Origin of the sequence: Nocardioides caldifontis, from assembly GCF_008087345.1 — a bacterium.
GTDB lineage: Bacteria > Actinomycetota > Actinomycetes > Propionibacteriales > Nocardioidaceae > Marmoricola_A > Marmoricola_A caldifontis.
Genome location: NZ_VHIB01000011.1, coordinates 167380 through 223911 on the forward strand (window position 1 = coordinate 167380; position 56532 = coordinate 223911).

Annotated in this window: 55 protein-coding genes and 4 tRNA genes (2 of these 59 cut by a window edge); 20 read left to right on the forward strand and 39 right to left on the reverse strand. The window is 71.2% G+C overall.

All coding sequences use genetic code 11. The annotated features are described in order from the left end of the window. The 14 genes from FIP57_RS18015 to FIP57_RS18080 all read right to left on the reverse strand — a co-directional run. Positions 1-585, reverse strand: partial view of a replication-associated recombination protein A gene (locus FIP57_RS18015; RefSeq protein ID WP_148574924.1) — the start only. The gene continues 786 nt to the left of window position 1, outside the view; only the first 585 of its 1371 coding nucleotides appear in the window; its start codon is at positions 583-585; the stop codon falls past the left edge of the window. A 9-nt stretch (positions 586-594) separates the two neighbouring features. Then, entirely contained in the window at positions 595-1866 is a 1272-nt protein-coding gene (locus FIP57_RS18020; RefSeq protein WP_148574925.1) for an RNA polymerase sigma factor, read from the reverse strand. Then, complete coding sequence (locus FIP57_RS18025) at positions 1863-2210, reverse strand: YciI family protein (RefSeq protein WP_148574926.1); 348 nt, start codon at positions 2208-2210, stop codon at positions 1863-1865. The genes FIP57_RS18020 and FIP57_RS18025 overlap by 4 nt, the downstream gene beginning before the upstream one ends. Positions 2211-2686: 476 nt before the next feature. Beyond that, positions 2687-4300 (reverse strand): HNH endonuclease signature motif containing protein, encoded by a 1614-nt coding sequence (locus tag FIP57_RS18030; protein WP_148574927.1) that lies wholly within the window; start codon positions 4298-4300, stop codon positions 2687-2689. A gap of 216 nt (positions 4301-4516) precedes the next feature. Further along, complete coding sequence (locus tag FIP57_RS18035; protein ID WP_238993573.1) at positions 4517-6439, reverse strand: ABC transporter ATP-binding protein; 1923 nt, start codon at positions 6437-6439, stop codon at positions 4517-4519. Then, positions 6432-8336, reverse strand: a complete 1905-nt coding sequence (locus FIP57_RS18040; protein ID WP_238993574.1) for an ABC transporter ATP-binding protein — start codon at positions 8334-8336, stop codon at positions 6432-6434. Before FIP57_RS18040 ends, FIP57_RS18035 begins: the two co-directional genes overlap by 8 nt. A gap of 43 nt (positions 8337-8379) precedes the next feature. Further along, positions 8380-9573, reverse strand: coding sequence for an ABC transporter ATP-binding protein (locus FIP57_RS18045; RefSeq protein WP_148574928.1), 1194 nt, complete (start codon positions 9571-9573; stop codon positions 8380-8382). Then, complete coding sequence (locus FIP57_RS18050) at positions 9570-10712, reverse strand: ABC transporter ATP-binding protein (RefSeq protein ID WP_148574929.1); 1143 nt, start codon at positions 10710-10712, stop codon at positions 9570-9572. Before FIP57_RS18050 ends, FIP57_RS18045 begins: the two co-directional genes overlap by 4 nt. Then, positions 10709-11704, reverse strand: a complete 996-nt coding sequence (locus tag FIP57_RS18055) for an ABC transporter permease (RefSeq protein WP_148574930.1) — start codon at positions 11702-11704, stop codon at positions 10709-10711. Before FIP57_RS18055 ends, FIP57_RS18050 begins: the two co-directional genes overlap by 4 nt. A 144-nt stretch (positions 11705-11848) precedes the next feature. Beyond that, a complete protein-coding gene (locus tag FIP57_RS18060; RefSeq protein WP_148574931.1) occupies positions 11849-13627 on the reverse strand; it encodes an ABC transporter substrate-binding protein in 1779 nt (592 codons plus the stop codon). 47 nt (positions 13628-13674) lie between these two features. Then, positions 13675-14682 (reverse strand): ABC transporter permease, encoded by a 1008-nt coding sequence (locus FIP57_RS18065; RefSeq protein WP_148574932.1) that lies wholly within the window; start codon positions 14680-14682, stop codon positions 13675-13677. A gap of 164 nt (positions 14683-14846) precedes the next feature. After that, positions 14847-16628, reverse strand: coding sequence for an aspartate--tRNA ligase (aspS, locus tag FIP57_RS18070; RefSeq protein ID WP_148574933.1), 1782 nt, complete (start codon positions 16626-16628; stop codon positions 14847-14849). Beyond that, the gene (hisS, locus tag FIP57_RS18075; RefSeq protein WP_148574934.1) at positions 16625-18031 is read right to left on the reverse strand and encodes a histidine--tRNA ligase; all 1407 of its coding nucleotides are present in this window, start codon (positions 18029-18031) and stop codon (positions 16625-16627) included. The genes aspS and hisS overlap by 4 nt, the downstream gene beginning before the upstream one ends. 3 nt (positions 18032-18034) lie before the next feature. Next, the gene (locus FIP57_RS18080) at positions 18035-18754 is read right to left on the reverse strand and encodes an MBL fold metallo-hydrolase (RefSeq protein ID WP_148574935.1); all 720 of its coding nucleotides are present in this window, start codon (positions 18752-18754) and stop codon (positions 18035-18037) included. 86 nt (positions 18755-18840) lie between these two features. Here FIP57_RS18080 and FIP57_RS18085 point away from each other — a divergent pair, with 86 nt between their 5' ends. Continuing rightward, positions 18841-20154, forward strand: coding sequence for a DUF349 domain-containing protein (locus FIP57_RS18085; protein ID WP_148574936.1), 1314 nt, complete (start codon positions 18841-18843; stop codon positions 20152-20154). Between the two features lie 91 nt (positions 20155-20245). Here FIP57_RS18085 and FIP57_RS18090 read toward each other — a convergent pair whose 3' ends face one another. The 18 genes from FIP57_RS18090 to FIP57_RS18175 all read right to left on the reverse strand — a co-directional run bounded on the left by FIP57_RS18090 (position 20246) and on the right by FIP57_RS18175 (position 38359). Further along, positions 20246-21253: a type IV toxin-antitoxin system AbiEi family antitoxin domain-containing protein gene (locus tag FIP57_RS18090; RefSeq protein ID WP_148574937.1), complete on the reverse strand. Its 1008-nt coding sequence runs from the start codon at positions 21251-21253 to the stop codon at positions 20246-20248. A 222-nt stretch (positions 21254-21475) separates the two neighbouring features. Next, positions 21476-23713 (reverse strand): RelA/SpoT family protein, encoded by a 2238-nt coding sequence (locus FIP57_RS18095; RefSeq protein WP_148575006.1) that lies wholly within the window; start codon positions 23711-23713, stop codon positions 21476-21478. A gap of 196 nt (positions 23714-23909) precedes the next feature. Beyond that, entirely contained in the window at positions 23910-24470 is a 561-nt protein-coding gene (locus FIP57_RS18100) for an adenine phosphoribosyltransferase (RefSeq protein WP_148574938.1), read from the reverse strand. Further along, positions 24467-25699, reverse strand: coding sequence for a protein translocase subunit SecF (secF, locus tag FIP57_RS18105; RefSeq protein ID WP_148574939.1), 1233 nt, complete (start codon positions 25697-25699; stop codon positions 24467-24469). Before secF ends, FIP57_RS18100 begins: the two co-directional genes overlap by 4 nt. Then, positions 25696-27450: a protein translocase subunit SecD gene (gene secD, locus FIP57_RS18110; RefSeq protein WP_148574940.1), complete on the reverse strand. Its 1755-nt coding sequence runs from the start codon at positions 27448-27450 to the stop codon at positions 25696-25698. The genes secF and secD overlap by 4 nt, the downstream gene beginning before the upstream one ends. 67 nt (positions 27451-27517) lie before the next feature. Then, positions 27518-27844 (reverse strand): preprotein translocase subunit YajC, encoded by a 327-nt coding sequence (gene yajC / locus FIP57_RS18115; RefSeq protein WP_162529858.1) that lies wholly within the window; start codon positions 27842-27844, stop codon positions 27518-27520. Positions 27845-27962: 118 nt separating this feature from the next. Next, positions 27963-29003 (reverse strand): Holliday junction branch migration DNA helicase RuvB, encoded by a 1041-nt coding sequence (gene ruvB, locus FIP57_RS18120; RefSeq protein ID WP_420846707.1) that lies wholly within the window; start codon positions 29001-29003, stop codon positions 27963-27965. 58 nt (positions 29004-29061) lie between these two features. Further along, the gene (gene ruvA / locus FIP57_RS18125) at positions 29062-29679 is read right to left on the reverse strand and encodes a Holliday junction branch migration protein RuvA (RefSeq protein ID WP_148574942.1); all 618 of its coding nucleotides are present in this window, start codon (positions 29677-29679) and stop codon (positions 29062-29064) included. Further along, positions 29676-30191 carry a crossover junction endodeoxyribonuclease RuvC gene (gene ruvC / locus FIP57_RS18130; protein ID WP_148575008.1) on the reverse strand — a complete coding sequence of 172 codons (516 nt, stop codon included), beginning with the start codon at positions 30189-30191 and terminating at the stop codon, positions 29676-29678. The genes ruvA and ruvC overlap by 4 nt, the downstream gene beginning before the upstream one ends. 81 nt (positions 30192-30272) lie before the next feature. Beyond that, positions 30273-31037 (reverse strand): YebC/PmpR family DNA-binding transcriptional regulator, encoded by a 765-nt coding sequence (locus FIP57_RS18135; protein ID WP_148574943.1) that lies wholly within the window; start codon positions 31035-31037, stop codon positions 30273-30275. A 31-nt stretch (positions 31038-31068) separates the two neighbouring features. Further along, positions 31069-31710 carry a pyridoxal 5'-phosphate synthase glutaminase subunit PdxT gene (pdxT, locus tag FIP57_RS18140; RefSeq protein WP_420846708.1) on the reverse strand — a complete coding sequence of 214 codons (642 nt, stop codon included), beginning with the start codon at positions 31708-31710 and terminating at the stop codon, positions 31069-31071. After that, on the reverse strand, positions 31704-32624 hold the full coding sequence (gene pdxS / locus FIP57_RS18145; RefSeq protein WP_148574945.1) for a pyridoxal 5'-phosphate synthase lyase subunit PdxS: 921 nt from the start codon (positions 32622-32624) through the stop codon (positions 31704-31706). Before pdxS ends, pdxT begins: the two co-directional genes overlap by 7 nt. A 100-nt stretch (positions 32625-32724) precedes the next feature. Further along, the gene (locus FIP57_RS18150) at positions 32725-33849 is read right to left on the reverse strand and encodes a glycosyltransferase family 4 protein (RefSeq protein WP_148574946.1); all 1125 of its coding nucleotides are present in this window, start codon (positions 33847-33849) and stop codon (positions 32725-32727) included. After that, positions 33849-34754, reverse strand: a complete 906-nt coding sequence (locus tag FIP57_RS18155; protein WP_238993575.1) for a phosphatidylinositol mannoside acyltransferase — start codon at positions 34752-34754, stop codon at positions 33849-33851. The genes FIP57_RS18150 and FIP57_RS18155 overlap by 1 nt, the downstream gene beginning before the upstream one ends. Next, positions 34751-35401, reverse strand: a complete 651-nt coding sequence (pgsA, locus tag FIP57_RS18160; RefSeq protein ID WP_148574947.1) for a phosphatidylinositol phosphate synthase — start codon at positions 35399-35401, stop codon at positions 34751-34753. The genes FIP57_RS18155 and pgsA overlap by 4 nt, the downstream gene beginning before the upstream one ends. A gap of 1 nt (position 35402) precedes the next feature. Then, entirely contained in the window at positions 35403-35942 is a 540-nt protein-coding gene (locus FIP57_RS18165) for an HIT family protein (protein WP_148574948.1), read from the reverse strand. Between the two features lie 8 nt (positions 35943-35950). Continuing rightward, positions 35951-37942, reverse strand: a complete 1992-nt coding sequence (thrS, locus tag FIP57_RS18170) for a threonine--tRNA ligase (protein ID WP_148574949.1) — start codon at positions 37940-37942, stop codon at positions 35951-35953. Between the two features lie 99 nt (positions 37943-38041). Next, positions 38042-38359, reverse strand: coding sequence for a hypothetical protein (locus FIP57_RS18175; protein ID WP_148574950.1), 318 nt, complete (start codon positions 38357-38359; stop codon positions 38042-38044). A gap of 367 nt (positions 38360-38726) precedes the next feature. Here FIP57_RS18175 and FIP57_RS18180 point away from each other — a divergent pair, with 367 nt between their 5' ends. From FIP57_RS18180 to FIP57_RS18240, 14 genes are all read left to right on the forward strand, one after another. Further along, positions 38727-39848: a tyrosine-type recombinase/integrase gene (locus FIP57_RS18180; RefSeq protein ID WP_148574951.1), complete on the forward strand. Its 1122-nt coding sequence runs from the start codon at positions 38727-38729 to the stop codon at positions 39846-39848. After that, entirely contained in the window at positions 39845-40174 is a 330-nt protein-coding gene (locus FIP57_RS18185; protein ID WP_148574952.1) for a hypothetical protein, read from the forward strand. Before FIP57_RS18180 ends, FIP57_RS18185 begins: the two co-directional genes overlap by 4 nt. 148 nt (positions 40175-40322) lie before the next feature. Next, positions 40323-40550 carry a helix-turn-helix transcriptional regulator gene (locus tag FIP57_RS18190; protein WP_203231333.1) on the forward strand — a complete coding sequence of 76 codons (228 nt, stop codon included), beginning with the start codon at positions 40323-40325 and terminating at the stop codon, positions 40548-40550. Beyond that, positions 40540-40734: a DUF6011 domain-containing protein gene (locus FIP57_RS24540; protein WP_420846705.1), complete on the forward strand. Its 195-nt coding sequence runs from the start codon at positions 40540-40542 to the stop codon at positions 40732-40734. The genes FIP57_RS18190 and FIP57_RS24540 overlap by 11 nt, the downstream gene beginning before the upstream one ends. Then, positions 40731-41000: a hypothetical protein gene (locus FIP57_RS18195; protein ID WP_148574953.1), complete on the forward strand. Its 270-nt coding sequence runs from the start codon at positions 40731-40733 to the stop codon at positions 40998-41000. The genes FIP57_RS24540 and FIP57_RS18195 overlap by 4 nt, the downstream gene beginning before the upstream one ends. After that, a complete protein-coding gene (locus FIP57_RS18200; protein ID WP_203231334.1) occupies positions 40997-42028 on the forward strand; it encodes an AAA family ATPase in 1032 nt (343 codons plus the stop codon). Before FIP57_RS18195 ends, FIP57_RS18200 begins: the two co-directional genes overlap by 4 nt. Beyond that, positions 42025-42207, forward strand: coding sequence for a hypothetical protein (locus FIP57_RS18205; protein ID WP_148574954.1), 183 nt, complete (start codon positions 42025-42027; stop codon positions 42205-42207). Before FIP57_RS18200 ends, FIP57_RS18205 begins: the two co-directional genes overlap by 4 nt. After that, positions 42207-42458 carry a hypothetical protein gene (locus FIP57_RS18210; protein ID WP_148574955.1) on the forward strand — a complete coding sequence of 84 codons (252 nt, stop codon included), beginning with the start codon at positions 42207-42209 and terminating at the stop codon, positions 42456-42458. The genes FIP57_RS18205 and FIP57_RS18210 overlap by 1 nt, the downstream gene beginning before the upstream one ends. Beyond that, positions 42455-42679, forward strand: a complete 225-nt coding sequence (locus FIP57_RS18215; protein ID WP_148574956.1) for a hypothetical protein — start codon at positions 42455-42457, stop codon at positions 42677-42679. The genes FIP57_RS18210 and FIP57_RS18215 overlap by 4 nt, the downstream gene beginning before the upstream one ends. Then, positions 42676-42861 (forward strand): hypothetical protein, encoded by a 186-nt coding sequence (locus FIP57_RS18220; protein ID WP_148574957.1) that lies wholly within the window; start codon positions 42676-42678, stop codon positions 42859-42861. The genes FIP57_RS18215 and FIP57_RS18220 overlap by 4 nt, the downstream gene beginning before the upstream one ends. Positions 42862-42872: 11 nt before the next feature. Then, a complete protein-coding gene (locus FIP57_RS18225; RefSeq protein ID WP_148574958.1) occupies positions 42873-43664 on the forward strand; it encodes a hypothetical protein in 792 nt (263 codons plus the stop codon). A 251-nt stretch (positions 43665-43915) separates the two neighbouring features. Then, positions 43916-44095, forward strand: a complete 180-nt coding sequence (locus tag FIP57_RS18230) for a hypothetical protein (RefSeq protein ID WP_148574959.1) — start codon at positions 43916-43918, stop codon at positions 44093-44095. Beyond that, positions 44095-44349, forward strand: a complete 255-nt coding sequence (locus FIP57_RS18235; protein WP_148574960.1) for a hypothetical protein — start codon at positions 44095-44097, stop codon at positions 44347-44349. The genes FIP57_RS18230 and FIP57_RS18235 overlap by 1 nt, the downstream gene beginning before the upstream one ends. Positions 44350-44407: 58 nt before the next feature. Further along, entirely contained in the window at positions 44408-47104 is a 2697-nt protein-coding gene (locus FIP57_RS18240) for a hypothetical protein (RefSeq protein ID WP_203231335.1), read from the forward strand. A gap of 149 nt (positions 47105-47253) precedes the next feature. On the opposite strand, the gene FIP57_RS18245 is transcribed toward FIP57_RS18240, so the two are convergent. From FIP57_RS18245 to FIP57_RS18255, 3 genes are all read right to left on the reverse strand, one after another. Beyond that, the gene (locus FIP57_RS18245; RefSeq protein WP_162529859.1) at positions 47254-48015 is read right to left on the reverse strand and encodes a tyrosine-type recombinase/integrase; all 762 of its coding nucleotides are present in this window, start codon (positions 48013-48015) and stop codon (positions 47254-47256) included. 77 nt (positions 48016-48092) lie between these two features. Then, positions 48093-48599 carry a hypothetical protein gene (locus FIP57_RS18250; protein ID WP_148574963.1) on the reverse strand — a complete coding sequence of 169 codons (507 nt, stop codon included), beginning with the start codon at positions 48597-48599 and terminating at the stop codon, positions 48093-48095. Between the two features lie 104 nt (positions 48600-48703). Beyond that, positions 48704-48778, reverse strand: a tRNA-Val gene (locus tag FIP57_RS18255). A 354-nt stretch (positions 48779-49132) separates the two neighbouring features. On the opposite strand from FIP57_RS18255, the gene FIP57_RS18260 reads away from it, so the two are divergent. Then, a complete protein-coding gene (locus FIP57_RS18260) occupies positions 49133-49576 on the forward strand; it encodes an SsgA family sporulation/cell division regulator (RefSeq protein ID WP_162529860.1) in 444 nt (147 codons plus the stop codon). Between the two features lie 142 nt (positions 49577-49718). On the opposite strand, the gene FIP57_RS18265 is transcribed toward FIP57_RS18260, so the two are convergent. After that, the gene (locus FIP57_RS18265; protein ID WP_148574965.1) at positions 49719-50540 is read right to left on the reverse strand and encodes an aminotransferase class IV; all 822 of its coding nucleotides are present in this window, start codon (positions 50538-50540) and stop codon (positions 49719-49721) included. Between the two features lie 144 nt (positions 50541-50684). Between FIP57_RS18265 and FIP57_RS18270 the strand changes: the two genes are divergently transcribed. From FIP57_RS18270 to FIP57_RS18280, 3 genes are all read left to right on the forward strand, one after another. Continuing rightward, positions 50685-50757: transfer RNA gene (locus FIP57_RS18270), tRNA-Gly, on the forward strand. 41 nt (positions 50758-50798) lie between these two features. Next, positions 50799-50869 (forward strand) — tRNA-Cys (locus FIP57_RS18275). Between the two features lie 10 nt (positions 50870-50879). Continuing rightward, positions 50880-50954, forward strand: a tRNA-Val gene (locus FIP57_RS18280). Between the two features lie 1398 nt (positions 50955-52352). Here the strand turns inward: FIP57_RS18280 and FIP57_RS18285 are convergent. The 3 genes from FIP57_RS18285 to FIP57_RS18295 form a co-directional block, all read right to left on the reverse strand. Then, the gene (locus tag FIP57_RS18285) at positions 52353-53432 is read right to left on the reverse strand and encodes a potassium channel family protein (protein WP_275266174.1); all 1080 of its coding nucleotides are present in this window, start codon (positions 53430-53432) and stop codon (positions 52353-52355) included. A 47-nt stretch (positions 53433-53479) separates the two neighbouring features. Continuing rightward, positions 53480-53815, reverse strand: coding sequence for a hypothetical protein (locus tag FIP57_RS18290; protein WP_148574966.1), 336 nt, complete (start codon positions 53813-53815; stop codon positions 53480-53482). Between the two features lie 98 nt (positions 53816-53913). Beyond that, positions 53914-55020 carry a YihY/virulence factor BrkB family protein gene (locus tag FIP57_RS18295; protein WP_238993576.1) on the reverse strand — a complete coding sequence of 369 codons (1107 nt, stop codon included), beginning with the start codon at positions 55018-55020 and terminating at the stop codon, positions 53914-53916. Between the two features lie 17 nt (positions 55021-55037). Here FIP57_RS18295 and FIP57_RS18300 point away from each other — a divergent pair, with 17 nt between their 5' ends. Further along, positions 55038-56532: the 5' portion of an acyl-CoA dehydrogenase family protein gene (locus FIP57_RS18300; protein WP_148574967.1), read on the forward strand. 188 nt of this gene lie beyond the right edge of the window; the window shows 1495 of its 1683 coding nt (coding positions 1-1495); the start codon lies at positions 55038-55040; the stop codon falls past the right edge of the window.

A 56532-nucleotide genomic window follows, 5' to 3' on the forward strand; every position in this document is an offset into this window, starting at 1 on the left:
GACCGCCCCCTGGAGCACCCCGCGCACGTCGTCGTCGGTGAGCGGCTCGAGGGTGAGCAGCAGGCTGCGGGAGAGCAGCGGCGAGATCACGCTGAAGAACGGGTTCTCCGTCGTCGCGGCGATCAGCGAGACCCAGCGGTTCTCGACGCCGGGCAGGAGGGCGTCCTGCTGGGCCTTGGTGAACCGGTGCACCTCGTCGACGAAGAGCACCGTCTCCTGGCCGGTCCTGGCCAGCCGGTTGCGGGCGCCGTCGATGGCGGCCCGCACCTCCTTGACGCCTGCGGCCACCGCGGAGACCTCGACGAAGTGCCGGTCGGTCTGACGGCTGAGGATCGAGGCGATCGTGGTCTTCCCGGTCCCGGGCGGCCCCCACAGCACCAGCGACATCGGCTGGTCGCCCTCGACGAGGCGGCGCAGCGGGGAGCCGGCGGCCAGCAGGTGCTGCTGCCCGACGAGCTCCTCGAGCGTCCGGGGCCGCATGCGTACGGCGAGCGGGGCCGACGTGTGGGCGTTGCCGGCCAGCGTGCCCGCCTTGTCGGGGGCTGCTCCGGCGCCGTCGTCGGCGATGTCGAAGAGCCCTTCCATGGGGCGAGACTAGTCGGCCCCGCCTCGGTCGCCGGTGGCCGCTTCGCCCTCGGTGGACAGCTCCGCGAGCCGTCGCGCCAGCAACCGCTGCTCCGGCTGGTTGGCGGTCAGCCCGAGCGCCGTCGTGAGCGCCGTGCGGGCGGCCGTGAGCTCTCCGCACCGGTGCAGCAGCTCCGCTCGCGTGGCGTGCCAGAGGTGGTGGCGCTCGAGCGGGAGCGCGTCGACCAGCCGCAAGGCCTCGGCGGCGCCGGCGACCTCGGCGACCGCGACGGCGCGGTTGAGGGCGACCACCGGGGTCGGGCAGATCGCGAGCAGCTGGTCGTGGAGGGCGACGACCCGGGGCCAATCGGTCTCCTGGATGCTCGGCGCCTCGCAGTGGACGAGGTCGATGGCGGCGCGGAGCTGGTGCACGCCCGGGGTGCCCCGCCTGGCGCACTCGTGCACCAGCGCCCGGCCCTCCTCGACGAGGTGGCGGTCCCACAGCGTCCGGTCCTGCTCGGCGAGCGGGACGAGCTCACCCGAGGCTCCGATCCGCGCCGGTCGGCGGGCGGTGGTCAGAAGCAGGCTCGCCAGCAGCCCCCGGACCTCGGGCTCGTCCGGCAGGAGCCGCACCAGCAGCCGCGCGAGGTGGATCGCCTCGTCGCACAGGTCCGGGCGGTCGAGGTCCGGTCCAGCGGTGGCGACGTACCCCTCGTTGTAGAGCTGCTGGACCACGGCGAGCACCGGCGCGAGCCGGTCGGGGAGCTCGTGGTCGGACGGCAGCCGCAGGCGGAGGTGTGCCGCGCGGATCTTCCGCTTCGCGCGCACCAGCCGCTGCGCGAGCGTCGGCTCGGGCACCAGGAAGGCTCGGGCGATCTCGGCGGCGCTCAGCCCGAGCACGAGCCGCAGCGTCAGCGCGACCTGGGACGGCTGGTCGAGCGCCGGGTGGCAACAGCTCAGGAGGAGCCGCAGGAGGTCGTCGTCGACGGCCGCCACCTCGTCGTCCGGCTCCCAGGCGTCCACGGCGTCGGGATTGCCCGGCGCCGCGAGGCGGTGCTTCTCCGCCCGCACCGCCTCGCGCCGTACCCGGTCCAGCGCCCGATTCCGCGCGGTCGTGGCGATCCAGCCGCCGGGGTTGTCCGGCACCCCGGCTTCGGGCCAGGTGGAGGCGGCGATCGCGAACGCCTCCTGCGTGGCGTCCTCGGCCAGGTCGAGGTCGCGGAAGGCGCGCGCCAGGGCGCCCACGACCCGCCCCCACTCCTCGCGGAAGGTGAGCTCGACGGCCCGCTCCGGGTCGGTCACGGGTGGACGAACGGCCGGACCTCGATGGGGCAGGTCGTCGCCCGGGACATCCTCTCCGCCCAGGCGAGCGCCGCGTCGAGGTCGGGGACGTCGATGATGCTCAGCCCGCCGATCATCTCCTTGGTCTCGAGGAAGGGGCCGTCGGTGGTGACCGCCGAGCCGTCGCGCGCGGTGACGACCGTGGCCGTGCTGGGGTGGTGGAGCCCGCCGCCGAAGATCCAGGCCCCTTCGGCCTCGAGCTGCTCGTGGACGGCCGTCACGTCCCGGGTGATCGCCTCGAGCTCCTGCTCCCCGGGTGCGGTCGAGTCGGCGGGGTAGCAGACGGACATCAGGTAGCGCGGCATCGCCGCTCCTCTCTCTCGGACCGGTCCTGCACCGGCCGTCACCCCTTCGACGAACGGCAAGGCCTCGGTTCGACACCCTGCGCACGATGGGTGGTGGACCTGATCCTGGCGCGTCGCCGCGGATCGTTGGATGGAGCCATGACGACGGTCGTCGGCTCGCTGCCGCGTGCCCGTTCCCGGGGGCTCCCCCTTCCAGCTGCTGGCGTTGCTGATCATCGTGACCGCGCGGCGACCCGCCGACCATCATCATCCGAACCGCGCGGACCAGGACCGGTCACCCGATCAGCTTCTGGACCTTCACGAAGTACGGCATCGTCGTGACCTTCGCGACCCTCGTCGCGGCGTGGGTCTACCTCTTCCTGCAGTACTTCACGCTCGCCTGACCCGAGTCCCCGCCGAGGCAGGTCACGGCATGCCGGTAGCCCGCACCGCCGGTCTGCAGTGCGGGTCGCCGGGCTCGGGGTCGGTCGGGTCGGCTAGCCGGCTTCGTCGCGGGTTCTTGTGCCCGGTGGCGGCAGGTCGGGGATTCGTTGGGTGCCGGTGTGGTCGACGCGGTACTGCTTGCCCAGTGGTGAGGTCCAGGTGAGTGACCGGTCGGGTTCTCGTCGGTAGCGCCACGCGGTGTGGGTCTTGACCCGGTGGTGATACCGGCAGAGCTTCGCGAGGTTCTGGCTGTTGGTCTGGCCTGGCGGCCCACCGTCCGCAGGATCTGCGTACTCGGTGATGTGGTCGAGGTCGTGCCTGCCCTGGCTGCCGCACCAGGGGAACACGCAGGTGGTGTCGAGGTGGTCGATCTGGGCGCGGAGCCGGGGTGGGGCTTCGTGGGCGTCGACGCTGATCCGTTCGGCGAGGTCGACCACCGGGGTGACGGTGACCTGGGCCCCGGGCGCGAGGCCGGCGAGCCACTGCTGGACCGCGGCGGCGGGTCGGGGTCCGAGGCCGTCGATGCGGGCGACCGGGCTCAGCTGGCCGAGCGCGGCGGTGTGCAGGTGGAGGTGAATGGTGGTGCCGCCGAGCCGCTTGCGCTGCCGCACCTTCGGCCGCATCTGCTCGGCCGGCTCACCCATGGCTGCGTTCTCCGCAGCGGCTCCGGTCAGCTCGAGCGCGTGCTGGGGGTCGGTCAGCACGCCGACGGCTTTGGCGCGGCGGGCGTCGAGGGATCCCTGGTGACCCAGATCTGCCAGCGCGGCGGCGACGGCGATGGCGTCTTCGAACGCGAGTGCGTCGGGGGTGTCCACGGTGGCCTCGATCCGGCTGGTGCTGTCGGCGACGGGGAGGTCGGCGGGGCCGTGGGGGCAGTGGTCGACCCACACCCCACGGTCTTCGGCGGCCTGGGCGGCGAGCAGCGCGGCGCGGTCGGGGTCGTGGTGGATGATCGCGGCGTCGACGGCCTTGAGGATCCGCCACACCGACAGCATGTGCGCGAACGGCGCGAGATGGGCATCGACGTAGGCCGCGGCCTGGTCGGAGAGCGGGAGGGTGTGCTGGGCGATCTTGCGGCCCTTCCAGGCCGGCAGCACCCCGGCCATCACCTGCCGGTAGAGCCGGGGCAGCCGGTCGCGGAGCTCCACCGACTGGCCGACTTCGGCCCGCGCGGCGGCCTCGGTCAACCCTAGTTCGGTGGCCAGGTGGGTGATCGCGAACTTTTGGACCATGAAGCAGCCCTGGCCGTCGACGCGGAGCTGTCCTTCGGCGCCGAGCTCCCCAGGGGTGGAGGCGAGCCGTTCGACCGCCCACTGCGGCACCGGTTGCCCGAGGAGCCGGGCCTTGGCGGCGGCGACCTGGGCCTCGTGCTCGGCGGGAGCCTGGGCGAGCAGCACGGTGTCGACCGCCCCGTCGGCGAGCTCCCGACCCGGGGTGACCCGGTGCAGGTCGGCCCAGTGGCACAACCCCCGCAGCTCCTCAGCGGCCGCGGCGTCCTGCGCGACCCGGCGTCCCCGGATGAACGCCAACGCCGCCGGAGCGTCCAGCCCGAGGACGTCGGGTTCCACCTGCTCGACCTGCTCGACCACGCCCACCGCAGTCCTCCCACCGGCGGCATGGACGGGGCTGGTGAAGAGCTCGGGCGGCTCGGCGGTGGTGGACTTCACGGGCAGGACGCTACGGAAGCCCACCGACAGTTCTCCGGAGTGGTGCAGACCGCTTTTCCCCAAGCAGGCTTGGCGATTCGTGGTTTCGGCGGGCTCAACCACCGAGTGGTTTCGACAAGCTCAACCACCACCGGCAAGCTCAACCGCCCAGGCGGGCTCGACCACCCAGACAGGTTCAACCGCCCAGGCAGGTTCGACCACCCGGCAGCACATGCCTCAACTGGTCCACGCGCGCCAGAGGGCGGCGTACTCCCCGTCCTGGGCGACCAGCTCGTCGTGCGTGCCCAGCTCCACGATCCGCCCCGACTCGACGACGGCGATCCGGTCGGCGTCGTGAGCGGTGTGCAGCCGGTGCGCGATGGCGATGACGGTCCGCCCCTCGAGGAGGGCATGCATCGACCCCTCCAGGGTGCGGGCGGTGCGCGGGTCGATGAGCGACGTCGCCTCGTCGAGGACCAGCGTGTGCGGGTCGGCGACGACGAGCCGCGCCATCGCGACCTGCTGGGCCTGCGCCGGGGTGAGCGGCAGGTTGCCCGAGCCGACCTGGGTGTCCAGCCCGTCGGGGAGCCGGCGCACCCAGTCGGCTGAGCCGACCGCGGTCAGCGCGGTCCACACCGCGGTGTCGTCGGCGCCCTCGCGGCCGAGCACGATGTTGTCGCGCACGGTGCCGACGAAGACGTGGTGCTCCTGGGTGACCAGCGCGACCTCCTCGCGCAGCACCTCGAGCGGCAGCTCGATCGCCTCGACGCCACCGATCCTGACCCGGCCCGTGCGGGGGCCGTTGATCCCCGCGAGCAGCCGGCCGAGGGTCGACTTGCCCGACCCGCTCGGCCCGACGATCGCGAGCCGCTCCCCGACGCGGGGGCGGATGTCGACGCCGTGCAGCACGTCGTGGTCGGGGCGGTAGGCGAACCGCAGCGACTCCCCCACCAGCTCCGGCCCCTCGGGGAGCGCCGTTCCCGGCGAGCGGTCGGCCGGGACCGACGCGATACCGAGCAGCCGCGCGGTCGACGCCGCGCCGACCTGGAGCCGGTCGATCTCGCCGACGAGCCGGTCGAGCGGACCGGCGAGCGCCTCGACGTACAGCACCGCAGTCGTGATCTGGCCGAGCGTGACGTAGCCGTTCCAGTAGCCCCACGCGCCCACGACCACGGTGATCACCCGCGGCGCGTTGAAGGCGATGTCGATCGCGGCGAACAGCAGGTTCCGCAGCGTCATGCCGTAGCGCTCGGCTTGCGCCGACACCGCGATGTCGTCCTCGCCCGCCCGGGCCCGACGCTCGGCGAGGCCGAGCGCCTCGACGGTGCGGGCTCCCTCGACGGTCTCGGTGAGCGTCGTGTTGATCCGGGAGTACGTCGCCCCCTCCGCGATGTAGGCGACAGCAGCACGCCGGAGGTAGCGGCGCACCTGGACGAACGACGCCCCGACCACCAGCAGCGACGGCACGGCCAGCAGCAGCGAGTTGAGCAGCATCGCCGCGACCGAGAGGACCACGGTGAGCAGGGTGATGACCGCCATCGGCAGCCCGAACTGGATCGCCCGGCTCATCGTCCCGACGTCGCGGGTCACACGGGTGACGAGGTCGCCGGTGCTCCCCGTCTCCACCCGGCTCAGCGGGAGGCCGAGGATCCGGTCGACGACGTACTCCCGCATCGAGGCGAGCAGGTTCTGGCCGAAGAGCGTCGAGGTGAGCTGGCCGGCGAAGGTGAATCCCGCCTGCGCCACCACGACCGCGGCGATCACCAGGGCGAGCGACTCCAGCCCGGTGGCCGGGCCGGACGCGGTGACCCGGTCCACCAGCTCGCCGAGCAGGCGGGGCACGGCGAGCGCGGCCACCGCGGCGAGCGCGTTGAAGACGACCAGCGCGGTGAACGAGCGACGCCGCTCCGCGACGAGCCGCGCCACGAACCGGACGACGGCGCGCTCGTCGGCGACCGGCCAGCCACGGGCCGGGTTCCGGGAGGCGTCGTACATCTCCTGCGCCCGTTCCCGCCGGGCCCGGTGCCGCTCGCGCATCGCCCGCACGCGGGCACCCGCCGAGCCGCCGGTGGCCGGGTCGGCCAGCACCGGCGGCAGCACGGGGGGCTCGAGGTGGCGCTCCCGCCAGGTGGCAGCGGAGTCGTGGAGGAGGTCAGACACGGCTCTCCTCCACCTCGGCCGTGCGCGCCACGACGGACACGTAGTCCGGTTCGTCGCGGAGCAGCTGCTCGTGGGTTCCCTCGGCGGCCACCCGGCCGTCGACCAGGAGCACCACGTGGTCGGCGTGGCGGAGCCACAGCGGGGACACGGTCGTGACGACCGTCGTACGCCCGCGCCGGTGCGCCGCCACGCCCTCGGCGATCCGTGCCTCGGTGTGCGCGTCCACCGCCGAGGTCGGCTCGACGAGGACCAGCACCTCCGGGTCGGCTGCGAGCGCGCGGGCCAGCACCAGCCGCTGCCGCTGGCCCCCGGACAAGCCGCGGCCGCGCTCGTCGAGCTGCCCCGCCCAGCCACCGGGCAGGGCGTCGTAGACGTCCTCGGCCGCGGCGGAGCGCAGCGCCTCCTCGGCCGCGACCCGGGTCAGCCGGCCGTGCGGGTCGACCGCCTCCTGGAGGGTGCCGGCGAAGAGCTGGCTGCTGGTGTCGCTGACCAGGACGGTGCCCCGCACCTCGTCGAGCGGCACGCGGGCGAGGTCGACCCCGCCGTACGTGACGCCCCAGGGGCGTGCCGCGCGCTCGGCGTCACGGGCCGCGATGCGCTCGCGTCGGGCCCGTCGTTCCGCCCGGGTACGCCGGCCCGTCCCCTCGTCCTCGTCGTCGAGCGGCGGCGGCTCCTCCTCCACGGGGAACCAGCGGCCCAACCGGTCGGCGAGCTCGGCCGACGACTCGGGCACGGCACTGACCACGACGGTGAGCCGCCCGGGCCGGGCCACGAACCCGCTGGCCTCGTCGACGAGCTCGGCGTCGACGGGCAGCGTGACAGGGTCGGCGGGCTCGCGCCACGGGGGTTCGAGCTCGAGGACGGCGACCGCCTTGCGGGCGGACACGAGGGCGCGGGTCACCTTCTGCGCGAACTCGAAGAAGGTCCGGATCGGGCCGACCATGAACAGCCCGTAGCCGAGGAAGCTGACGAGCTCGCCGACGGTCAGCTCACCCGAGTCGACGGCCCGCGTCCCGACGTACATCAGCAGGACGAGGAAGAGCCCGGACATCAACACGCCGAGCGCCTCGATCACCGCCTGCCAGACACCTGCTGCCACACCCGCCTGGCGGGTGAGCTGCGACTGCCGGGCGTAGTTGCGGCCGAACGTCGCCTCGCCGCCGATCCCGCGCAGGATCCGCAGGCCGGCGACGATGTCGGTCGCCATCGAGGTCAGCGCCGAGCTGCGCTGCCGCTCGGTCTCCTGCCGCCGGTGGAGCGGCCGCAGCATCGGCAGCGCGATGCCGACGAGCACCGGCGCCGCCGCCAGCACGAGCAGCCCCATCGGCAGCGACGTCGACAGCACGATCGCGGCCACGGCGAGGTAGGCCACCAGCTGCGACAGCGCGCGGGCGGTGACCTCGGTGAGCCCGCCGAACTCGTCGGCGTCGCTCGCCGCGACGCTCAGCACCTCACCGGTGGGCGACCGTCGAGGCAGCACGTGGCCGAGCTGCACCGCCTTGCGGGCGACCAGCAGGGTCGTGCCGTAGAGGGCGATCAGCCAGCTGCGCACGACGAGCGTGTGCATCACGATGCCGAACACGGCCCCGATCAGGGTGACGACCAGCAGCAGCCCGGTCCAGCTCCACGTGGCGCCGGTCGACTCCGCGAGGATGCCGCGGTCGATCGCGCGGCCGACGATCCAGGGGCCGACGGTCATCGGCAGCTGCCACAGGATCCCGACGAGGGTGGCCGCAGCGACGACCCCGGCCTGCTGACCGAGCTGCCACAGGAGGAAACGGGTCGGGGAACGCAGGTCGGGGTGCTCGCTGGGGTTCTCGCCGGGGAAGGTCCGGAAGGCGGTGACCCGGGGTGGGAAGTCACGCATCGCGTCGTCGAGCGTAGGCCGCGCGGCCACGCCGGACGAAATGGTTATCCGTCCGGTGCGGCCACGCGTCGGCTCAGCGGTCGGCCAGCGGCTCGGACTCGCGCAGGTGCGTCTCGCGGTCCTTGAACATCGGGGAGTACCCGGGGGCGTCCAGCCCCTGCATCGGCTCCTCACCGGGCACCGGGTCACCATGGGAGTTCACCCCGAGCGCCTTCAGGGTGATCGGCACGTGGCCTGTCGACCCGCGCTCGCCGGCGAAGTGGCAGGCGACCTTGTGGCGGGGGCCGATCTGCAGCAGCGGCGGCTCCTGCTTGGCGCAGATGTCCTGCGCCATCCAGCACCGGGTCCGGAACCGGCACCCCGACGGCGGGTTGATCGGGCTGGGCACGTCGCCCTGCAGCATGATCCGCTCGCGTCGGCCACCGACCGACGCCTGCTTCACGTCGGGCACGGCGGAGAGCAGCGCCTGGGTGTAGGGGTGGTGCGGCCGGGAGTACAACGTCTCGCGGTCGGCGATCTCGACGATCTTGCCGAGGTACATCACCGCGACCTCGGGGCAGAAGTGCCGGACCACGGCGAGGTCGTGCGCGATGAACAGGAACGCGATGTTGAACTCGCGCTGCACGTCTTGGAGCAGGTTGACCACCTGCGCCTGGATCGACACGTCGAGCGCCGACACCGGCTCGTCCGCGACCAGCAGCTTCGGCTGGAGCGCGAGCGCCCGGGCGATCCCGATGCGCTGCCGCTGGCCGCCGGAGAACTCGCTCGGGTAGCGGTTGTAGTGCTCGGGGTTGAGCCCGACCACCTCGAGGAGCTCACGGACCCGGTCGAGGACCTTGTCCTTCGGCACCATGTCGTGCACGCGCAGCGGGGTGCCGACGATCGTGCCGACGGTGTGGCGCGGGTTCAGCGAGCTGTACGGGTCCTGGAAGATCATCTGGATCTCGCTGCGGTAGGGCAGCATCTCCCGCTTCGACAGCTTCGCGATGTCGGTGTCCTCGAAGCGGATCTGCCCCGCGGTGGGCTCGTAGAGCCGGGTGATCAGCCGGCCGGTCGTCGACTTCCCGCAGCCGGACTCGCCCACGAGCCCGAGCGACCCGCCGCGCGGGACGGAGAAGGAGACGCCGTCGACCGCCTGGACGTTCGCGACGGTACGCCGGACCAGGCCCGAGGACTTCACCGGGAACCACTTCTTGAGGTTCACGACCTCCAGCAACGGCTCCTCGGAGGTGAACGTCGAGGGGGCGTGCGGGCGGAGCTCGGTCATCGGGTCTCCTCCTCGCGCGTCTGCTCGTGCTGCTCGACCAGGTTGGGAGCGATCTCCGGCAGCACCTCGGTGCCGTAGATGACCTCCGGGTCGGGCAGGTGGCAGCGGCGCCGGTGGTCCTCGCCGACCTGGGCCGGCAGCAGGTCGGGCAGGGTCGTGGTGCAGAGGTCGCCCGGCACCTTGTCCTTGTGCGCGCACCGCGGGTTGAACGGGCACCCGGACGGCGGGTTGAGCAGGCTCGGCGGGTTGCCCGGGATCGGGATCAGCCGGGCGTCGGTGCTCGCGGTCACGTCGGGGACGCTGGAGAGCAGCCCCCACGTGTAGGGCATCTCCGGGTTGGTGAGCAGCAGCTTCGTCGGGCCGGTCTCGACCGCGCGGCCGGCGTACATCACCAGCACGTCGTCGGCCATCTCCGCGATGACCCCGAGGTCGTGGGTGATGATGATGATCGCCGAGTTGAACTCGCGCTGGAGGTCCTGCAGCAGGTCGAGGATCTGCGCCTGGACCGTCACGTCGAGCGCGGTGGTCGGCTCGTCGGCGATGAGCAGCTTCGGGTCGTTGACCAGCGCCATCGCGATCATCGCGCGCTGCCGCATCCCTCCGGAGAACTGGTGCGGGAAGTCGTCGACGCGGTTGCGGGCCTGCGGGATGCCGACCCGGTCGAGCATCTCGACGGCGCGCGCCTTGGCCTCGCGCTTGGAGACCTTGTTGTGCAGCAGATAGGCCTCGGCGATCTGGTCGCCGATGCTGTAGAAGGGGTGCAGGGCCGACAGCGGGTCCTGGAAGATCATCGCGACGTCCTTGCCGCGCAACCTTCGGAGGTCGTCCTCGTCGGCGCCGACGATCTCCCGACCCCCGACCCGGATCGAGCCGGAGAGCCGGGTCGACCGCGGGTCGTGGAGCCCGAGGACCGCCATCGACGACACCGACTTGCCGGAACCGGACTCACCGACGATCCCCAGCGTCTTGCCACGCTCGACCGAGTAGCTCAGGTCGGTGACCGCCTGCACAAGGCCGTCGTGCGTCGGGAACCGGACGGTCAGCTCGTCGACGACGAGGAACGGGTCCTCCCCGGCGGACGGCTGAAAGACTTGCTGTCCTGCGGACAAGAAGCCTTCGTTGACGTGGGGCGAGCTCATGCCAGGCGGACTCTCGGGTCGATGAAGCTGTAGAAGATGTCGACGAGCAGGTTCGCGACCACGATGACGATCGCGCCGACCAGCACGGTGGCGGAGACGACCGGGAAGTCGATCGGGTCGCGCAGGGCCTCGATGGCCCAGCGCCCGATGCCGTCGATCTGGAAGATCTGCTCGAGGAAGATGGTGCCCGTCAGCAGGTAGGCGAAGTCGAGCCCGAAAAGCGTGATGACGGGCACGATCGCGGCGCGGAGGGCGTGCTTGAACAGCACCTTGCTCCGGCGTACGCCCTTCGCGGTGGCGGTGCGGATGTAGTCCTCACCGAGGGTCTCGACCATCTGCCCGCGCGTGTAGCGCGCGTAGGTCGTTGAGTTCGTGAAGCCGAGCACCAGCCAGGGCAGCAGGAGCCCCCAGAACCAGGGGCCCACCCCCTCGGAGATCGGGTGGTACGTGGTGTCCGGGAAGATCCCCCACTCCAGCGAGAAGAAGATCCACGCGACCAGCGCCACGACGTAGAACGGGATCGAGTAGATCACCAGGCTGGCGGCGACCAGGCCGCGGTCGACCACGGTCCCCCGCCGCGCCGCTGCGACCACGCCGAGGACGACCCCGATCACCAGGTAGAGCGCGCCGCCGCCGATGGCCACCGAGATCGTCGCCGGGAACCGGTCGAAGAGCTCGGTCGTGACCTCGCCACGGGTGCTGTAGGAGATCCCGAGGCAGGGCGCGTCGCAGTGGAACGTGGGGCCGAAGACGATCTCGCGGTCGGAGACCAGCCCCTTCGCCCAGATGCCGTACTGGTTCACGACGGAGTCGTTGAGCCCGAGCTGCTCGGTCAGGAGCGCGAGCTTCTCGGGGTTGCAGCGGCCGTTGAGGTCGCACAGCGGCCGCGCCGCGTTGGCAGGGCCCAGGAAGAAGAGGGCGAAGACGAACATCGAGGTGAGCACCACGACGAGGGCGGCCGAGAGCAGCCGCCGCACGATGTAGCCAGCCATGTCTCCCCTGGACTGAGAACGGGGTCGTCGACCCCTGGACGGTGTGGTGGGGGTGGCCCCGGTCGGACCGGGACCACCCCGCACCGTGCTGCGTCACGCGGACGCAACGGATGTCAGGACGGGTGAGCCGCGCTCACCCCTGGATCACTCGGAGATCCAGATGTCCTTGTAGGCGGGCATTCCGAGGTTGTTGTCGATCTCGTAGCCCTGGATCTTCGAACCGTGGGCAACCACGACGCCGCTGTGGAAGTACGGGATGATCGGGAGGTACTTGGTCATGATCTCCTCCTCGAGCTTCCCCCACGCGTCCGCCTGCTCCTCGGCCGGGAGCTCGAAGACCTCGTTGATCTTCTGGTCCACCTCCGGCTCGTTGAACGCGGCGTAGTTGGTGCCGAACTGGCCCAGCTCCTTGATGTCGACCGACTGGAAGACCGGCGGGATCCAGGTCGAGCCCGACGGCCAGTCCTGGCACCAGCCCATGCCCGAGCGGACGTTCACCTCGGAGTCCGGGTTGTCGATGATGTCGCCCTCGAACTTCGCCTCGGTCGTCGCCACCGGGGTCGCCTTGAAGCCGGCAGCCTCGAGCGCCTTGATTAGGACGTCCTTGCTCTTGGTGTTGATGTCGTTGTCGGTGCGCCACGGGAACTTGATCTCGTAGCCGAGGTTGCCGCTCTCCTCGAGCAGCTGCTTCGCCTTGTCCGGGTCGGTCTCGAACTCACCGTGGCCGAACAGGTCGATGTCCACACGGCCGGCGACACCCGGAGCCATCAGCTGGCTCGCCGGGAACGCGTTGACCTCGGGGATGTAGCCACCGGTGACCATGAGGTCGTTGTAGGGCAGCGCCCACATCAGAGCCTCGCGGATCTTGATGTCCTTGATCTTCCGGTAGTCCGGCGCGTAGTAGTACGTGCACGGCGAGGTGCCGGTGACCACGCGGTCCGGAGCCTCGTTCTGCATCGTCCGGTAGGTCTGGGCGGAGATGTCCTCGTAGGTCATCGAGGTCTGGCCCTCGCCCTTGTCGCCCAGCATGATCTGGTCGATCTGGTCGATCTGCACGCCGGCCTTGAACTCGTAGCCGTCGGGGTACTGCGTGCGGCCCGGGTCGGTGGCCGGGTCCCACTCGGTGTTGCGCTCGAGGACGAGCGTCTTCGCCGGGGTGTACTCCTTGATCTTGTACGGACCGGTCGACATCGGACGCAGGGCGTACTCGTCCGGGTCGTCCTCACCCTCGGGGATCGGCCCCATCGCCGGGAACGAGCCGTAGTACGGAAAGTCCGGGAACGGCTTGGACATCTTGATGATGACCTTGTTGCCGTCGACGGAGACCGCCTCCTGCTCCGTCGTGCCGGACGTGAAGGGACCCTTGTACTTGTCGCCACCCAGGAAGTACGGGTTGCTGAAGTACAGCCCCGGGCCGCCCGGGAAGGTCTTGTTGTCCATCGAGCGGATGATGCCGTAGGCGACGTCCTCCGCCGTGACCTCCTCGCCGGTCTCCCAGCGCACCCCGTCGCGGATCTCGAAGGTCCACTCGGTGAAGTCCTCGTTCGGCGTGCCGAGGTCGGTCGCGAGGTCCGGGATCAGCACCATCTGGCCGGTCTCCGGGTCGCGGTCGTACTGCGTCAGGCTGCGGAACAGCAGGCCGCTGCCGATCGCGCTGGTGTCGGTGTAGTAGAGGTCGGAGGGGTCGATGCTGGTCGTCAGACCGACCTGCGTGTAGACGGTGGCGATGCCACCCTCCTGAGCGCCCTCGATCTCGACCGGGCCCTCACGCTCGGGGTCCTGGCCGGAGCCGACGTTGCCGAGGGTCTCCCGGTCGACCTTCTCGCCTCCGTTGTTCGACGAGCCGCCGTCGCCGCCGCCGCACGCGGCAAGGGCGAGGAGGCCGGCCGCGCTCAGCGCGACGATCGGTTTCCTGAACCGCATTTACTGGTCCACCTTTCCGTGGTTGTGCTCCCGCCCGCGACGGGGTGTCAGCGGCGAGTTCTGGGGTCGAAGGCGTCTCGCACCGAGTCGCCGAGGAGGTTGAGGGCCAGCGTCAGCACGCCGATGGCAGCGACGGGGACCCAGAGGAACAGGGGGTAGTCCGAGTAGTACGTGCGGGCGTCGGAGACCATCTTCCCCAGCGACGGGATGTCGCTGAGCCCGAGGCCGAGGAACGACAGCCCCGCCTCGAGCGCCACGAACGCCGGCAGGTTCAGCGACAGCGTGATGACGATCGGCGCGATGAGGTTCGGCAGCAGCTCCTTGAACAGGATCTGCCGGGTCGGGACGCCGATGACCTCGGCGGCCTGGATGAACTCGCGCTCACGCAGCGACAGGACCTGGCCGCGGATCAGCCGGGCGAGGCTCATCCAGCCGAAGATCACCAGGATCACGATCAGCGTCACGAACTGGACGGTCCCGAGCAGGTCGAGGTTGCCCCCGAAGTGGGACACGATGATCGGCGCGAGCGCCAGCATCGCCAGCAGCGACGGGAACGACAGGAACATGTCGGTGATGAACGACAGCACCCGGTCGACCCAGCCGCGCGAGAAGCCGGAGACCAGCCCGATCACGACGCCGATGAAGGTGGACAGCACGGCCGCGGAGAACGCGACGATCATCGAGGTCCGCAGCCCGTACAGCAGGTAGGCCAGGTTGTCGGAGCCGGTCCGCGGCGCCAGGCCGAGCGGGTGCTCCCACGTGAACCCGTTGAACGGCGGGCCGATGATCGGGAAGCCGTAGACGTCGAGCACCTCGCTGCCGGTCGGCGCGTCCGGGTGGCTCACGTCCCAGTAGATGTTCATCGCCCCGGTGATCACCGGCGCGAGGATCGCGAGGACCGTCATCACCAGCACGAGGAAGGCGCAGAACATCGCGACCTTGTCCTTGCGCAGCCGCCTCAGTGCGATCTGTGTCGGCGACTTCCCCGCGACGGGCTCTGCACCGGTGGCGTCGGCGACGACGCCTTCCTCCAGAGCGGCCGGAGTGATTGCCATGGATGCCTTCCCGCACGAGCTGTCCGCCGGACGCCGCACGAGGACCCCCGGGAGGGACACGGGTGCGGTGTCGGCAGGCCGGAGGCACGATCACCGTCACGGCCGCGTGCGACTCTAGACCCGCATACGAACAAATCGAGACGCGGTCAGATAACGATCTGGTTTCAGGCCGGTGGCTGCCGGAGATCTTCCTTCGGAACGGCATCCACGCCGGCCTCCTTCCGCTGGGCGGCGGTGATCGGAGCGGGTGCGGCGGTGAGCGGGTCGTAACCGTTGCCGGTCTTCGGGAACGCGATCACCTCGCGGATGGAGTCCGACCCGCTGAGCAGGGCGCAGATCCGGTCCCAGCCGAAAGCGATCCCGCCGTGCGGAGGGGCGCCGTACTTGAAGGCCTTGAGCAGGAAGCCGAACTTCTCCTCGGCCTCCGCCTCGCCGAGCCCCATCACCGCGAACACCCGCTTCTGGACGTCCTCGCGGTGGATACGGATGGAGCCGCCGCCGATCTCGTTGCCGTTGCAGACGATGTCGTAGGCGTAGGCCAGCGCGGACCCGGGGTCGGTGTCGAAGGTGTCGAGGCACTCCGCCTTGGGCGAGGTGAAGGCGTGGTGGACCGCGGTCCAGGCGCCGCTGCCCACGGCGACGTCGCCGGACGCGGTGGCCTCGTCGGCCGGCTCGAACAGCGGGGCGTCGACGACCCAGACGAAGCTCCACGCGGACTCGTCGATGAGCCCGGTGCGGCGTGCGACCTCGAGGCGCACCGCGCCGAGCAGCGACCGGGTGCTCTTCACCGCGCCCGCGCCGAAGAAGATGCAGTCGCCCGGCTCGGCGCCGACGTGACCGGCGATCCCCTCGCGCTCGCGGTCCGAGAGGTTCTTCGCGACCGGCCCGCGCAGGGAGCCGTCCTCCTCGACGAGGAGGTAGGCGAGCCCGCGCGCGCCGCGCTGCTTCGCCCACTCCTGCCATGCGTCGAGCTGCTTGCGCGGCTGGCTCGCCCCTCCGGGCATCACCACGGCGCCGACGTACGGCGCCTGGAACACGCGGAACTCGGTGTCGGCGAAGAACTCCGTGCAGTCGGTGAGCTCGAGGGTGCAGCGCAGGTCGGGCTTGTCGCTTCCGTAGCGGGCCATCGCCTCGGCGTAGGTGATCCGCGGGATCGGCGTCTCGATCTCGTGGCCGACGAGCCGCCACACCTCGGTGAGCAGCTCCTCGGTCAGCTCGATGACGTCGTCCTGCTCGACGAAGGACATCTCGATGTCGAGCTGGGTGAACTCGGGCTGCCGGTCGGCGCGGAAGTCCTCGTCGCGGTAGCAGCGCGCGATCTGGAAGTAGCGCTCCATCCCGCCGACCATCAGCAGCTGCTTGAACAGCTGTGGGCTCTGCGGGAGGGCGTACCAGCTGCCGGGCTGGAGCCGGGCCGGCACCAGGAAGTCGCGGGCGCCCTCGGGGGTCGACCGGGTCAGCGTCGGCGTCTCGACCTCGACGAACCCCCTGCGGTGCATGACCTCGCGGGCCACGTGGTTGACCTCGCTGCGCAGCCGGATCGCCGCCGCGGGGCCGGAGCGGCGCAGGTCGAGGTAGCGGTGCGCGAGGCGCACCTCCTCCCCCACGTCGACGTGGTCGTCGATCGGGAACGGCAGCGGCGCGGCGGCACTGAGCACCTCGACCTCGCTGGCGATCACCTCGATGTCGCCGGTGGGCAGGTTGGGGTTCTGGTTGCCCTCCGGGCGGGCGGCGACCTCGCCGACCACCTTCAGGCAGTACTCCGAGCGCAGCTGCGAGGCGACCGCCTCGTCCCGGACGACGACCTGGACGACACCGCTCGCCTCACGGAGGTCGAGGAACGCCACCCCGCCGTGGTCACGACGGCGGGCCACCCAGCCGGCCAGCGTGACGGTCTGCCCGACGTGGTCGGTGCGCAAGGCTCCGGCGTCGTGGGTGCGGATCAAGAGGGTGCTCCTTCGTCGGGGCTTTCGGTGGTCGAGCCTGTCGAGACCGTCGAGACCACGGTCCTCGGCCGCAGGTCCCCGGCGGGCGGGCTCCAGGACGCCGGGTCGGCCGGCTGCTGGTCGCCGCTGCGGATGTCCTTGACCTCGTGGTCCCCGCCGCCGGTGGCCGGGAACCACACGAACGGGATGCCGCGGCGCTCGGCGTACCGGATCTGCTTGCCGTACTTCTGCGGCGCGGCGGCGACCTCGGTCGCGATGCCGCGCTCGCGCAGCTGATGGGCGACCCGGTCGCACGTCGGGCGGGACTCCTCGTCGGGCAGCGCGACCAGGACCGCGCTCGGCACCGAGCGGTCCGAGGCGAGGACGCCGCGCTGGAACAGCGGGACCAGCAGCCGGCTGAGCCCCAGCGAGATCCCGACGCCCGGGTAGGAGGTCTTCCCGTCGCTGGCGAGCGCGTCGTAGCGGCCTCCGGAGCAGATCGACCCGAGCCACTCGAACCCGTCGAGCCGGGTCTCGAAGACGGTGCCGGTGTAGTAGTCCAGGCCGCGCGCGATCTTGAGGTCGGCGACGATCCGCACCCGCTGGTCGACGAGCGAGGCGCACCCCTCGACGACCGCGGCGAGCTCCTCGAGCCCTTCCTCGAGCAGCGGGTGCTCGAGGCCGAGCGCCCGCACCTCGTCGGCGAAGGAGCCGTCGTCGGTGCTGATCGCGGCGAGCCGCAGGCAGAGGTCGGCCTGCTTCTCGTCGAGCCCCGCCTCGTCGACCAGCAGCTGCTGCACCGCGTCGGGCGGAACCTTGTCGAGCTTGTCGACGGCGCGCATCACCGCGTCCACGTCGGGTGCGCCGAGCGCGGAGTAGAACCCCTGGATCAGCTTGCGGTTGTTGACCTGCAACCGGATCGGCGGCAGGAACTCCAGGCGCCGCAGCGCATCCACCATGACGCGCGCGACCTCGACGTCGTGGTGGAACGGCAGCACGTCGCGGCCGACCACGTCGATGTCGGCCTGGGTGAACTCGCGGAACCGACCCTCCTGGGGCCGCTCACCGCGCCACACCTTCTGGACCTGGTAGCGGCGGAACGGGAACTCCAGCTTGCCGGCGTTCTCCAGCACGTAGCGGGCGAACGGCACCGTGAGGTCGAAGTGGAGCCCGAGCCCGCCGCTGCTGTCACCGCCGTCGTCCTCCTCGGAGGCCTGGAGGCGGCGGAGGACGTAGACCTCCTTGCTGGTCTCGCCCTTGCGCAGCAGCTGGTCGAGCGGCTCCACCGCCCGGGTCTCCAGCGGCGCGAAGCCGTGCAGCTCGAAGGTCTCCGACAGGGTGCGGACGACCTGCGCCTCGACGATGCGCTGGCCGGGGAGCAGCTCGGGGAACCCGCTCAGCGGGGTGATGCGGCGGGAGGCCATCGCTCAGAGCCCCCTGGTGGGGATCGTGGCGCCTGCGCCGGTGCCGGCGAGCTGGCGCAGGAACGGGTTCGTCGCGCGCTCCTGGCCGATGCTGGTCTGCTCGCCGTGGCCCGGGAGCACCACGATGTCGTCGGGGAGCGGGAGCACCTTCTCGGCGAGGCTGCGCATCATCTGCTCGCTGTCGCCCCCGGGGAGGTCGGTGCGCCCGATCGAGCCGGCGAAGAGGAGGTCGCCGGAGAACATGACCTGGCTGACGCCGGACTGCGGGTCGTCGTACGGCGTGCGGAAGGTGATCGAGCCGGGCGTGTGCCCCGGGGTGTGGTCCACGCGGAACCGGAGCCCGGCGAGCTCGAGGTCGGTGCCGTCGGCGATCTCGGCCACCTCGTCGGGCTCGGCGAACTCGTAGCGGCCGCCGAGGAGCATCCCCGCCGTCTCGGGCGACATCCCCGCCATCGGGTCGCTGAGCAGGTGGCGGTCGTCAGGGTGGACGTAGGCGGTTGCGTCGTAGCTCCCGGCGACCGGGGCGACGCACCACATGTGGTCGATGTGTCCGTGGCTGACCAGCACCGCGACGGGCTTCAGCCGGTGCTCCCGGACCACCTCGGCGACCCCCTGGGCGGCGTCCTTGCCGGGGTCGACGACGACGCACTCCGCCCCGGGCTCGGTGGCGACCACGTAGCAGTTGGTCGCCCAGGGACCAGCGGGGAAGCCTGCGATGAACACGCCCGGCAGCCTACCGACCGCGCAGCCGCCCCCCGAAACCGAGCGACTACGATGCCGGACAGACGTTGCCGACCCGAGGTGGACCGTTGAACAGCTCGCCGGACCCCGCACCCACGCCTGCATCCCTCGCGGACCGCAGCGCACGGAAGAGCGCCGAGCCGACGACCGGCTCGGACGCCCGCTCGTGGGGTCGCGTCGCCGAGGACGGCACCGTGTACGTCCGCACCGCCGACGGCGAGCGCCAGGTCGGCCAGTGGCTCGGCGGGGACCCCGCGGAGGGGTTGGAGTTCTTCGCGCGGAAGTACGACGCCCTGGTGTTCGAGGTCGACCTCCTCGAGAAGCGGGTCCGCTCCGGCGCGGTCTCTCCCGACGATGCCACCGGCTCGCTGAAGCAGGTCCGCGCCACCGTCGCCGAGACCCAGGCCGTCGGTGACCTCGACGCTCTCGACCGCAGGCTCGCCGCCGTCGAGGAGCTCATCGGTCGCCAGCGCGAGAAGCGCAAGGCGGACCGCGCCCGGCGGCTCAGCCAGGCGCAGCAGGAGAAGGAGCGGATCGCCAGCGAGGCCGAGCGGCTCGCCGAGGGCAACGACTGGCGAGCCGGGGCGGACCGGCTCCGGGCGCTGCTCGACGAGTGGAAGGCGCTCCCCCGGCTCGAGAAGTCGGCCGACGACGCGCTGTGGCGCCGGTTCTCGTCCGCCCGCACGACGTACACCAGGCGCCGCAAGGCGCACTTCTCCGAGCTCAACGAGAAGCGCGAGGGCGCACGGGCGATCAAGGAGAAGCTGGTCAAGGAGGCCGAGGCGCTCTCGTCCTCGACCGACTGGGGCCCGACCGCCGGGGCGTACCGCGAGCTGATGCGCCGCTGGAAGGAGGCAGGACCGGCTCCGAAGGGGATCGACGACCAGCTCTGGCAGCGGTTCCGCGCCGCCCAGGACGTCTTCTTCGGTGCCCGCGACGCCGCGAACGCCGCCACCGAGGCGGAGTTCGTCACCAACGCCGAGAAGAAGGAACAGCTCCTCGTCGAGGCCGAGGCGCTCCTCCCGGTCACCGACCTCGCCGCCGCGAAGAGCGCCTTCCGCGACATCGCGGAGCGGTGGGACGCGGCGGGCAAGGTCCCGCGCGACCGGATGAAGGAGCTCGAGGGGCGGATCCGCAAGGTCGAGCAGGCGATCCGCGCCGTCGAGGACGAGGCCTGGCGCCGCTCCAATCCCGAGGCGCGTGCCCGGGCGGCCGACACCGTCGCCCAGCTCGAGGCGTCGATCGCCGACCTCGAGGCCAAGCGCGACAAGGCCGCCGCCGCCGGCAACGACCGCAAGGCCGCCGAGCACGCCGCCGCGATCGAGGCTCGCCAGTCCTGGCTCACCGAGGCCCGCAAGGCTCTCGAAGAGTTCTCCGCCTGACCCCTCGAACGCCGACCCGTCGCATCTTCACCCGTGTTTCCCGCCGAGCCGTCGCATCTTCACGAGCGTTTCCCGCCGAGCCGTCGCATCTTCACGAGCGCCAACGCTCGGCACGCGGCAAGCGTGCGGCTCTGTCTCCCCGCAGCGCGAGCCTCGACTCACGGACGGCCTGCGGGAGCCGCGCGGTGACGATCTCCCGCTGCCCGTACACGTGAGACCTCCGGAACACGTCGATGCCCCAGTCGAACCGGTCCTCGAGGCTGGTTCGCCGCCCGAAGTCGTGGGCCCGGTCCGACTCCGACGAGTGCCACTCCTCACCGTCGTACTCGACACCGAGCCGCAGCTCCTCGACGCCCAGGTCGATCCGGTAGAGCAAGGTCCCGTCTTCGGCGTACACGGGGATCTGCAGCTCCGGAGCGGGGAGCCTCGGGCACTCCTTCCAGCGCAGACGCAGCCCTGACTCCCCGGTGCTCTCAGCCCGCGGGTCCACGAGCGGGGCGAGGTACCTGAGCTGTACGACGCCACGCTGCCGTCGGAACCGCTCGACGTCGCCGTTCAGCTCCTCGACGGAGAACGACCCGGTCCGCGCGAGCGCGTCCATCCCACCGATCGCACTGATCCGGGGCGCGAACCGACCGAGGTCCCAAGCCGTACGGATCGGCGTCGCGACGCGCACGTCTCCGTCGAGAGGCACGACATCCGAGGGCAAGAACCAGCGTTCGCCACTGGTGACGAGCCCGTTCCTGAGCCGTTGGTGGCCTCGGAAGCGGAAGACGTCGAGGGGCGGGGTCCCGCGGTGCGCCCCTGGCCGGTCGACACCCGTCCAGTACCAGCAGGCCGTCCAGTCACAGACGACAGACCCTGGCGGAGCCACCAGCGCGATCGCACGACCGCGGAGCACCCTCGAGTCGGGCAGCTGGGCCGCGGCGTACACACCTTTCACGAGCCGGCGCAGGTAACCCTGGTTCACCAGCCGGGTCAGCTGGTTCGAGCTGACTCCGGCCACTCGCGCCTGCGCGGTGGTGAAGGGCGCGTCGAGCGGCAGAGGGAACCGCTCGTCGAGTACGGCGGGCTGGTCGAAGAGGAACGGAAGCTGCATGGCTGCACGCGACCACCACGAGCCGCGTCGCCGCCGATCCTCGATCCCCACGGTGGAGAGACGGGCGAACGCCGATCTGTGGAGAGGCACCGGCGTGAAGACACGACGGCTCGGCCCAGATCCCGCGTGAAGATGCGACGGCTCGGCCCAGATCCCGCGTGAAGATGCGACGACTCGGCGGGGATCCCGCGTGAAGATGCGACGACTCGGCGGGGAGGGAGGTCAGGAGGTGACGCGGTAGGCGTCGAAGACGCCTTCGACGTTGCGGACGGCCCGGAGGACGTGGCCGAGGTGTTTCGGGTCGGCCATCTCGAAGGTGAACCGGCTCTTGGCGACACGGTCCCGGCCGGTGTTCAGGGACGCGGCGAGGATGTTGACGTGCATGTCGGAGAGCACCTTGGTGATGTCCGACAGGAGCCGGGTCCGGTCGAGGGCCTCGACCTGGATGTTGACCAGGAACATCGACTGCTCGGTCGGCGCCCACTCGACGTCGACGAGCCGCTCGGGGTGGAGCTTGAGCTGGTCGGCGTTGGTGCAGTCGGAGCGGTGGACAGAGACGCCCTCGCCGCGGGTGACGAAGCCGAGGATGTCGTCGCCGGGGACCGGGGTGCAGCACTTGGCGAGCTTGACCCAGACGTCGGTGAGCCCCTTGACGATCACGCCGGCGTCGCCGCGGGGCGCCTTCGCCCGGGCCCGGCGGCCGGTGATCTGGACGGCCTCGGCGAGGTCCTCGGTGGCGCCGTCCGGACCTCCGAACAGGTCGATGACGCGCTTCACGACCGCCTGGGCGCCGACGTGGCCCTCACCGACCGCGGCGTACAGCGCGGAGACGTCGGCGAGCCGCATCTCGGAGGCGACCGTCGACAGCGTCTCGTGCGTGAGCACCCGCTTGAGCGGGACGCCCTCCTTGCGGATCAGCCGGGCGATCTGCTCCTTGCCCTGCTCGATCGCCTCCTCGCGCCGCTCCTTGGTGAACCACTGGCGGATCTTGTTGCGCGCCCGGGGCGACTTGACGAACTGCAGCCAGTCCTGGCTCGGGCCGGCGCTCTGCGCCTTGGAGGTGAACACCTCGACCACGTCGCCGTTGTCGAGGGTCGACTCCAGCGGCACCAGCCGGCCGTTCACCCGGGCGCCGATGGTGCGGTGACCGACCTCGGTGTGGATCGCGTACGCGAAGTCGACGGGCGTCGCGCCTGCGGGCAGCGCCACGACGTCGCCGCGAGGGGTGAAGACGTAGACCTCGCTGGAGTTGATCTCGAACCGCAGCGACTCCAGGAACTCGCCGGGGTCCTCGGTGTCCTGCTGCCAGTCGAGCAGCTGGCGCACCCAGCCCATGTCGCTCATCCCGGCGTCCACGATCGACTTGTCGGTGTCGGCGCCGGCGCGGACGTTCTCCTTGTACTTCCAGTGCGCCGCGATGCCATACTCCGCGCGCCGGTGCATGCCGTAGGTGCGGATCTGCATCTCCACGGGCTTGCCCTCGAGGGCGATCACCGTGGTGTGCAGCGACTGGTACATGTTGAACTTCGGCATCGCGACGAAGTCCTTGAACCGCCCCGGCACGGGGTTCCACCGCGAGTGGATGACGCCGAGCGCGGCGTAGCAGTCGCGGTCGTCCTCGACCAGGATCCGGATCCCGATGAGGTCGTAGATGTCGCTGAAGTCGCGACCCCGCAGGATCATCTTCTGGTAGATCGAGTAGTAGTGCTTCGGTCGGCCGGTCACCGTCGCCTTGATCCGTGCCGAGCGGAGGTCCTGCTCGACCTGGGCGATCACCTTGGTGAGGAAGTTGTCCCGCGACGGGGCGCGATCGGCGACGAGCCGCACGATCTCGTCGTACATCTTCGGGTGGAGGGTGCCGAACGCGAGGTCCTCGAGCTCCCACTTCAGGGTGTTCATGCCGAGCCGGTGGGCCAGCGGCGCGAAGATCTCGAGGGTCTCCTTCGCCTTCCGCTCCTGCGTCGACTGCTTCAGGTAGCGCAGCGTGCGCATGTTGTGCAGCCGGTCGGCGAGCTTGATGACGAGCACCCGGATGTCGCGGCTCATCGCGACGATCATCTTGCGGATCGTCTCGGCCTCGGCGCTCTCGCCGTACTTGACCTTGTCGAGCTTGGTCACGCCGTCGACGAGCTGGGCGACCTCGTCGCCGAAGTCCCGACGCACGTCGGCGAGGGTGTACGCCGTGTCTTCGACCGTGTCGTGGAGGAGAGCGGCGACCAGCGTCGGCTCGGTCATGCCGAGCTCGGCGAGGATCGTGGTCACCGCGAGCGGGTGGGTGATGTAGGGCTCGCCGCTCTTGCGCCGCTGCCCGCGGTGAAGCTTCTCGGCGGTGACGTACGCCCGCTCGAGCAGCGCGAGGTCGGCCTTCGGGTGGTTGGCACGGACCGCACGGAAGAGCGGCTCGAGCACCGGGTTGCTCGCCTGGCCGCGGGTGCCGATCCGGGCCAGCCGCGCACGCATCCGACCCGCGGACGAGCCGGCGGCGGGCGCGCCGGCGAGGTCGTCGGCCGGCGGGGACGACTGGGTCGGCGCCTCGGCAGCGGGCTCCGCGGGGGGCTCAGGGGCGCGCGCGGCAACGGCTCCGGGCGTCTGCTTCTCGGCCACGGCGCGCCTCCCTTCCTGGAGCAAGTCTAGGCACGGCGTGTCGCCGCCGGTCTCAGACGGTGTGCAGCGCCAGCAGCGGGGCCGCGCCGAGGTGCTCCCGGCCGCCCAGGAACCCGAGCTCGAGGAGCACCGCGATCGCAGCCACCTCGCCGCCACAGCTGCCGACGAGCTCGACGGCGGCGTTCACCGTGCCGCCGGTGGCCAGCACGTCGTCGATCACCAGGACCCGCTCCCCCGGCGCCACCGCGTCCTCGTGCACCTCGAGCACCGCCTCGCCGTACTCCAGCGCGTAGGAGACCCGGTGCACCGGCCCCGGCAGCTTCCCGGCCTTGCGGACCGGCACGAACCCGGCGCCGAGGGCGAGCGCGACCGGCGCCGCGAGGATGAACCCGCGCGCCTCGATGCCGACCACCTTGTCGACGGCGGTGCGCCCCTCGGCGTCCCGCCCGGCGGAGGCCAGCGCGTGCACGACGGTGGTCAGCCCGTCGTGGTCGGCGAGCAGCGGAGAGATGTCCTTGAACATCACGCCGGGCTTGGGGAAGTCCGGGATGTCGCGCACCAGCCGCGACAGGACGTCGTCGAGCGCGGCCCGCTCCGGCAGCGGCGCGGTCACCCCTTGCCCCGCCGCGAGCGGGGCCTGCGGGACGGCTGCGGGCGCCCGGCCGCGCTGGTGCCGGAGACCGGCCGCGCGGACGGCGGCCGCTCGCCGGCGGTCACACGGCCCGGGGCGCCGGGCGGCACCGACCGGTTCCCCTCCGTACGCCGGTCCTCCTCGACCGGCTCCTCCTCGACACCGGGGTCGTCGTCCACCGGCATGTCCTCGGTGTAGACCGGCACGTTGGCGAACGGGTCGACGTTGCGCCGGCTCTTGTGCTTGCGCGCCCGCGCGTCACCCGCCCGGACCCCGGGCTCCATCTCCTTGAGCTGCACCAGCAGCGGGGTGGCGATGAAGATCGAGGAGTAGGCGCCGGCCGCCATGCCGACGAAGAGCGACAGCGACAGGTCCTTGAGCGCACCGGATCCGAGCATGAACACGCCGGCGTAGAGCAGCGCGCCGACCGGCAGGAGCGCCACGATCGAGGTGTTGATCGAGCGGACCAGGGTCTGGTTGACGGCGAGGTTGGCGGCCTCGGCGTACGTCATGTGCGTGCGCGGCAGGTCGCGGACGTTCTCGCGCACCTTGTCGAAGACGACCACGGTGTCGTAGAGCGAGAACCCGAGGATCGTGAGGACACCGGTGACGGTCGCGGGTGTCACCTCGAACCCGGACAGCGCGTAGACACCCACGGTGATCAGCACGTCGTGGGCGAGCGCGACGATCGCGGCGAGCGACATCTTCCACTCGCGGAAGTAGCCCCAGATCAACAGGATCACGAGGGCCAGGAAGACGACGAGACCGATCAGCGCGCGTTCGGCGACCTGCTGGCCCCACGAGGGGCCGATCGCGTCCTGGCTGATGTCGGTGACCCCGTCGACGCTCCGGATCGCGTCGGACACCTGCCGGGCCTCGTCCTCGTCGAGGGGCTCGGTCTGGACGCGGATGCTGTCCTCGCCGGAGGTGTTGGCCTGCGGGTCGGTGGCGTTCTCGATGCCGGTCTCGTTGACCGCGTCGAGGATGGCGGTGACGTGCTCCTGGTCGGCGGCGCCCTCGGCCATCGCCGCGCGGTACTCCACGCCACCCTCGAACTCGATGCCCATGTTGAGCTTGGGCACCGTGAGGCCGAAGACGGCGACCACGAGGATGACGGCCGAGATGGCGTACCAGAGCTTGCGCCGCCCGACGAAGTCGATCGAGACGGTGCCCTCGTAGAGGGCGTGACCGAGCTTGGAGAACTTGCTCATCGCGCCACTCCTGGGGCCGTGCGGGCGACTCCGATGCGTTCGATGCCGGCGTGCTCGGGCGAGAGGCCGGACCACTTGTGGCCCCCGGAGAAGAACTTGAACCGGGCCAGCCAGGTGACCATCGGCTTGGTGAGGAAGAAGAACACCGCGAGGTCGATGACCGTGCTGATGCCGAGCGCGAACGCGAAGCCCTTGACCACGCCGATCGCGAAGATGAACAGCACGATGGCGGCGAGCAGCGAGACGCAGTCGGCGATCACGCAGGTCCACTTCGCGCGGTCCCAGCCGGCCTCGACGGCGACCCGGACCGACTTGCCGTCACGCATCTCGTCGCGGATCCGCTCGAAGAGCACGATGAAGGAGTCGGCGGTCACACCCACGCCCACGATCAGCCCGGCGATGCCGGGCAGGGTCAGCGTGAACCCGGCGTTCTCGCTGAGGAAGAGGATCGCCGCGTAGGTGATCAGCGCAGCGGCCCCGAGCGATGCCAGCACCACCACGCCCAGGCCGCGGTAGTAGAGCATGCAGTAGACCAGCACGATGCCGAGCCCCACGACGCCGGCGAGGATGCCGGCCTCGAGCTGGTTGCCGGCGAGCGTCGGCCCCTCCTCGCTGATCACGGGGACCTCGAACTTCAGCGGCAGCGCGCCGTACTTGAGGCTGTTGGCCAGCGACTCGGCGCTCTCGGCGGTGAAGTCGCCCTGGATCTGCGCGTTGCCGTCGGTGATCGGCGAGGTGACGACCGGGGCGGTGAGCACGACGCCGTCGAGGACGATCGCGAACATCTCCTGGGTGCCGTTGATCGCCCGGGTCACCTCGGCGAACGCGTCGGTCGGGGCGCCGCCCTCGAGGTCGAGGGTGACGACGTACTGGGCGTCGTTCGGCGGGATGCCGTAGCTGGCGTCGGCGAGCTCGGTGCCCTCGATGAGTGCCGGCGAGAGGAGGTACTTCGCCTGCCCCTCCTCGTCGCACGCGACGAGCGGCTTCGACGGGTCGTCGACCACGTCGCCGGACTGGCTGCAGTCGAACTCCGCGAGCCGCTGCAGCGACTGCGGGTCGGGGTTGCGGGCCCAGGCGAGCAGCTCGGCGGGGGTCGACTTGTTCGTCGGCAGCTCGGTGGACGGCTCCTCGCCGCCCTGACCGCCGCGGTTGCCGCCGCGGTTGCCGCCGCCGTTGCCGCCGCCGCCGTTGCCGTTGCCGTTGCCCTTGTCCTTCCCACCCTGGGTGGCGTCGGGCGACGGGGTCTCGTCGGAGCGGACCAGCCCCTCGGAGACGGCGCGTCCGGCCGGGCTCTCCGACGGCGACGCCGAATCGCTCGGCTCCGCGGAAGGCTGCTCGGAGGGCTCCTCCGAAGGCTGCTCCTGCGGCGCCGAACCTGGCTGCGGCTGGCCGGCGACGAGCCGGAACCGCAGCTGCGCGGTCTGCTTGACGGTGTCGACGATCTCGCGCTGCGGGTCGCCGGGGAGCTCCACGACGATGTTGCGGTCGCCCTGGGTGGCGACCTCGGACTCGGCCACGCCGTAGGCGTTGACGCGACTGTCGATGATCCCCGCGGCCTCCTCGAGCTTCTCCTGGGTGATGTCCTCACCCGTCGTGGTGGACGCTTCGAGCGTGATCCGGGTGCCGCCCTGGAGGTCGAGCCCCAGCTTGGGGGTCCACTCACCGTTGAGCGCCAGTCCCCCGTACATGGCCAGCACGACCAGGACGAAAGCGATCAGCGTGCGCCCGGGTCGGGACGCCTTGTTCGCCATGGTTCTCCTCGTTCGCTGTGATCGGTGCCGGCACGGCGGGACCGGACGGTCGCTCGCGCCGCGCGGGTCAGTTCGCGGTGGGGCCCGTGCCGGGGTCGGTCGGGTCCTCTGAGCGCCCGACCTCGTCGACCGGGTCGGGGGTCAGCACCCGCACCACCGCGCCCCGGGCGACCTTGAGCCGCACACCGGGGCTGGTCTCGAGCTCGATGAACTCCTCGTCGACGGTGGCGACGTGGCCGACGATGCCGGCGCCGATCATCACCTCGTCGCCGACCTGCAGCTCGCGCTGGGTGCGGGCGAGCTCCTGCTGCCGCCGGCGTTGGGGGCGGATCAGCAGCAGCCAGAAGACGACTGCGATGAGGACGAAGGGAAGCAGCGAGGCCAGGCCTTCCACGTCAAAGGGCTCCTTGTCGGCTGGGAGGTCGCCTCCGCTCAGCTTCTCCACTGAGGACGACGTCGGACGGGGCAACGGGCGCGCGAACAGGCCGGCGCGCCACTGCCGCCGGTCGAGTCTAGCCCGTAGGGGGGTCGAACAAGGTCGGTACGCCGGACGCGCCGCCCGGCGCGGTGCGGGGCGGGGCGAGCCCGAGGTGCTCCCAGGCGGCCGGGGTCGCCACCCTCCCCCGCGGCGTGCGGGCCAGCAGCCCCAGCCTGACCAGGAACGGCTCGGCGACCTCCTCGACGGTCTCCCGCTCCTCGCCGACCGCGACCGCCAGGGTGCTCAAACCCACCGGGCCGCCCCCGAACCGGCGGCAGAGGACGTCGAGCACCGCCCGGTCGAGCCGGTCGAGCCCCGAGCGGTCCACCTCGTAGAGGTCGAGCGCGCGGCGGGCCGACTCGAGGTCGCAGACCCCGTCGGCGCGCACCTGGGCGTAGTCGCGGACCCGCCGCAGCAGCCGGTTGGCGATCCGCGGGGTGCCGCGGCTGCGGGAGGCGATCTCGGCGGCGCCGTCGTCGGTGAGCGTGACCCCGAGCAGCCCCGCGCTGCGCCGCACGATCAGCTCGAGCTCCCCGGGCTCGTAGAACTCGAGGTGGCCGGTGAAGCCGAACCGGTCGCGGAGCGGTCCCGGCAGCAGCCCGGCCCGGGTCGTCGCGCCCACGAGCGTGAACGGCGGCAGCTCGAGCGGGATCGCGGTGGCGCCGGGACCCTTGCCGATGACGACGTCGACCCGGAAGTCCTCCATCGCCATGTAGAGCATTTCCTCGGCCGGGCGGGCCATCCGGTGCAGCTCGTCGACGAACATCACCTCGCCCTCGTTGAGCCCGGAGAGGATCGCGGCGAGGTCGCCGGCGTGGGTGATCGCCGGGCCGCTCGTCACCCGCAAGGGCGAGCCGAGCTCGGCGGCGATGATCATCGCCAGCGTGGTCTTGCCGAGCCCGGGCGGGCCACTGAGCAGCACGTGGTCGGGTGCCCGCCCCCGGGTGCGGGCCGCCTCGAGCACCAGCGAGAGCTGCTCGCGCACCCGCTCCTGGCCCACCACCTCGTCGAGGTTCCGGGGCCGCAGCGCCGCCTCGACGGCCCGGTCGTCGTCGTTCGGCGCGGCGTCGACCAGCGCACGACTCTCGGCGTACGCCAGCTCCCGGGCGGTCAGCTCGCTCTCGTCCACCGCGTCAGCTCCGGCTCAGCGACCGCAGCGCCGCGCGCAGCAGCGCGGCGACGTCGGGGCTCGCCTCGTCGTCCGCTCCGGTGTCCGCCGCGACCAGGTCGATCGCCTTGTCGGCCTCCTTCGCCGACCAGCCGAGCCCGACCAGCCCCTGCCGGACCTGGCCGCGCCAGGCAGGCTCACCGGACGGAAGCGTGGTGGCACCCGGACCGGAGGCGCCGGTGGGCGGTCCGATGCGGTCCTTGAGCTCCAGGATGATCCGCTGGGCGCCCTTCTGGCCGATGCCGGGCACCTGCGTCAGCGTGCGCACGTCCTCGCCGAGCACGGCGCGGCGCAGCGCGTCGGGGCCGTGCACCGCGAGCATCGCCTGGGCGAGCTTGGGACCCACGCCGCTGGCGGTCTGCAACAGCTCGAACAGCGCCTTCTCGTCGTCGTCGAGGAAGCCGAACACGGTCAGCGAGTCCTCGCGCACCACCATGCTTGTCGGCAGCGTCGCCACCCGCCCCTCACGGAGGGTGGCCAGGGTGCGGGGGGTGCAGTTGACCTCGATGCCGACACCGCCCACGTCGACCACCGCCGAGCCGAGCCCGACCTGGGCCACCGTGCCCCGCACGAACGCGATCATCGTCCACTCCTCCCGACCGCTGCCTGCAACCGCTGCTGCGCCCCGCCGCGCCAGATCTGGCAGATCGCCAGCGCCAGCGCGTCGGCGGCGTCCGCCGGCTTGGGCGCCTCCGCCAGCCGCAGCAGCCTGGTGACCATCGCGCCGACCTGGGCCTTGTCGGCGCGGCCGTTGCCCGTGACCGCCGCCTTGACCTCGCTCGGGGTGTGCGTGACGACCGGCAGCCCGCGGTGCGCCGCGGCCACCAGGGCGAGGCCGCTGACCTGGGCGGTGCCCATCACCGTGCGGACGTTGTGCTGGCTGAAGACCCGCTCCACCGCCACGCGGTCGGGGCGGTGCCGGTCGAGCCACTCGTCGATGCCCACCGCGACGAGCCGGAGCCGCTCGGCGAGCGGGAGGTCGGCGTCGGTGCGCACGACCCCCACCTCGACCAGGGTCAGCGGGCGGCCGACGGCTCCGTCGACGACGCCGAGCCCGCACCGGGTCAGCCCCGGGTCGACGCCCAGCACCCGCATGACCACCCTCTCGCTCCCGAACACGTGTTCGGGGACCACCGTAGGCGGTGGTCACGCGAGGAGGCCGCGCGGCGCGCCGCGTCAGGCGTCGAGCGACTCGAGGACGTCGTCGGGGATGTCGAAGTTGCCGTAGACGTTCTGCACGTCGTCGAGGTCCTCGAGGGCCTCCACGAGCCGCATCACCTTGCCCGCGCCCTCGGCGTCGACGGTGACCTCCATCGACGGGACGAACTGCACCTCGGCCGAGTCGTAGTCGAGCCCCGCGTCCTGCAGCGCCGTGCGCACCGCCACCAGGTCGCCGGGCTCGCTGACCACCTCGAAGGAGTCACCGAGGTCGTTGACCTCCTCGGCGCCGGCGTCGAGGGTCGCCTCGAGGACGGTGTCCTCGTCGGCCTCACGGTCCTCCTGCGCCTTGGGCAGGACGACCACGCCCTTGCGGTTGAACAGGTAGGAGACCGAGCCAGGGTCGGCGAGCGAGCCGCCGTTGCGCGAGGTCGCCGTCCGCACCTCCATCGCGGCGCGGTTGCGGTTGTCGGTGAGGCACTCGATGAGCAGGGCGACGCCACCGGGGCCGTAGCCCTCGTACATGATCGTCTGGTACTCCGCGCCCCCGGCCTCGGCGCCCGAGCCACGCTTGACCGCGCGGTCGATGTTGTCGTTGGGCACCGACGACTTCTTCGCCTTCTGGATGGCGTCGTAGAGCGTCGGGTTGCCGGCGGGGTCCCCGCCGCCCATCCGGGCGGCGACCTCGATGTTCTTGATCAGCTTCGCGAACAGCTTGCCGCGACGGGCGTCGATGACCGCCTTCTTGTGCTTGGTCGTGGCCCACTTGGAGTGCCCGGACATGCTTCCCTCCGCGTCGCTTCTGGTGTCTCGGTCAGCCGGCGTGCTCGCCGGCGGCACGCGCCTGCCGGACGATCTCCACGAACAGCGCGTGGACCCGGGAGTCCCCGGTGACCTCCGGGTGGAACGACGTCGCGAGCAGGTGGCCCTGCCGGACCGCGACGATCCTACCTTCGGCGGGACCGCTGCTGACCGTGGCGACGACCTCCACGTCCGTGCCCACCGCCTCGACCCACGGTGCCCGGATGAACAGCGCGTGGAACGGCCGCTCGAGGTCGGCGAGCCGCAGGTCGGCCTCGAAGGAGTCGACCTGCCGCCCGAACGCGTTGCGCCGGACCACCACGTCGAGCCCGCCGATGGTCTCCTGGCCGGGGATGCCGTCCTCGATGCGGTCGGCGAGCATGATCATCCCGGCGCAGGTGCCGAACATCGGCACCCCTTCCTTCGCCGCCGCCCGCAGGGGGTCGAGCAGGTCGAAGGTGCGGGCCAGCTTGGAGATCGTCGTCGACTCGCCGCCGGGGATGACCAGGCCGTCGACCTGTGCCAGCTCCTGCGGCCGGCGTACGGCGACCGCCTCGGCACCGGCCTCGCGCAGCATCGCGAGGTGCTCGCGGACGTCGCCCTGGAGGGCGAGGACCCCGATCCGGACGGGCTGCTCGGCTCCCGCCGTCACCAGCCGCGCTCGGCGAGCCGGTGCGGCTGCGGGACGTCCTCGACGTTGATGCCGACCATCGCTTCGCCGAGGCCCCGCGAGACCTTGGCGACCACGTCGGGGTCGTCGTAGAAGGTCGTGGCCTTGACGATCGCCTCGGCGCGCTGGGCGGGGTTGCCGGACTTGAAGATGCCCGAGCCCACGAAGACGCCCTCGGCGCCGAGCTGCATCATCATCGCTGCGTCCGCCGGGGTCGCGATGCCGCCCGCGGTGAAGAGCACGACCGGGAGCTTGCCCCGCTCGGCGACCTCCTTGACGAGGGAGTACGGCGCCTGGAGCTCCTTGGCCGCGACGTACAGCTCGTCGGCCTCGAGCCCCTGGAGGCGGCGGATCTCGGCGCGGATCGTGCGCATGTGGGTGACCGCGTTGGACACGTCACCGGTGCCGGCCTCGCCCTTGGAGCGGATCATCGCGGCGCCCTCGGTGATCCGGCGCAGTGCCTCGCCGAGGTTGGTCGCACCGCAGACGAACGGCACGGTGAACTGCCACTTGTCGATGTGGTTGGCGTAGTCGGCCGGGGTCAGCACCTCGGACTCGTCGATGTAGTCGACACCGAGGCTCTGCAGCACCTGGGCCTCGGCGAAGTGGCCGATGCGCGCCTTGGCCATCACCGGGATGGAGACCGCCTCGATGATGCCGTCGATCATGTCGGGGTCGCTCATCCGGGAGACGCCGCCCTGGGCGCGGATGTCGGCGGGCACCCGCTCGAGGGCCATGACCGCCACCGCACCGGCGTCCTCGGCGATCTTGGCCTGCTCGGGGGTGACCACGTCCATGATCACGCCGCCCTTGAGCATCTCGGCCATGCCGCGCTTGACGCCGTCGGTGCCGGTCGCGGTCCCGGGGGTGGGGGTGGACGTGTTGGTCGTGTCAGTCACTGCGCTCTTCTTCTCACACCTGTGGCCGGGCACCAGGGCCCGGGATCGTCATGGAATGGTCCCAGCCTACGCGGCCCCGCCGCCCCGGCCGAACCCGTGCTCAGCCTGCGGCGACCTGGCGCCCCTCCTCGAGCACGCCCGCGTAGACGGCGGCGACGCGCGGCGCCACCACCGACCAGTCGTACGCCGCTGCCGCGGCCCGTCCCCGCTCGGCGAGCCGCTGCCGCTCGTCGGGACGCCCGAGGAGCCCCGACACGGCGCGCGCCAGGTCGTCGGCGTCACCGGTGCGGAACAGCGCGCCGTGGAGCCCCTCCCCCAGCACGCGGCGGAACGCCGGGATGTCGCTCGCCGCGACGGCCGCCCCGGCCGCCATCGCCTCGACGAGCACGATGCCGAAGCTCTCGCCGTGGGTGTTGGGGGCGACCACCACGTCGGCCCGCCCGAGCACCCGCGCCTTGACGTCCTCGGGCACCGTCCCGAGCAGCTCGACGTGCGCGGCCAGGTTGGAGCGGACCCCCCGCAGCGCGGCGCCGTCACCGCCGACGACGACGAGCCTCGCGTCGGGGTGGCGGCGGAGGATCGCCGGGAGCGCCTCGAGGAGGAGCCGGAACCCCTTGCGGGGCTCGTCGACACGGCCGACGAAGGCCACCGTGGGCCGCCCCCCGCGCTCGGCGGCGGCCGCCGAGAACCGACGGGTGTCGACGCCGTTGGGGATCACGACCGGGTCGGCGTCGAGGTACCGCCCCAGCGTCGCCCGGGCCTCCGGCGAGACCGCGACGTGCGCCGCGATCTTCGCCAGGCCGCCCCGGAGGAAGGTCGCCGCCGAGGTCTCCAGAGCACGGGGCCGCTGCTGGGCGGTGTGGAAGGTGGCCACGACCGGCACCCGCGCGGCCCACAGCGCCAGCACGGAGATGCTCGGGGTCGCCGGCTCGTGCAGGTGGAGCACGTCGAGGTCCCCGCGGGCGAGCCAGCGGCGCACGCGTCCGGCGACGAGCGGCCCGAACGACACGCGCGCAACCGAGCCGTTGTAAGGCATCGGCACCGCGCGCCCCGTCGTCGTGACGTACGCCGGGAACGGGCCGGCGTCGTCCCCGGGGGCGAGGACCGCGACGTCGTGGCCGGCTGCCGACAACGCGCCGGCGAGCCCGAGCACGTGGCTCTGGACGCCGCCGGGGACGTCGAGGGAGTAGGGGCAGACCAGCCCCACCCGGAGGCCGGCCGGCATCAGGCGAGGTCCTCCGTGAACACCTTCTGCATCATGTGCCAGTCCTGCGGGTGGGCGCGCAACCCCTCGGTGAACGCGTCGGCGACCTGCTGCATCGCCTTCGCGACCCCCTCCTGGCCTGGCTCGACGACGACCTCGGGGTGGAAGGTGATCCGCATGCCGTCGCCGACGTAGGCGAGGTTGATCGGCACCAGTGCCGCACCGGTCTCCCGGGCGAGCAGCGCTGCCCCGCTCGGGATCCGGGCCGGGTGGCCGCAGAGGCTGACCTCGACCCCGGTGCGCCGGAGGTCGCGGTCGGCGAGCAGGCAGACGAACCCGCCGTCGCGCAGGTGGGCGGCGAGCGTCGGGAGCGGCGGCTTGCCACCGGTCAGCGGCAGGATCGTCATGCCGAGCGACTCGCGGTAGGCGACGAACTCGTCGTAGAGCTTCTCCGGGCGCAGCCGCTCGGCGACCGTCATCACCGGCATCCCGGTGGCACCCGCCCAGGCTCCGGCCCAGTCCCAGTTCGCCTGGTGCGGCAGGGCAACCACGACGCCCCTCCCCTCGGCGAAGGGCTCGCGGAGCCGCTCCTCGTGGACGGTGCTGGTCCGGGCGACGAGGTCGTCGATCGGCCAGGAGGGCAGCCGGAACGACTCGCACCAGTAGCGGAAGTACGACCGCAGTCCCTCGCGGGTGAGCTCGTCGAGCGCGGTGTCGTCGAGCTCGGGGCGGACCCGGCGGAGGTTCGCCCGGAGCTGCTGGACCCCGGCTCCGCCACGGTCGTGGAGCCGCAGGGCGAGCCGGTCGAAGAGCGCCCGGGCCCGGCGTTCGGGGAGCAGCCGCACCATGCGCCAGCCGGCCACGTAGCCAGCGGCCGCCGCGTGCTCCGAGGCCGCGGAGAGCAGCGCGCGGGCGGAGCGGGTCACGCCGGCTCCTGACCCGCGGGACGCTCGAGCGCCTTGGCCTGGGTGCGGACGACGAGGATCCGCTGGACGACCGTGACGGTGCTGGCCACCGCGAGCACCCCGAGGGTGACCGGGATCGCCCACAGCGCGTCCTCGCCCGCACCGAGCCGGTTGGCGAGATCGGCGACGCCGGTGATCACCAGGATCGACACCAGCCGGTCGGCCCGCTCGGCGATGCCGACCTTCGCCTGCATCCCGAGGGCTTCGGCCCGGGCCCGTGCGTACGACGTCACCGAGCCCATCGTGAGGCAGTAGATCGCGAGCGCCGCCAGCCAGTCGTCGCCCGGGCCGACGTAGTACATCGCCAGCCCGCCGAAGATGGCCGCGTCGCCGAGCCGGTCGAGCGTGGAGTCGAGGAAGGCACCGAACGGGCTGACCCGCCCGGACTTGCGGGCCATCGCCCCGTCGATCAGGTCGGAGAAGACGAACGCGGTGATGACCAGCACCCCGACGAGCAGCTCGCCGCGGGGGAAGAAGACCAGGGCGCCGGCGCAGACGCCGACGGTGCCCACGAGCGTGACCGCGTCGGGGCTCACCCCCCAACGCAGCAGCGCGTCGACGACCGGGGTGAAGACCTTGGTCCAGAAGGAGCGGAACCGGTCGAGCACGTCAGCCCCACGCCTTCGCGAGCAGCCGCCGGGTCTCGTCCATCAGCTGCGGCAGCGTCTTGGTGCGGCCGATGATCGGCATGAAGTTCTGGTCGCCCGCCCACCGCGGCACGACGTGCTGGTGGAGGTGCGCCGCGATGCCGGCGCCCGCGATCGCGCCCTGGTTCATCCCGATGTTGAACCCGTGGGCGCCGCTCACCGACCGGACGACCGCCATCGCCCGCTGGGTGAAACGAGCGACCTCGAGGAGCTCCTCCTCGGTGAGCTCGGTGTAGTCCGCGACGTGGCGGTAGGGGCAGACCATCAGGTGGCCGGGGCTGTAGGGGTAGAGGTTGAGCACCACGAACGAGACCTCACCGCGGTGCACGACGAGCCCCTCCTCGTCGTCGAGCCCGGGAACGCGGCAGAACGGGCACTCCCCCGGGGTGCCGTCGGCCGGCTTGTTCGCCCCGGAGATGTAGGCCATCCGGTGCGGGGTCCAGAGCCGGTCGAGCTCGTCGGGGACCCCCACGCCGTCCTGGTGGTGGCTGTCGCTGCCCATCTCCCGGATCACACCTGCACGCGCGACTCGACGGCCTCGACCACGCGGGCGACCGCCGCGTCGAGGGGAACGCCGTTCTCCTGCTCGCCGCTGCGGAACCGGAAGGAGACCGCTCCTTCCTCCATGTCGCGGTCGCCGACCAGCGCCATGAACGGCACCTTCTGCAGCTGGGCGTTGCGGATCTTCTTCTGCATCCGCTCGTCGGAGGTGTCGACCTCCACCCGCACGCCGGCCTCCCGGAGCCGGTCGGCGAACGCGGCCAGGTAGTCGTTGTGGCGCTCGGCGACCGGGATCCCGATCACCTGGACCGGCGCCAGCCAGGGCGGGAACGCACCCGCGTAGTGCTCGGTCAGCACGCCGATGAACCGCTCGATCGACCCGAACTTCGCGGAGTGGATCATCACCGGGCGCTGGCGCGAGCCGTCGGCGGCGACGTACTCGAGCTCGAAGCCGCGCGGCTGGTTGAAGTCGTACTGGATCGTCGACATCTGCCACGTGCGGCCGATCGCGTCGCGCGCCTGCACCGAGATCTTCGGACCGTAGTACGCCGCGCCGCCCGGGTCGGGCACGAGCTCGAGCCCGGTCTCGGAGGCCACGTCGGCCAGGACCTTCGTGGCGACCTGCCACTCGTCGTCGTCGCCCACGAACTTGTCGGGCTTGGAGTCGTCGCGGGTCGAGAGCTCGAGGTAGAAGTCGTCGAGCCCGAAGTCCTTGAGCAGGCTCAGCACGAAGTCGAGCAGGTGGCGGATCTCGTCCGGGGCCTGCTCGGGCGTCACGTAGGAGTGCGAGTCGTCCTGCGCGAAGCCCCGCACACGGGTGAGCCCGTGCACCACGCCGGACTTCTCGTAGCGGTAGACGTGGCCGAACTCGAACAGCCGCAGCGGCAGCTCGCGGTAGGACCGCCCTCGCGAGCGGTAGATCAGGTTGTGCATCGGGCAGTTCATCGCCTTCAGCCGGTAGTCACCGCCGTCGACGTGGAGCGGCGGGAACATCCCCTCGGCGTAGTACGGCAGGTGCCCCGAGGTGTGGAACAGTCCCTCTTTCGAGATGTGCGGGGTGCCGACGTACTCGAACCCCTCCTCGATGTGGCGCTGCCGGACGTAGTCCTCCATCACCCGCTTGAGCACGCCGCCCTTGGGGTGGAACACCGGCAGCCCCGAGCCGAGCTCGTCGGGGAAGCTGAACAGGTCGAGCTCCCGGCCGAGCCGGCGGTGGTCGCGCCGCTCGGCCTCCTCGAGCCGGTGCAGGTGCGCCTCGAGCGCCTCCTTCGACTCCCAGGCGGTGCCGTAGATCCGCTGCAGCTGCGGGTTCTTCTCGTTGCCCCGCCAGTACGCCGCGGCGCTGCGCATCAGCTTGAACGCGGGGATGCGCTTCGTGGTCGGCAGGTGCGGCCCCCGGCAGAGGTCCTTCCAGGCCAGCTCGCCGTTGCGGCGCAGGTTGTCGTAGATCGTCAGCTCACCGGCCCCGACCTCCACCCCGGCGCCCTCGGCGGCCTCGGTCACGTCGGTCGCGCCGCCCTTGAGCCCGATCAGCTCGACCTTGTAGGGCTCGTCGGCGAGCTCCTCGAGCGCCTCGCCGTCGGAGACCGGCCGGCGGGAGAACTTCTGCCCCTCCTTGACGATCTTCCGCATCCGGGACTCGATCTTCTCGAGGTCCTCGGGGGTGAACGGGCGCTCGACGTCGAAGTCGTAGTAGAAGCCGTTCTCGATCGGCGGGCCGATCCCGAGCCGCGCGTCGGGGAAGAGCTCCTGCACCGCCTGGGCCATCACGTGGGCCGTGGAGTGGCGCAGGATGTCGCGGCCGTCGGGCTCGTCGATCGCGACGCCCTCGACCTCGTCGCCGTCGGCGAGCTCGTGGGCCAGGTCGCGGAGCACACCGGCGACCCGGGCCGCGATCACCGTCGGGGTGTCCGTGAACAGCTCCCACGCCCGGGTGCCGGCGGCCACCGTGCGCTCGGCGCGGGCGCCGGAGTCGACGACGGTCACCTTGATGTCGGGCACGGGCTCTCCTGCGGATCGGCTGCGGGCCGCCGTACGACGGCCGCGTCGATCGTATCGAGGAGAGCCTCCAGAGCCCCTCCGGGTTTCCCGCCCTCCGGTTCAGCCGGTCGGCTGGCGCGGGATCCGCGGCCCGCGCACCTCCGGGGCCGGCCGCATCCGCCGCACGAACCGCTCGAGGTTGACGGCGGCGTGGCCCTCCTCGACCGCGGCCTTGATGCCCTGCTGGAGGCTCTCCTCCGCGCACGCCACGCACCCCGCGGCCTGGAACCGTTGGACGGGCATCCGGCTGATCACCGAGAGCCGGCAGAGCGTGTGCGGTGCGACGACGTCGTGGAGCACCAGCGCCAGGTGGACGCGGTCGCTGTTGCTCGAGGTGACCGTGAGCAGCTCCTCGAGCGTCTCCGGAGGAGTGCTCATGCCCTCAGTCTCGTGGGGCTGGTGGTACGGGAACAGGGCCGCTCGGTCCCCTCCGGGGCCGGAACGGCCCGTCCCCGCGGGACGCTGGTCTTGACCGGAATCGAACGGGTGTGGGCGACCTCACCCGAGGCCAGATCGGGGCGCCGAGCCGGAGGCCCGGCCGACCGCCGTGAAGGCGGTCGGGACGGAGAGAGGGTGGGCGATACTGGGTTCGAACCAGTGACCAGCGTGTCTAGCGATACTGGCCGCCACCTGCGGATTTGGTCCCTCACCTGCGACTTCGGGAACAGTAACGCGTGTCTCTAGGTGGACACAAGAGGACTCGCGTAGCCTTTGATCGGACACGCAACGGACACGGGAGCAGCCGATGGGGCAAAGGAAGCGCGGCTTCGGGCAGATCACGAAGCTGCCCAGCGGCCGCTACCGGGCGCGCTACACAGGGCCGGACGGACAGCGCCACTCACCGCGCTACACCTTCGACACGGCGCTCGATGCCGAGGCTTGGCTGACCGCTGAGCGCCGCCTCCTGGCCGACCCTGACCGCGAGTGGACACCACCGAAGCAGCGGGAGAACGCCGACCGCGCCCCGCTGACCTTCGGCGCCTACGCCGAGAAGTGGCTAGCCGGCCGCTCCCTCGAGGTTCGCACTCGAGCGCACTACCGGAACCTCCTGGACCAGCACCTTCTCCCAGCCTTCGAGGATCGGCCCCTCCGACGCATCACGCACGACGACGTGGTCGAGTGGCACGCAACCACGCTCCTCGACCGCCCGACCCTCAGGAGCCACGCCTACGGCCTCCTGCGCACCATCCTGGGCAGCGCCGAGAAGGCCGACCTGATCGCCAAGAACCCCGCCTACGTCCGCGGCGCCGGCAATGCCAAGCGCGTGAAGCGGATCAAGCCCGCGACCCTTCCCGAGCTCGAGGCGATCGTGACTGCGATGCCCGACCGCTACAAGACAATGACGCTCCTCGCCGCCTGGTGTGGCCTCCGGTTCGGGGAGTTGGCCGAACTGCGCCGCGGCGACGTGAACACCCGTGACGGCGTCCTCCACGTCCGCAGGGGAGTCGTTCGCGCTGACGGGGCGACGATCGTCAAGCGACCCAAGTCCGACGCCGGAGTCCGCGACGTCGCCATTCCGCCGCACCTGCTTCCGATGGTTCGCGAGCACCTCCTGCAGCACGCCGAGGCAGGCAAAGACGGACTGCTGTTCCCAGCAAAGGGCGGCGGCCACCTCGCCCCCTCGAGCCTCTACCGCGTTTTCTACCGGGCGCGGGACGCCGCAGGACGCCCAGACCTTCGGTGGCATGACCTGAGGCATACAGGAGCCGTGCTGGCCGCTCAGACGGGCGCCACGCTCGCCGAGCTGATGGCACGACTGGGGCACTCCACCCCGGGCGCGGCGCTGCGCTACCAACACGCCGCCCAGGGGCGGGACATGGAGATCGCTCGGAAGCTGTCGGCGCTGGTTGGAGGCGCGGACGCATGAGCCGCCCCATGCTCGAGACTCACGTCGTAGCCCAGCAGCTTGCGGTGATCTGCACTGATCGCGGTCAGCACAAGCGGACCCGCCTCACCACCGTCACCTGGTGGCGGCCCTTGAAGGGCAACGAGCCGGATCAGCGAGACATGAGCGCCGTTGGTCGGCACTGGGACGCCCCGTCTGCGAACCCTCACGGCTCGACGCTCCCCTACGAGTTCTGGTGCGGCGTCTGTCGTCGGAACACGCAGGTGACGGCCGACCGATGGTGGCGACTCGCCGAGGGTGCGCGCACGAGGGACATGCGCGACCTCGACGTGTCATACTTGGACTGAGTGGAGGCGCACCGTCGCCGCTTCCCGGTAATGGGGCTCGCTGGCTCGCCAGCCCAAGTCCCGGGCGCTGACCGGGTGACATTCAGCAGCCCGCAAGGCCCGCTCCACAGGTGGGGGAGTTCCGCGACCCCTCCTGGAGTTAGAGCGCATGGCCACAGCCACACGGATGCCCAACCGGGCTGCCCGTCGACTCGAGTCGATCGAACACGCCGCCGACTACCTCGGCGTCTCGACCAAGACCATCCGCCGTCGCATTGCCGACGGCACCATCACCGGATATCGCACCGGCCCCCGCCTCCTGCGCGTTGACCTCAACGAGCTCGAGGACCGTCTGCTGCGGCCCGTCCCCACCGCGGGAGGCCAGCGTGCGAGTTGATAGCAACGACAGAGCCCGCCCCGCGGCGAACGGAACGGGCTCCCATGTCATCTCTGACGGCGACGACACCAGTCTAAGGCGTTGCCGGCGCTGCGGTCATCCGCTCCACGCCGCGGTGTCGATCCGATTGGGCACCGGTCCAATCTGCCGACGCGCCGAAGCGGCCGAGGTAGTGGCCGCATGAGCGCCCCTTGGATCAGCGGAAGCGTCTTCGTGGACCTGACCGACGTCGCCGAAGACAAGGCACGGATGCGCGTCTATCGCGCTCTTGTCGAGTCCCCGGAGGGCGCCCGCGTTGTCGTCCACGTTGGCCCTCTCGCGGTCAACTGGGACGTCCTCCAGGTGGTCTGGGAGTACGGGCGCCACGTCGCGATCGAGGTCAGCGGCCACGCTCGCGCGGTTGCTCTGTGGGTCGAGGCGCTGCGGAACGGACTCGAGGTGGTCGCGTGATTGAGCAGACTCTCCCGCGCACCGCCTGGACGGCCGCCGAGATCATGTCCATGCGGTTCCCTGAGCCACGCTGGGCGGTCCCTGGCGTCGTCGCCGAGGGGGTCACGCTCCTGGCTGGCGCCCCGAAGATCGGCAAGAGCTGGCTCTCGCTGAACATCTCGACGGCCGTAGCCCTCGGCGGGAAGGCGCTCGGCCGCGTCGATGTCGATTGCGGCGACGTGCTCTATCTGGCGCTCGAGGACAACCCGCGACGGCTGCAGAGCCGCCTGGGCAAGGTTCTGAGCGGCTCAGTCGCCCCGGACCGTCTGACCTTCGCCGTGCACTGTGAACCTCTGCCAGCAGGCGGGACGGAGCGGATCTCGGCATGGCTCGAAACCCACCCGGACGCCCGCCTCGTCGTCGTCGACGTCTTCGCTCGGGTGCGCGGCTCGGCGCCGGCCAACATGAGCAGCTACGACGCGGACTACCTCGCGATGGGGGCTCTCAAGCGGCTCGCAGACCGCTACGGGGTCGCCATCCTCGTCGTGCACCACACCCGCAAGGCAGCCTCCGAGGACTTCCTCGACGCCGTCTCGGGGACCAACGGCCTCGCCGGATCCGCAGACGCCGTCCTGGTCCTCAAGCGCAGCCGAGGCAAGGCAGCCGCCGAGCTCCACGTCACCGGCCGAGACGTCGAGGAAGCCGAGTACGCGCTCGACTTCGACCCGCGGCTCGGCGCCTGGCAGATGCTCGACGGACCCGCGTCCGACTACAGCCTCGGCGACACCCGACGCGCCATCCTCGACCACCTCCGCGTCGTCGGCTCAGGAACGCCTCGGCAGATCGCCGATGCGCTGGCGCTCAACTACGAAACCGCCAAGAAGACCTGCAAGCGCATGTTCGACGACGACCAGCTCGACACCGACGGAGGCGGAACGTACTTCACCCCCTCTCTATCTGTCCCCCCTGTCCCTGGTGTCCCTGAGAAGTACGGGGACGGGGACGGCGGGGACGCGAGGGACACCCCTATCTGGGAGGAGTCGGCATGAACGACCGACCCGCCCCCCGCATCCCTTCGATGCTCAATGCGATGACCTGCCGGCGCCTGCCCGGGGGCTGCGACGACTGCGACGCCTACCAGGAGATGAGCCGCTGCGCCGACGGGCTCTACGTGCTAACCGTTCACCACGACCCCACATGCCCCTACCTCAACGGGAGGACAGCCTGATGCCCCGACGCAACTACTCCGACGGCCGCCGCCGCCCCACTGGCAACGATGGCGCCGCGTTGCGCCACCTCGCCGAGCAGATGGCGAAGCGCCGACCGCCCCAACCGACCATCGACACCGCAGTCATCGCCCACCGCTCGACGTGCAAGGCGCCGCGGGTCATCACCTACCGCGGCAAGTTCGGCGACGTCATGGCCCGCTGCCAGGACTGCGGATCCTTCGGCGTCGCGCCTGAGGGGAGCGCGGCATGAGCGCCCTCAGTGTCGAGGCGATCCGCGCTCTCGGCTCCGACCTCCTCGTCGAGCTCTCACACGCGGCCGGCGATGAGGACGCCCTCGAGGCGATCTTCCAGCACTGGCTCGAGGTAGTCGGAACACCCGACGTCCTGTTCGTCACCGCCGCCGCGCTGCAGGAGGCGTTCGCCTCCTGCGTCGTGATGGTCCTCGACACCGAAGGAGACACCGCCGCATGAGCGACGACCCGATGCGTGACCTCGCCCGCCGCCTGTTCGGGCGCGACACCGAACCCGCCGAGGAGGCGCCCACCCCCACCGGCAACTACTCGCCACGCGAGGGCAACACCCCCCCGACCAACGACGACCCGATGCGCACCTACGTCACCGCGCTGTTCGAGCGCGCCCACCACCAGCTCTGAAGGAGAAACCAATGAGTCTCACCACCGCCCACATCGGCATGATCCGTCAGGCGTTCACCGCTATCGGCGCCACGCTGCCCAAGCCCGTCACGACCGCGCTCACTGACGCCGACAAGCTCGCGCACGCCAACCCGATCCCCTCGGTCACCGGAGAGCAGATCGCCGACGCCATCGCTGCCTGCATCCTCGAGGACCGCGACCCGCTCACTGACGACGAGGTGCAACGGCTCGTGACCGCCCAGGCCCTCGGAGGCGTGACCGGCCGGAACGTGACCTACGGCCTCGGAACGGCCGGCGAGCGCCGCGTCGTGGCCGCCATGCGGGCGCACGCCGACACCATTCTCGGCGCCCTCTCGAAGGCCGCGCGCACCGCAGGCGAGACGCTAACCGACGCTCACGCGATCATCGGCGACCACGACCTCGGAGAGTCCGAGGTGGTGCTCAAGCTCGGCCCCGAGGCCGCCCGCCGCTGGGCCGAGGCACGCGACGCGCTGACGCTGCTGCGCAAGATCGACGGGGCATGGGTCGCGCTGGCAAACCTGACCAGGTTTGCCTCGACCACCGTCGAGCCGGCGCTGCGGCTGGCCGACCTCAACCTCGCCACGTTCGAGAAGGTGGGACGCAAGGCTGACGCATGGGCCATCGTCCGAGCAGGTGCCGTGATCGACCTCGCCGACGCCACGACGATCCGCGAGCGGAGCCAGCGCCTGAGCGACGAGCGGGAAGCACGGCAGGTTCGCATCGCAGACGCGCCCCGCGAGGCGTTCCGCCGCGTCCACGGGATCGGCAAGGTGCTCGCGTGACGAGGCAGGGCGGGGGCGGGTCCCCGATCGAGTCCCAGATCGGCACCGCGGCTACTAGGTCGCTTACACACACAGAGCCCGTGACCGCAGTTCAGGACCCGGGGGACCCTTCCCTCGGGGTGGGTCCCGAGAGAACCGCTGGACTTGGTCGTTGTCTCCCTCTAGCCAAAACCGCTGGCTCCGAGGATGGCGTCACGCCCCTCCACAGCGTCACCAGGGCCGTAGATAGCGGCGATCGGCGGGCGCTTCTCGTGGCCCTGCGCGACAAGCTCTGGGCCGCCTTCCACGACGAGCGGACCCAACCGCGCGACCTCTCGCCCCTCACCCTCCGCCTCAAGGAGATCCAGGCCGAGATCGAGTCGCTAGACCTGCGCGAAGCGTCGGAGCCCAAGGCCCTCGACGACGAGCCCTTCGACCCGGAGGCCATCTGATGAGCAACGACCCGCTCGAGGCGCTCAGCCACTACCCCGAGCCGATCCTCGACCAGCTCCACCGCATCGCCCGACTCGCCGCCGGCATGAGCGCGACCGAGAAGGCCGAGGCACGGCGGTTCTTCGCCGCTCTCGTCCTCGAGTGGGCGGTCGCAGGACCAGATGACCAGATCCCGGCGGCCGAGATGGTCGGCGCGCTGGGCCAGATCGTGACCACGGCCGATGCGTTGGCCGCAACCAGGAAGGTGGCATGACATGGGAGTGCGCAGCGAAGCTGTCCGCCTCAGCTTGCAGGACGATTTCAGCAGCGGCATGGCGAAGGCAGCAGCCGCCGCCGCGCTCCTCAACCGCGAGCTGAGCAGCCTGTCCGGTCAGTCGGTGCGCGTGGCGCGGTCGACGCAGAACATCGCCCGGGACACCGACACGATCGCCCGTTCGGCGAACACCGCTGACCGGAGCATCAACCAGCTCACGGGCCGGCTCCGCTTCATGGCGCAGGCCGCGGCCGCGCTCGGGCCCGGGCTCCTGCCGATCGGCGCGGTTGGGATCCCGGCGGTGACCGGGCTCGCCAACCAGCTCGGTGTCGCCGCTCTGGCGGGCGGTTCCCTCGTCCTGGCCTTCCAGGGCGTCGGGGACGCGCTCGAGGCGGTCAACGAGGCGTCGATCAACCCGACGGCCGAGAACCTCGAGAAGGCGCGAGAGGCCATGCAGCAGCTCTCCCCGGCCGCGCAGGATCTCGTGACCCGCCTGCAGGAGCTCCGCCCCGCGATGCAGGCGCTCCGCGACGCCTCGGCAGAGGGCGCGTTCCCCGGGATCATCGCGATGTTCGACTCCCTCGAGACGCGCGGCGACGAAGTCACGGCGATCTTCCACAACATCGCCTCCGCGGCCGGCGAGCTCGCAGCCGATGCGGGCGCCGACCTCGCTTCCGAGCGCTGGACGGAGTTCTTCGAGTTCCTCGCGACCGAGGCGCCCCGCACGCTCACCGCGCTCGGTCAGACGATCGGGAACCTCACCCACGGGCTCGCCGAGTTGTGGATGGCCTTCACGCCGCTCAACAACGACTTCTCCAACTGGATGCTCGACGCCTCCCGCAGCTTCGACCAGTGGGCGGCCGGCCTCTCGCAGACCGAGGGCTTCCAGGAGTTCGTCGACTACGTCCGCGAGACGGGGCCGCAGGTGGCCGAGACGTTCGCGTCGATCGCCAACGCCTTCGTCCAGATCGGACAGGCGGCCGCCCCTCTTGGCGGCCCCGTGCTCGCCGGGCTCGAGGCGATCGCCAACGTTGTCGCCACGATCGCCGACTCCGACCTCGGCGGCCCGATCATGGCCGGTGTCCTGGCGTGGGGCGTGCTGACCCGGGCCGTGGAGTCCTACAAGGCGGTTGCCGCCTCAGCCTTCGGGCAGAAGATGACCGGCGCGATCTCCGGTCTGACCGAGGTGACCTCGGCGCAGGACCGGGCCCGGCAGTCCGCGACGGCGCTCACAACCTCCGCGAACAACGCGAGCCGCGCGCTCTCGGGCATCGGGGCCGGGCTCGCGATCTTCGGCGCCATCGAGGGGATCAGCCTCCTCGACGCCGCGATCGACAATCTCGGCAACACCGACCTCGACGCCTCGCAGCTCGGGCGCAGCCTCGACGCCCTGGCGGCCGGGGAGGTGGTCGGCACGATCCGAGACACCTGGGGCGATGGCCTCGAGGGGCTGAACAGGGACCTCGACGACCTCGACAACAACATCACGAGGATCACCGACGCCCCGGGCAGCGTGATCGACAAGGTGTTCGGCTCTGACCTGACCGCCACGACCGAGGCCAAGCAGCGCCTAGAGCAGCTCGACGAGGCTCTCGCCGGCCTCGTGGAGTCGGGACGAGGCGCGCAGGCAGCGGCAATCTTCGACGAGCTGGTTGCCGCGGCCCAGCGCGGCGGCAACAGCGCAAGCCAGCTCAGCGGCTACCTCAAGCAGTACCAGATCGCTCTCGACAACGCGGGGGACTCGACGAGCAACGTCAACGTCTCCTCGGCCAACGCCGTCGAGGGGATGATGGAGGTCAGCTCGGCCGCCCAGCGGGCCGCCGACCGGGTGGCGGCATTCAGCGACGCCATGAACCAGCTCAATGGGTTCTTCGACAAGCGCGCGGCGATCCGCAACTACGAGGCCGCGCTCGACGAGTTCCGCAAGGGGCTCAACCAGACCGGGCGCTCGTTCGACGTCAACACCGAGAAGGGCCGCGCCAATCAGGAGCGACTCGACGCCATCGGACAGTCGGCGATCCAGGTAGCCCAGAACCTGACGGGCATCCGGCGGGCTCGGTTCGTCGACAACGTCGTCGGCCAACTCCAGCAGATGGCGGGCGAGCTGAACGGGCCGGCCAAGCAGGCGGTCCTCGACGTCATCCGCGAGCTCAAGAACCTGGGCAACCAGAAGCCCAAGCCGAAGGTGGAGGTGCAGGGCAAGGAGGCGGCTATCAACGCCGCCAACTCGGTCAAGAGCGCACTACAGGCGCTCGACGGTTTCCTTGCCACGGCTCGCATCGTGACGATCCGCGAGACGCGCCACGTCACCAGCGGCTCGCCGAACGCGGCACCCGTCGGCGGGCCGGTCTATACCGACGCCGACGGCGGCATCCACTCCTACGGTCGCGCCTTCGCTGACGGCGGGTTCGGCATGGATGGCCGCTACTACCCGCGCGTCCCTCAGATCGTCAGGGGCGGCGCGAACATCCTGTGGGGCGAGCAGGAAACGGGCGAGGAGGCGTACATCAGCCGCAAGCGCGGGATGGAGGAGCGCAACATCGCCATTCTCAACGAAGCCGCCTCGTGGTTCGGGCTCGGCCTCAGTCGCCGCTACGCCAACGGCGGGATCTCCGGCACCTCGACGTCCAACATCGACAACTCGCGCCCCGTGTCGGTGGTCAACAACTTCAACGGGCCGACCTACGACCCCTTCGCCGTCGCTCGCGCGGTCGAGGAGAGGCAGCGTGACGCGGTCGCGCTGATGGGCGTGTGACGGAGTTCCCGATCAGATCGGGATGTCCAAGACACCTCGATGTCCCGATGGTCGACATCGAGCACGAGCGAGCCCCGCGCCGTCGGGGGAGACGACGCGGGGCTCGAGGTGATCTTCTCGCCGAGAAGTACGGGTGGCGTACTTCTCGTTCACGCTCCGGGCATTAGGCCCAGGATCGCCGCGGAGCGCTCCTCCTCGGATACTTCGAGGTAACGCGCCGTCGTCGCCAAGGACTGGTGACGCATCAGTTCCTGCACGACGCGGAGCTGCGTTCCTGAGCGCGCGAGCTGGGTTCCGTACGTGTGACGCATCCGATGGGTCCCACCGCTGATCCCGAGCCGCTGGAATAGGTCGTGCGTGCGCCTGTAGACCGCGTGTGGCCGGATCGGCTCGCCGGGCCGGTAGTACGAGGGGAACCACCATCCGCGGCGGGGGTACTGCTGTGCGAGCTCCCACAGCAGCGGATGGGTGGGGACGGTGGCCAGTAGTCCGCCTTTCCCGACGACGCGGAGGTGCTGCTCGTCAATGTCCTCGCCGCGGATCTTGGCGATCTCGTGGACCCGCAGGCCGGCCAGGAGCCCCAGCATCAGGTAGGCGCGCACGTCGTCGGTGGCCGCCTCAAGTGCCCTTGATGATTCGTCGGGAGTGAGCGGCCTCGGCCGGTCGCGCGGCTGCCGTGGTCGCCGGATCTTGGCGGTGGGGTCGTGATCCATGCGTCCCGTCTCGACCAGCCAGCGGTAGATGTCCCGCAGCGAGGCGGCATAGGTGCACTTCGTCCACCCCGTGTGCTCGTCGAGGTAGGCGGCCAGCGTTTGCGGCGACTGGTCGAACGTGCCCCATGCCGCGAGCCTGTTCCTGGCGACCCGTAGGCGGAAGCGGATGGTTGCAGCGCTCAGACCACGCCCGCGCATCCAGTCGCCGTACGCCTCGACGAGCCCATCCGAGTCAGGTGGGAAGTCGTTCCCACCTGACTCCTCCATGAGTGACGTCACGGCCTGTCCAGCGACCCCAGGAACGCCTCCGCTGCGCCCTGAAAGTCGCCATCTTCGAGCGCCGCGGCCACCTCTGGTGCGTGCTCGGCCGTCGAGATCCGGAGCAGCGTCTGGGCGTCGAGCGGCAGCAACTCCGGGCCGAAGTCGATCCGGTAGGTGACCTTGTCGCTGGTGGTCGACTCCTCGGCGGCCTCGATGATGTCGAGCCGGTAGGCGGCAGTCAGGTAGACCTGCGCGAGCTTGAGCAGCGCGTCGCGCGCCTCAGACAGGGGCAGCTGAGCGGTCACCTGGTCGGCGACGTTGCTGACGTAGAGGTCGACCCGGACGTCGGAGCCGTCCTCGACGATCAGGCTGACGTCGGTGGAGAGCGTCGTCATGATCTGTGTGTTCTCCACCAGTTGCCCGATGTGCTCGCCGGGCTCGGTAGACGTGCGCTTGTGGTCGATGGTGCACCAGTCCGGGCACTCGTCGACGAGGACGAAGTTGGGCTTGCGGATAGTCATGCGTTGCTCCCCTCGGTGGGAGCCGTTGGCCTCGTATCGGACACGAGGCTGAAAGGCAACGGCCCCTCATCTGCTGTTTCCGCAGGTGAGGGGCCGGTTCGTGCTGGTGGGCGATACTGGGTTCGAACCAGTGACCTCTTCGGTGTGAACGAAGCGCGCTACCACTGCGCCAATCGCCCCTGCGCCGGTCGGACCGGCTGCGACGGGTCACATTATGGCACGCAGCCGGAGGGCGTCGTGACCACCCCTCCCGGCCGCATCAGTGGGCGTTATGTCCGATTTCGCCGTGATTTTTTGTGGACTGGCTGTCCACTTTGTCCGTTCGGCGCCCGCTCGCGCGCGACGTGACTAGTCCGACCAGTTCATTCGGCTAGGACTTTCGTCTTTCCCGTGTGCAGCCTCCCGGTGACCGGGCACGATGTGCTCGGTTCAAGAGCCGGGAAAAAAGTCCCGATAAAGATTCTGAACCAGCGTCATAGGGGCACTGGGAGGCCGTCTCTACGACGTCAATGCCAAGGGAGAGGCACAGCACGATGGACTTCAAGACCAACATCCGGCACGGCGCGGCGATCAAGCAGGTCGTCACGCTCGAGCTCGTCGACGCCGCGGGAGGCGTGACGCCGCTCGAGACCGAGCTGGGGTACGACCCCCGCGACCCGTTCGCGGTGTCGGCCACCTTCAACACGATCGCCGGCGACGTGCGCTGGACGTTCGGGCGGGACCTCCTGATCGCCGGGCTCTACGAGCCGACCGGCGACGGCGACGTCCACGTGTGGCCGTGCATGGACAACGAGGGCGAGCCGGTGATCATCATCGAGCTCTGCTCCCCCGACGGTGAGGCGCTCGTCCAGGCGCGCACCGCCGACATCACCGCGTTCGTCGAGCGGATGACCGCCGCGGTCGCCCCGGGCGCCGAGGCGGACTTCATGGACGTCGACGCCGCGATCGCCGCGATCTTCGCCGCCGAGGCCGCCTGAGCGACCTGCAGGCGGGCTGCTCGCAGCCTCACCCTGGCAGTCCGGCGAAGGGGACGGGAGACCCCGCAGCCGGACACCGACCTTCACGGCCGGCGCCCCCTCGAGGGGCGCCGGCCGTCGTCGTGCCCCCTGCGAACCTCGACTAAGGGTCGACGTCCTCCGCCTCGCGACGGCGCCACGTCGCGGCCGCCTCGCGCGTGAGCGGCCCCGGCGCCGGGAGCGCCCGGCCGTCGCAGGAGCTCACCGGCTGCACGTCGCGGGTCGTGCTCGCCAGGAAGAGCTCCTCGGCTTCCGCGAGCACCTCCACCGGCTCGTCCACCTCGCGCACGTCGCACCACTCCACGAGCAGCGCCCGGGTGACGCCCGCCAGGCAGCCGGAGGCCAACGTCGGCGTCCGCAGCTCGCCGTCGACGGCGTAGAAGACGTTCGACCCCGTGCCCTCGCAGAGCACGCCCACCGTGTTCGCGAACAGCGCCTCGCTCCCCCCACGCTCCGCGGCGTAGGCGAGGGCGACCACGTTCTCGGCGTACGACGTGGTCTTGAGCCCGGCCAGCGCACCTCGTTCGTTGCGCGGCCACGGGACCGTGACCACCGCCACGCTCTCCGGCGGCGGTGCCATCGGTGCCGCCGCGACCACGAGGGTGGGCGGCGCGTCGCCGCGGCCGGAGCCCATCGGGGCGACGCCGGCGGTGTAGGTGATCCGCAGCCTGCCCAGTGCCAGCGGCTCCCCCGCGAGCACCGCGTCCACGCCGCGACGCACCTCGTCGAGCGGCGGGTCGGGCAGCCCGAGCCCCCGGGCCGAGCGGCCGAGCCGCTCGAGGTGGCGGGTCAGTGCGAACGGGCGGCCGTCGACGACCTTCACCGCCTCGAAGACCCCGTCCCCCACGGTGAACCCGTGATCGGTGACCGCCACGGCGGGCGCCTGGGGATCCTCCAGCAGCCGGCCGTCAACCCAGGCACGCATGGCGTCACCGTACGACGGACCGCCCTCCGAGCCGCGTCACGGCCCGACGAAACACACCAGGGGCCCCGAATTGGACCTCGTGAGCCGGTGGGCTACAGTTTCCCCCGCACGTCAGCACGGGGCGACCCGCGCTCGGCGTCGCTGGCGGACGTAGCTCAGTTGGTAGAGCGCAACCTTGCCAAGGTTGAGGTCGCGAGTTCGAGCCTCGTCGTCCGCTCGGAGAAGGGTCGCAGTTCCTCCGAGACCTGACCCCTCCTTGGTGGAGTGGCCGAGAGGCGAGGCAACGGACTGCAAATCCGTCTACACGGGTTCAAATCCCGTCTCCACCTCGCAAGTCCCGGGCGATTGGCGCAGTGGTAGCGCGCTTCCTTGACACGGAAGAGGTCACTGGTTCAAACCCAGTATCGCCCACCAGCACGAACCCGAAGGCGGTCCGGTCCAGGACCGTTCCTCTCCCCGCGATGCGTTTGTCGCGACGGCGGCCGCGGGTACTTTTCCGGTGGCCGTCCTCCTGCATCCGAGCACGACCAACGGGGGTATGCAGGATGGCGACTCCTCGAGCCCACGCCGGCGCCCCTCCGCCCGACGTGGGCTCGCCCGTTGTCCGCCCATGTTCGGTAAAGGTTTCGCGAGGCTGCGCATCACTCGGGGCCCGGGCGGTCACACTGGGTGACGAGGTGGGGATGACGTCCGCCGTGCCGGGACGCGCCTCAGGGGTGGGGCCGCTTCGGCGTTACCTCCAGGCGGACATGCGCGCCCCTCACACGGCCCCGCTCGCGCGGCGCGCGAACCGAGTGCGAGCGGGGCCGTGCTCCTGCCGTCGACACGCGGCCCGGGTTGCGCCCCGGCGGTGGTTCCCCGCTAGCCTTCCCTGCGGGGAGTCACGCAGCTTCCGGACGGCTTCGAGCTCGAGCCGTCCAGCCCGCGGCTGGGAGGCCAGGGCACCCGCGTGGCTTCGCGAGGACCCGGGACGGCGTGTGCGGCCTCCCGGGTCGTCGCACGTCCGGGCGCGGTGGCCGGGCGCGGCCCCAGGACAGGGGAAGAGCCCCGTCCTGGGTTGGGGGTGCCCTGGACGAGGCTCTCGAGCCGACACGATGGAGTCAGCCCCGGTGCGCTTCGCCGACCACACCTAGGACAGTGGTCGTGGAGCGCCGGGCCAAGCCGGGTGGGGTGGTGCCTGGCCGTCGCGGACTACTGAAGCAGCCGGCAGACGGCCGCGGGCGAGAAGCCGAAGATCGCCCCCGGGTGGTCCAGACCGGAGCGTGACGAGAAGGCGCGATCCCGCTCGCGCTGGGTGTGCGCGCCGCGCGAGCGGGATCGCGTGGGGGGCGCGCGGACTTCACCTGGGAGGCACGTTGGACCGCCCACCCCATAGGCGGCCCCCAACGTGGATGAAGCTTCCCCCGACCCCACGGCTACTTTGCTGGACGGAGGAACGGTTTGTCCAAGCCGTGGCGGCGGTCTTTACATGGCGGGACCCAGGTGGTGACGTTGGTCCCCTCCGGAGCGGGCCGGGACCTCCGGCTGCGGCGGCGCCACCCATGACCTTGGTCCCGACAATCCGGGAGCACTGTGATCCAGCACACCACCCGGAGGCGGCCCTCGGCAAGAGTCGGGGCGCGGCCGCCGTCGGGGCCGCATGGTGGCCGCCGCGCGCGGGTACGCAACCCCCGACGTGGCGCCGACCGAGGAGTGACCCTGTGTTCCTGTTCTTCAGCAACCGGCTGGGCTGCCTGGGGAGCCTCCTGGTGTCCGTCGTCCTGACGGTCGTGCTGCTGCTGATCTTCCTCTAGCCGGCGGGAGCGGCGCCGCTCACTCGTCCTCGGCGGTGACTTCGCCGTGGGTCCCCGGCCGGGGTGCCCAGGGCAGCTCCTGGGCCGGGCGCACGACGATCAGCCGGTCGCCCCGGGCGAGCTGGGTGACCCCGGGCTCGAAGTAGCGGTGCACCTGGTTGTCCCGCACCACCGCGATCACCTGGTCGGGCAGCTGCTGCGGCTGCTTGCCGACCTCGGGCACCAGCAGCTCGCGCTCGGCGACCTCGAGCCCCTCGCCGTAGCTGAGCAGGTCCTCCATCACCGACCCCAGGGCCGGGCTGACCGCCGAGAGGCCGAGCAGCCGGCCGACCGCGTCGGAGGAGGTCACCACGGCGTCCGCGCCGCTCTGCCGCACCAGCGACACGTTGTCGCCCTCGCGGACCGCGGCGACGATGTAGGCGTCGCGGTTGACCTGGCGCGCGTTGAGCACCGACAGCACCGTCGAGTCGTCGCGGTCGGTGGTGATGATCACCTGCCGGGCCCGGCCCACGCCGGCCCGGCGCAGCACGTCACGGCGGGTGGCGTCGCCGACGACGACGGTCAACCCGTTGTTGTTCGCCTCCTGGACCGCCGCGGCGTCCGGGTCGACCACGACGATGTCGTCACGGCTCAGCCCGTTGTTGATCAGCATGTCGATCGCGCTGCGCCCCTTGGTGCCGTAGCCGACCACCACGACGTGCCTGTCCATCTGTCTCCTCCATCGGGCCACCCGGAACATCTCGCGCCCCTGGCTGGCCAGCACCTCGAGCGTCGTGCCGATCAGCAGCACGAGGAATGCGATCCGCAGCGGCGTGATCACGAAGGCGTTGACCAGCCGGGCCGTCTGGGTAACGGGGGTGATGTCGCCGTACCCGGTCGTGCTGAGCGTGACGGTCGTGTAGTAGATCGCGTCGCTGAGGTCGACGACCTCGTCGTAGTTGTCGCGGTAGCTCTCCCGGTCGAGGTAGATGATCGCGACCGTCAGCGAAAGGACCCCCAGCGCCATCAGCAGCCGTCGGGTGAGCGCCCACCAGGGCGACCTGACCACCTGCGGGAACCGAACGGTCCCCAGCGTGGTGGGTCCTTCTGCGTCCGACACGTGGGCAATCTACTGTCCGGCGGCGCCGTGCCGTCCGACCTCGGCCGTCAACGCGCCACGTCGCCGTAGATGAACACCGCCTGCTCGCCGTCGCGCTCGTTGGTGATCGTCACGAACGTGAAGGCGTCGCCGGGACGCGGAACGCTCGACGCGGTCCCCCGGCGCCACTCTCCGCAGAGCATGCCGTCCTCGGCCTCCTCCATCTGCTCGACCGCCTCGCCGGTCAGGCAGAGCTCGTTGTCCGAGACGTCGTAGCTGTCGACCTCCGCGGTCGAGCGGTCGGTGGCGCCGTCCCCGAGCGCGACGCCGACGACGTACCCCGCGAGCAGGCACAACGCGCCGCCGGCCACGGCGAGCGGGGTGGGAAGGGTCACGTTGCCCATCAGCGTCCTCCTCTCCCCCGACGTCTCGATCTCCCGACTCGATCTCCTGACTCGATCTCCTGGTCGAGCATCCCGCCGACGTCGGTCGCGAAACCCCGTCAGGGTGCGACGTCGCGGCGCAGCACGACGGTCTCCTCCTCGTCGATCCGCCCGTCGAGCCCGTCGTCCAGGTCGTCCAGGTCGTCCTCCAGGTCCCTCTCGAGCGCCGGGGCCGCCGCGGTCGTGCGCCGACGCCGGGCACGGCGCGCGCTGCGGCGGAGCCGACGCATCAGCTCGATGCGAGCCAGGGCGACCCCGGCCTCGGGCCAGACCTCGTCGAAGGCCGCGTTGAGCGCCGCTCCGATCAGCACGGCGATCGCCAGGATGTAGAGCCAGATCATCACCGCGATCGGGGTGGCGAGCGGTCCGTAGATCGAGGTCGACTCCCCCGCCGACGCGGTCAGGAACCAGCGGAGCACCGCCGAACCGGTGATCCAGACGAACAGGGTCAGCACCGCCCCGGGGAGGTTGTAGCGCCACGACGTCCGCACCGGGACCGACACGTGGTAGAGCGTCGCGGTGAAGACGACGCAGATCAGCACGACCGCGGGCCAGTAGAGCGCGTTGAGCCCGTCGAGCCGCTCCGGCAACGCCTTGTCCACCAGCCCGGGACCGGCGACGACCAGCGGCAGGGCGACGATGCCGGTGACGAGCCCGAGCACGTACAGGGAGAAGGAGAGGACCCGGGTCTTCACGATCCCGCGGTGGCCACCGAGCCCGTACATGATCGTCACGGTGTCGACGAACACGTTGAGCGCCCTCGACCCCGACCAGAGCGCCAGCACGAACCCGATCGAGATCACGTCGTAGCGAGGCCCGCTGAGCACGTCGTTCATCGTCGGGACGATGATCGTGTCGACGATGTCCTCGGTGAACGCCTGCCGCGCGAGGTCGACCACGTCCTCGCGGAACTCCCCGATGCGCTGGTCGGTGAAGGTCCTGACGACGTAGCCGATCGAGCCGGTCAGCCCGAAGATCAGCGGCGGCAGCGAGAGCAGCGCGAAGAACGCCGCCTCCGCGGCGAGCCCGGTGACGCGGTAGCGCATGCAGGTCCCGACCGTGGACACCACGAGCCGCCAGACCGTCGAGGCGGCGGCGCGGAGGAGGTCGGGACGTCCCCCACCGGGTGCGGGTCCGGCTGCGTCTCGATCGGTCCCGGCAGCCATGCGACTACCGTAACGACATGACCGACGCATCCCGGGTAGCGCCGAATCAGGCGCCGCCGCTGACGCCGTACGACGTCGTGACGACCGACGTGGCGCTGGTCGAGGCCGTCACCCGCCACGCCTCCGCCGAGGTGGCGCGCGGGCTGGCGCCCCTGGGCGAGCTCGCCGGATCGCCCGAGGCCCGCGAGCACGGTCTGCGGGCCAACGAGAACGGCCCGGTGCTGGTCCCCTTCGACCGCTACGGCAACCGCGTCGACGAGGTGCGGTTCCACCCCTCGTGGCACTGGCTGATGGAGCGCGGCGTCGGGTTCGGGCTGGGCGCGGCGCCGTGGACCGCCGACGAGCCGCACGCCCACGTGCGGCGGGCGGCCGGGTTCTTCGCGTGGTCGCAGACCGAGCCGGGCCACGGCTGCCCGCTCTCGATGACGTACGCCGCGGTGCCGGCGCTGCGGGTCGACGACGCGGTCGCGAAGGAGTGGGCCCCGCGGCTGGCGTCCACGGTCTACGACTTCGGGCTCCGCCCGGCGGGCGAGAAGCTCGGCTCGCTGGCCGGCATGGGGATGACCGAGAAGCAGGGCGGCTCCGACGTGCGGGCGAACCTCACGGAGGCGCGGCCGACGGACGTGCACGGGGAGTACACCCTCCACGGCCACAAGTGGTTCACCTCCGCACCGATGAACGACGTCTTCCTGGTGCTCGCCCAGGCACCGGAGGGGCTCACCTGCTTCCTGGTGCCGCGGGTGCTCGCCGACGGGACGCGCAACCGGCTCGACGTCGTGCGGCTGAAGGACAAGCTCGGCAACCGCTCCAACGCCTCCTCCGAGCTGGAGCTGCGCGGCACCTGGGCGCAGCGGCTCGGCGACGAGGGGCGCGGCGTCCGGACGATCATCGAGATGGTCGCGGCGACCCGGCTCGACTGCGTCCTCGGGTCCGCATCGTTGATGCGCAAGGCGCTGTCCGAGGCGTCGTGGCACGTGGCGCACCGCGGCGCGTTCGGCTCCCGGCTGGTCGACAAGCCGCTGATGCAGAACGTGGTGGCCGACCTCGCCGTCGAGTCCGAGGCCGCCACCGCCCTCGCGATGCGGCTGGCCGCGGCGGTGGACGCGGTCGAGGACCCCGACCGGCCGGCGACGGAGCGGGCGCACGAACGGGCGCTGCGCAGGATCGCGCTGCCGCTGGCGAAGTTCTGGGTCTGCAAGCGGACGCCGACGATGGTGGCCGAGGCCCTGGAGTGCCTGGGCGGCAACGGCTACGTGGAGGAGTCCGGGATGCCGCTGCTCTTCCGCGAGTCGCCGCTGAACTCCATCTGGGAGGGGTCGGGCAACGTCAACGCCCTCGACGTGCTCCGGGCGCTGTCCCGGGAGCCCGAGGTCCTCGACGCCTGGATCACCGAGGTGGGCCGGGCGCAGGGCGCCGACCCGCGGCTCGACCGCGCCATCACCACGACCCTGGAGACGCTCGCCGACTCGGTCGCCGCCGAGTCACAGGCACGTCGGCTGGCGGTGCAGATGG

Coding starts and splice junctions, on each gene's coding strand:
- FIP57_RS18025 (WP_148574926.1), bottom strand. CDS start 2,210: ATGCCGCGCTACCTGATGTCCGTCTGCTACCCCGCCGACTCGACCGCA.
- FIP57_RS18045 (WP_148574928.1), bottom strand. CDS start 9,573: ATGACCGAGCTCCGCCCGCACGCCCCCTCGACGTTCACCTCCGAGGAG.
- FIP57_RS18050 (WP_148574929.1), bottom strand. CDS start 10,712: ATGAGCTCGCCCCACGTCAACGAAGGCTTCTTGTCCGCAGGACAGCAA.
- FIP57_RS18055 (WP_148574930.1), bottom strand. CDS start 11,704: ATGGCTGGCTACATCGTGCGGCGGCTGCTCTCGGCCGCCCTCGTCGTG.
- FIP57_RS18060 (WP_148574931.1), bottom strand. CDS start 13,627: ATGCGGTTCAGGAAACCGATCGTCGCGCTGAGCGCGGCCGGCCTCCTC.
- FIP57_RS18065 (WP_148574932.1), bottom strand. CDS start 14,682: ATGGCAATCACTCCGGCCGCTCTGGAGGAAGGCGTCGTCGCCGACGCC.
- hisS (WP_148574934.1), bottom strand. CDS start 18,031: ATGGCCTCCCGCCGCATCACCCCGCTGAGCGGGTTCCCCGAGCTGCTC.
- FIP57_RS18090 (WP_148574937.1), bottom strand. CDS start 21,253: ATGCAGCTTCCGTTCCTCTTCGACCAGCCCGCCGTACTCGACGAGCGG.
- FIP57_RS18095 (WP_148575006.1), bottom strand. CDS start 23,713: ATGCGTGCGCGGCTGGCCCGGATCGGCACCCGCGGCCAGGCGAGCAAC.
- secF (WP_148574939.1), bottom strand. CDS start 25,699: ATGAGCAAGTTCTCCAAGCTCGGTCACGCCCTCTACGAGGGCACCGTC.
- secD (WP_148574940.1), bottom strand. CDS start 27,450: ATGGCGAACAAGGCGTCCCGACCCGGGCGCACGCTGATCGCTTTCGTC.
- ruvA (WP_148574942.1), bottom strand. CDS start 29,679: ATGATCGCGTTCGTGCGGGGCACGGTGGCCCAGGTCGGGCTCGGCTCG.
- ruvC (WP_148575008.1), bottom strand. CDS start 30,191: ATGCGGGTGCTGGGCGTCGACCCGGGGCTGACCCGGTGCGGGCTCGGC.
- FIP57_RS18135 (WP_148574943.1), bottom strand. CDS start 31,037: ATGTCCGGGCACTCCAAGTGGGCCACGACCAAGCACAAGAAGGCGGTC.
- FIP57_RS18150 (WP_148574946.1), bottom strand. CDS start 33,849: ATGCCGGCCGGCCTCCGGGTGGGGCTGGTCTGCCCCTACTCCCTCGAC.
- FIP57_RS18165 (WP_148574948.1), bottom strand. CDS start 35,942: ATGGGCAGCGACAGCCACCACCAGGACGGCGTGGGGGTCCCCGACGAG.
- FIP57_RS18175 (WP_148574950.1), bottom strand. CDS start 38,359: ATGAGCACTCCTCCGGAGACGCTCGAGGAGCTGCTCACGGTCACCTCG.
- FIP57_RS18180 (WP_148574951.1), top strand. CDS start 38,727: ATGGGGCAAAGGAAGCGCGGCTTCGGGCAGATCACGAAGCTGCCCAGC.
- FIP57_RS18185 (WP_148574952.1), top strand. CDS start 39,845: ATGAGCCGCCCCATGCTCGAGACTCACGTCGTAGCCCAGCAGCTTGCG.
- FIP57_RS18190 (WP_203231333.1), top strand. CDS start 40,323: ATGGCCACAGCCACACGGATGCCCAACCGGGCTGCCCGTCGACTCGAG.
- FIP57_RS18195 (WP_148574953.1), top strand. CDS start 40,731: ATGAGCGCCCCTTGGATCAGCGGAAGCGTCTTCGTGGACCTGACCGAC.
- FIP57_RS18205 (WP_148574954.1), top strand. CDS start 42,025: ATGAACGACCGACCCGCCCCCCGCATCCCTTCGATGCTCAATGCGATG.
- FIP57_RS18210 (WP_148574955.1), top strand. CDS start 42,207: ATGCCCCGACGCAACTACTCCGACGGCCGCCGCCGCCCCACTGGCAAC.
- FIP57_RS18215 (WP_148574956.1), top strand. CDS start 42,455: ATGAGCGCCCTCAGTGTCGAGGCGATCCGCGCTCTCGGCTCCGACCTC.
- FIP57_RS18220 (WP_148574957.1), top strand. CDS start 42,676: ATGAGCGACGACCCGATGCGTGACCTCGCCCGCCGCCTGTTCGGGCGC.
- FIP57_RS18225 (WP_148574958.1), top strand. CDS start 42,873: ATGAGTCTCACCACCGCCCACATCGGCATGATCCGTCAGGCGTTCACC.
- FIP57_RS18235 (WP_148574960.1), top strand. CDS start 44,095: ATGAGCAACGACCCGCTCGAGGCGCTCAGCCACTACCCCGAGCCGATC.
- FIP57_RS18240 (WP_203231335.1), top strand. CDS start 44,408: ATGGCGAAGGCAGCAGCCGCCGCCGCGCTCCTCAACCGCGAGCTGAGC.
- FIP57_RS18245 (WP_162529859.1), bottom strand. CDS start 48,015: ATGCGCGGGCGTGGTCTGAGCGCTGCAACCATCCGCTTCCGCCTACGG.
- FIP57_RS18250 (WP_148574963.1), bottom strand. CDS start 48,599: ATGACTATCCGCAAGCCCAACTTCGTCCTCGTCGACGAGTGCCCGGAC.
- FIP57_RS18260 (WP_162529860.1), top strand. CDS start 49,133: ATGGACTTCAAGACCAACATCCGGCACGGCGCGGCGATCAAGCAGGTC.
- FIP57_RS18265 (WP_148574965.1), bottom strand. CDS start 50,540: ATGCGTGCCTGGGTTGACGGCCGGCTGCTGGAGGATCCCCAGGCGCCC.
- FIP57_RS18290 (WP_148574966.1), bottom strand. CDS start 53,815: ATGGGCAACGTGACCCTTCCCACCCCGCTCGCCGTGGCCGGCGGCGCG.
- FIP57_RS18295 (WP_238993576.1), bottom strand. CDS start 55,020: ATGGCTGCCGGGACCGATCGAGACGCAGCCGGACCCGCACCCGGTGGG.